The sequence below is a fragment of the Aureimonas sp. Leaf427 genome, from assembly GCF_001425485.1.
Lineage (GTDB): Bacteria > Pseudomonadota > Alphaproteobacteria > Rhizobiales > Rhizobiaceae > Plantimonas.
Window position 1 is genome coordinate 278,529 of sequence record NZ_LMQW01000034.1, and the last position, 45,010, is coordinate 323,538.

Sequence of the window (45,010 nt, forward strand, 5' to 3'; positions counted from 1 at the left end):
ATGTCGATCCTCGAGATGGATCTCGAGGCCTGAAACCCGACGACGCCCCTTGAAACCAAAGGGGCTTCCAATTCGCCATGCGGCCGACCGGGCGCATGGCCCGTCAGGATCGGCGGTGCTCCGACAGATAGGCGAGCACCGCCCGGTCGATCCGGTCCCATTGCGGCAAAAGCGCGTGCGAGAAGCGGTAGCGCAGCCGAAGACCCGGGGCGACCCGAACCTCCCGAATGCAATCCGCCGCCATGATCGCATCCTTCCCATCGAGGCAACTCGCCTCGTAGGCGGGGTCGCGTCTGCCGGGAGCGCTGTAGACGGCCTCTTCGGACGCGATGCCGGGCAGGCCAGGACGCGTCGAGCGCAGCAGCCCGGCCGGGCCGCTCGCGGCGGGCGTCGCAGGCGAGGGCGCGTCCGCGTCTCCCGTCGCCGTGTCGGTCGCGGATAGGCGGAGAAACAGGAGTCTCTTTGCCTCCGGGTCGTGGAAGATTTCCTGCGAACCCTCGGCAAAGCCGGTCATTTCAGGCCATTGCAGATAGAGATCGATCTCGCGCTGCGGCAGCTCCCGGCGCTGCTCGGGGAAGCGAACGGCATTGGCGGGAATGTCGAGCTTGTGGCGGCCGATCGAAAGGCGGACCGGCGCGGTCTGTGTCGTGGCACCGGCGTGGCGCAGCGTGGAGCCGAGCTGCAAGGCGCCGAAATAGAGGCCGGCGGCAAGGATCGCCATGCCCGCGACGCCGAGAGCGGCGATCCGCGAGATGGCAACGGGGACCGGAGTGTTCGGGGCAGCGAGAACCTTCGACATCGACCGTTCCGGGGCGGGAAACCGGCCGGGCCGGCCGTCCCATCGCTATGCCCGCCGAGGATCGCTCGAAGCTGGAACGGCTGTCGAAGTCCTACCCGTCAGCGCACGCTGCCGACGAGCACGTCGCGGTCGTCGGCGATGCCGACCCATTTGGCCGAGTTCTTTTCCGACTGGCGCTTCAGATAGCGATACTGCGTCTGCTTCCAGTCGAGGACGCCCTCTTCGAGGTTGTCGAGGATGAAGTCGCCCTTGTCTGTGCGCACGGTGAGCACGGCATGGCCGTCGCCGTTCGGCTGGCGGACGACGGTGATGAGGAGGGCCGAGCGCAGGAAGCCCGCGCGCTCCAGCATGTATTGCTTCAGGAGCGCGTAGTCCTCGCAGTCGCCCTCGGTCCGCGGATAGGACCAGTATTCGGGGACGCCGTGCATCTCCTCGTCCGTGCGGGGAAAGATGCTGATATTGACGGCGTCGTTGACCTCGACGATCTTCTCCCAGGTCGCCTTGGTCAGCTTGGTGACGCCGACCTCGGCATTGGTGCCGCATTCCTCGGCATAGCGCTTGCAGAAGTCGTAATGGCCGATCGGCTGGGAGGTCGAACCTTCGACGGGCATGGAACGGTTGGCGGCGAAGGCCGACGTGCTGACGACGGCCGCGAGACCGCAGAGCGCCATTCCGAGTGTCGACATCGACCGCTTCATGTCCGAACCTCTTGCTTCGAAGAGGACCTTGACAGAGGCGTTTTACTTTGAGCGGAAGTTCAGTCTGCGCAATTGATTCGAATTTTACCGACTTCGTGGCGCTCTATACTTTCTGAGATGTGGTACCCATTTCGAAAATCGTCGCGTCCGCGCAAACCTTTGGTCAAGCATAGACGAGCGGCGTTCATCGTTTCGTGCGGAAACCCCCCGGTGCCGCGACGTCAGATGCCCCCAAACGTAAAAGGCGCGGTGCTCCTGTGGGGAGCCGCGCGCCTTCGGTCGGCATGGGCGTGTTCAGCCGCGTCGCGGCGGCGGGCCGCTTCGATCGGGATCGGTCGAGGCGATCGTTCGCAGCGCGGCTTACAGTTTTTCGAGCGTCTCGCGCAGCTGGACCGCCGCGAACTCGATCGCGAGGCCCTCTTCGAGATGGCGCACGACCCGGCCCTGCATGGTGCCGAGCCGGATGCGCGAGCCGAGCGCGGGACGCACGTCCGACTTGACCGCCGCGCCGGAGAGCGAAAGGTCGATGATGCGGACCTTGTAGGTTCGGCCATCCTCGAGCGCGATGTCGATGAACGGGTTCTTGGGATGGATGCGCTCGTGCCGGCGGTCTTCGGGCAGATCGAGCTCGTGGCGGTTCGCGAGCCACGTGATCTGCGCCGCGAGCTTCTCGCGCTTGCGCTCGGTCACGCGCAGGTTCATCGCGAAGCCGCCGGAGAAGACCCGCGTGACCAGTCCCTCCAGACGACCGATGTGGTCGGCGTAGAGGATCACCCGTTCATCCTTGCGGGGCATGGCCGCGGTCAGGACGGCGATATCGCCGGCGGACATGTTCTGCACCCGGCACGGGTATTCCGACTGATCCTCCAGCATGAAACGGCCGAGAAGATCGACCGCGACGCGGTGGAAGCGCCGGCGCTCGGCCTGATCGCCCTCGGGGGCCGTTGCGAGATTGTTCATGGAGCCGACCGCCGAAGGAGGACCGCCCGAAAGCGGCTGTGCTGGTGCAGAATGTAAGGGGAGAACCTTAAAGGGCCGTTCATCTCCATGAACGGAAACCGCGCCCTTCCCGGCGACCATGCCCGTTCATCCTGTCGCGGGACTTCCTTCGTGCGAGGGGCTGTCAGGGCAGCCCGAGGGTCGATCGGCGTATCCGGACGCGAACGGCGTGGTATGCGGAAGATGTCGCCGCGGCCGGCGGCGCCCTTCGGTGCCGTCTGTCATCGCGGGGCGGCCGACGTTGGGCCCCGGTCGGACGGCTCTTCTTTTGGCGCCGTTTCTCCTTACGTTGTGCCGAGCGGCGGCGGAGCAGCCGGGTCGATCGGCTTTTGGGCTGGCCGGCCTGACCGGAACCTTCCCGACGAACCCTTAGTGAAGGGGACGCATTCCTCGCGCCGTCGCAGGCGCAAGCAAGGCTTCCCGGAGGCGGAGAGACGCTTGAGCATCGACGAGACGAGGTCCCCTCCGCCAAGGCGCATCCCGGCGCAGCCGCCGGCCTTCAACGTGCCCGGCATCGTTCTCGCCATGCTGGTTCTGCTGACGGTGGTGCATGTCGCGCGGACCTATCTGATCGGTCCGATCCTCGACGAGCGCTTCGTGGCGGATGCCGCCTTCATCCCGGCCTGCTATTCGCAGCCCTGCGAGCTCATCTTCGGCCGCCCGGCCGGTGCGCTTCTCTGGGCGCCGCTGACCCATGCGCTGATCCATGGCGACTGGACGCATCTGGGGCTGAACAGCGTCTGGCTTCTCGCCTTCGGCTCGCCCGTCGCACGGCGAATCGGCAGCGGCCGCTTCCTCGCCTTCTCGGTCGGCGGCGCAATCGCTGGAGCTGCGGCCTTCTTCGCTCTGAACCCGGTTCTGATGGAGCCGGTGATCGGCGCTTCGGGAGTCGTCACCGCGCTGATGGGCGGCGCATGCCGATTTGCCTTTGCCGGCCTGTCCCGGCGTTCGCCCGGCATGGGCTGGACGCCGCGCCTCTCCATCGGGCAGGCGCTCACGGACCGGACGATCCTTTTCTTCATCGCGGTCTTCTTCGCGACGAACCTTCTGACCGCCACCTCGCTCGGCGGCTATGTCTCTGGCGGCGCTCAGATTGCCTGGGAAGCGCATATCGGCGGCTTCCTCTTCGGCTTCCTCGCCTTCGCGCTTTTCGATCGCGGACCGGCGCCGGGACGCCCGCCAGCCTCACCCGTCGCTTGAATTGCGCGTCCCGCTGTCGCACCATCCCCCGGCAGCCATGGGAGGACGCGATGAGCATCAAGCACATTCTGGAGGAAAAGGGACGTCAGGTTTTCACGATGACGCCGTCCTCGACGCTGGAAGAAGCCGCGCGCGAGCTGTCCAGCCGGAAGATCGGTGCTCTGATCCTGACCGACGACGGTGGACGGATCAGCGGCATTCTCTCCGAACGCGACATCGTGCGCATGATCGCCCGCAACGGCGCCGACTGCCTCGGGCAGAGCATCGCCAACGTGATGACGACGAAGGTCGTGACCTGCACGGAGGCCATGTCGATCGACGAGGTGATGGAGATCATGACCGCAGGCCGCTTCCGCCACGTTCCCGTCGAGGAGAACGGCCGGCTGGTCGGCGTCATCTCGATCGGCGACGTCGTGAAGAAGCGGATCGAGGAGGCCGTCCAGGAGGCCGAGCAGATGCGGACCTATATCGCCGCCGGTTGACGCATCCGACGCGTACGTTCCGGCATGGTCCCTGCGCCGCAGGGGGCGTGTCTGGTTCTCGTTGTGAGACGATTGCGCTTCGGTCGTCTCTCGCGCCAGCGCTCGATGTAAGCCTCTAGAACACGACCTCGGCCACGCGGATGATCTCGGGCAGACGCCGCATGGTCTCTTCGTAGCCGAGGTCGATCGCCTCGCGCGCCCTGAAGAATTCGGACAGCTTGATGTCGCGGACCTTCGGCTGAAGCGAGAGGTCCGGCGGATCGCCGGCAAGGCGCGAGCGCGAGATGCGGTCCTGTATGATGTTGAAGGCATCGGCCATGGAGCGCGTGATGCCGATCTTCTCGCGCCGGTGGATCGCTTCCAGCTGGTTCGGATCGAGCTCCTGCGTGAAAGCGTGCTTTTCCGCCGCCGTCGGCTGGTGCGGATCCGTCGCCCGCATGCGCAGGACGGCGGCGCGGCCGAAGAGATCGTAGTTGAGGTTCACCGCGACGACGAGCCGCTCCTCGAAGGCCCTGCAGACCGAAACGGGCACGGGGTTGGCGATGGCTCCGTCGATCAGCTGCCGGTCGCCGCAGGCGACGGGCTCGAAGACGCCGGGCAGCGCATAGGAGGCGCGCATGGCGAGAATGAGCGAGCCGGAATCCAGCCAGACCTCGTGACCGCTGCGCGATTCCACGGCGACGCAGACGAGGCGGCGGTCGAGCGATTCGATGTCCACGCCGTCCAGCGTCTCGACCAGCCGCCGGTTGAGCCGCATCCCGCCGAGGAGACCGGCGCCGCCGAAGCGCAGATCGAGAAAGCGGATGAGGCCTCGCCGCGTCAGCGAGAGGGCGAATTCTTCCAGTTCGGGAAGACGCCCCGCGAGATAACAGCCGCCGACCAAAGCTCCGATGGAGGTGCCGGCGATCATCGAGATCGGAATCTGGGCTTCGTCGAGAGCTTTCAGGACGCCGATATGGGCCCAACCGCGAGCGGCGCCGCCGCCGAGCGCCAATGCAATGCCGGGTTTCGCAGTTCGAGGCCTCGGATGCGTCGGGGGAACGGTCCCTCTCTCGGTATCGGGCACCGCCGGGGGCAGCCGTTGCGGATCGTTACGCTTGAACACTCTCTCCAGCATTTCGAACAGTCCGTTCTTCCACGGTCGAGTTCACTGCAGGCTAGATCTCGAATGTTGCATTCGATTTAAGCACCTGCCGGAATTCGATGCTGCATCAGCGAAGGATCGGTCTTGAGGGATCGTCCGTCGCCGGCGGTATCGACCAGACGATAGAAGCATGTTGTGCGATGGGTGTGACACGTCTCCTCCGGCTTGGAGACTTCCACGCGCAGCCAGACGGCATCCTGGTCGCAGTCCACGCGGATTTCGCGCACGCTCTGGAGCGCGCCCGACGTCTCTCCCTTTTTCCAAAGCTCGCGTCTGGAGCGGCTGTAGTAATGGGCGATGCCGGTCGAGATCGTCAGGTCGAACGCTTCGGCGTTCATGTAGGCGACCATCAGCAACTCGCCGCTCGTCCAATCCGTCACGACCGTGGTGACGAGGCCGGCGGAGTCGAAGCGCGGCGAGAGGACGAGGCCCTCTTCCAGCTCCGTCTTCGACCCGCTCGGCGCGGAGAAGGGACGAGGCTCGCTCATCGGCGCTGAACGAGCGACAGGAAGCGGGCGCGCTCTTCCTTGTCGTCGGCGAAGAGGCCGTAATAGGCCGACGTCACCGTCGTGGAGCCCTTCACCCGCACGCCGCGCATGGCCATGCACATGTGTTCTGCCTCGATCATGACGGCGACGCCCTTCGGCTTCAGCACGTCTTCGATGGCGGATGCGATCTGCGCCGTCATCGTCTCCTGCGTCTGGAGACGGCGGGCGAAGATTTCCACGACGCGCGCGATCTTGGACAGGCCCAGCACGCGCCCGTCCGGCTTGTAGGCGACGTGCACCTTGCCGATGATGGGCACCATGTGGTGCTCGCAATGGGAATAGAAGTCGACGTCGCGCACGAGCACGACGTCGTCATAGCCCGCGACCTCGCCGAAGGTCCGCCCGAGGGCATCGGCGGGATCGAGCTGGTAACCCCCGAAGAGCTCCTCGTAGGATTTGACGACGCGGGCCGGGGTCTCGAGCAGCCCCTCGCGCGTCGGATCGTCTCCGGCCCAGCGGATCAGCGTCGCGACGGCCGCCTGCGCCTCTTCGCGGGTCGGCCTGTCCTTGCGGCCACTGGCGAAGCCCTCGGCGATCTTCCTGACGATGGCGTCCATGAAACTCCCGCCTGACGGATTGTGCGCGGTTGGCGTTGATGGCCCCGTCCCGGCGCCCTTCGGCGGCCACGGGAGCGGGTCCGATGGATGGGGTCTTCGTCCAAAGCGGCAGCGCGCGCAAGAGGCTGGACGCATGGACGACACGCCAACCTTTCGAACGGACCGTCCAACGACTATATTCGTCCAGCGGGTTCTTGCCCGATTGCTCCGCCAGACCGTTCGAGGTGCCCCGGTGATCGACGACATCTACAATGCCCGGATTCTCGACTATGCCGGCAATATCGCCCGCCTCGGCCGGCTTGCGGCGCCCGACGCCTCCGCGACCGCGCATTCCAAGCTCTGCGGCTCGACCGTGACGGTCGATCTCGTCGTGCGCGACGGCGTCGTCGAGGACTTCGCCCACGACGTGAAGGCCTGCGCGCTCGGCCAGGCCTCGTCCTCGATCGTCGCACGCCACATCGTCGGCGCCTCGGCGGCTGAATTGCTGGAGGTGCGCGAGGCGATGCGGCGGATGCTGAAGGAGGGCGGCGAGCCGCCCGTCGGACGGTTCGAGGACCTGAAGTTCCTGGAGCCGGTGCGCGAGTACAAGGCCCGCCATGCCTCCACCATGCTGACCTTCGACGCCATCGCCGACGCGCTCGGCCAGATCGAGGCGAAGGCTGCGCCCTCGGGCGTCGCAGCGTGAGGCCCTCCGAGGCTTTGGCACGGCATCGCGGGGAGGTGCTGCGGGTGCTGGCGGATTTCAACGTCAGGGATGCGCGTATCTTCGGCTCGGTTGCTCGAGGGGAGGATATCGAGGGAAGCGATCTGGATTTGATCGTCGATCTCGGTGAGGCCGCTCGATTGACGGATATCTTTCGCATCGAGGACGCGCTTCAGGCCGTTCTCGGCGTCCGCGTCGACGCGCATATGCCGCCGCTTCGTGATGGCCGTTTCGCCCGGCACGTCGTCGTCGATGCCCGCGCGATCTGATGTCTCGGAACGGTCGCGAGCTTGAAGGACTTCTGAGCGATCTCATCGTCTGGGGCGAAAAGGTCGCCCGCGTGGTGGCCGCAACGTCACGGGTCGATATTCTCAAGGACGAGATGGCGGAACATGCGCTGAGCCGAGTCGTCGAAGTGTTCGGCGATCTGGCAGGGCGGATTCAACGTGATTTTCCGGATTGGTGTGCCGACCATTCCCCGACCGACTTTTCCGATGCCTATCGGCTGCGGAACAAGCTGGCGCACGGCTACGATACGATCTGGCCCAATCTTCTCTTCGAGATCGCCGAGCATGATGTGGCGTCTCTCGTCGAAAGAGCGAAGGTCTGGCGTGAGGAACTGGTGACCGATGCCCGGCCGTAACTATTCCGGTCCCTGGCGCAGGACGCCCGGCCGCCTGCTCGGCATCGGGCTCGTTCGGCTGTATCAGCTGACTTTTTCCGGCTTCGTCGGCGGCCATTGCCGGCATTTGCCGACCTGTTCGGAATATGCCTACGAGGCGGTCGCGCGGCATGGGCTGATCGTCGGCGGCTGGCTTTCGGCCAAGCGCGTGGCGCGCTGCGGGCCGTTCGGGCGGGCGGGGATCGACCCTGTGCCGACCTGTCTCCATCGCAAGCCACATTAGCTGCAAGACTTGCACGGACGTCTCGCGCTGGTATGAGGCAAGCGTAGGCCGCAACGAAATGGCCGACTTGATGGAAGAGCTTTCCCGCGTGGTAGGCGGGAGTGAGCGTTGAAAGGACCTTTGCCATGATCGACCTCGTCTTTCCCGATGGCTCCAAGCGCCAGTACGAAGCGACCGCGACAGGCGCCGACATTGCCGGCGGCATCTCGAAGTCGCTCCTGAAGAAGGCGGTGGCTTATGCGCTGGACGGCGAGCTGCGCGATTTGGCCGATCCGGTCGGCGCGCCCGGCGCGATCGAGATCGTCACGCGCGACGATCCCCGCGCGCTCGAACTCATCCGCCACGACGCGGCGCATGTCATGGCGGAGGCCGTGCAGGCGCTCTGGCCGGGCACGCAGGTGACGATCGGCCCGGTGATCGAGAACGGCTTCTACTACGATTTCGCCAAGGAGACGCCCTTCACGCCCGACGATCTGCCGGTCATCGAGAAGAAGATGGCCGAGATCATCCGCCGGAACGCCGCCTTCACGAAGGACGTCTGGTCGCGTGAGAAGGCGCGGGAGGTCTTCGCGGCCAAGGGCGAGACCTACAAGCTCGAACTGATCGACGCGATCGGCGAGGGGCAGGACCTCAAGATCTACAGCCAGGGCGACTGGTTCGATCTCTGCCGGGGGCCGCATATGCAGTCCACGGGCCAGATCGGCGAGGCCTTCAAGCTGATGAAGGTGGCCGGCGCCTATTGGCGCGGCGATTCCAACAATCCCATGCTGACGCGCATCTACGGCACAGCCTGGGCGACGCAGGACCAGCTGAAAGCCTATCTCCACATGCTGGAGGAGGCCGAGAAGCGCGACCACCGCCGGCTCGGTCGCGAGATGGACCTTTTCCATTTCCAGGAGGAGGGTCCGGGCGTCGTCTTCTGGCATCCGAACGGCTGGTCGATCTTCCAGGAGCTCGTCGCCTATATGCGCCGACGCCTCGCCAACGCCTATCAGGAGGTCAACGCCCCACAGCTTCTCGACAAGTCGCTCTGGGAGACGTCCGGCCACTGGGGCTGGTATCGCGAGAATATGTTCGCGGCGACCTCGGCCGGCGACGACACCGAGGACGAGCGCGTCTTCGCGCTGAAGCCGATGAACTGTCCCGGCCACGTCATGATCTTCAAATACGGCCTGAAGTCGTACCGCGACCTGCCGATCCGCCTTGCGGAGTTCGGCGCGGTGCATCGCTACGAGCCGTCGGGCGCCATGCACGGGCTGATGCGCGTGCGCGGCTTCACGCAGGACGACGCGCACATCTTCTGCACGGAAGCGCAGATGGCGGCGGAATGCCTCGCCATCAACGATCTCATCCTCTCGGTCTATCGCGACTTCGGCTTCGAGGAGGTGATGATCAAGCTCTCCACGCGGCCCGAAAAGCGCGTCGGGTCGGACGAGCTTTGGGACAATGCGGAGAGCGTGATGATGCGCGTGCTCGGCGAGATCGAGGCGCAGTCGGGCGGTCGGATCACCACGGGCATCAATCCGGGCGAGGGCGCCTTCTACGGGCCGAAGTTCGAGTACACGCTGAAGGACGCGATCGGCCGCGAATGGCAGTGCGGAACGACGCAGGTGGACTTCAACCTGCCCGAGCGGTTCGGCGCCTTCTATATCGACGCCGATTCTAACAAGACCGTGCCGGTGATGATCCATCGCGCGATCTGCGGCTCGATGGAGCGCTTCCTCGGCATTCTGCTCGAGAACTTCGCGGGCCATTTGCCGCTCTGGCTGGCGCCGGTGCAGATCGTCGTCGCGACGATCACATCGGAAGCCGACGCCTATGCCGAGGAGGTTGCCTCGGTCCTGCGCGCCAGGGGGCTTCGCGTGAAGCTCGACACGCGCAACGAGAAGATCAACTACAAGGTCCGCGAGCACAGCCTCGCCAAGGTGCCGGCCATGCTCGTCTGCGGCCGGCGCGAGGCGGAGGAGCGCACGGTGAACATTCGCAGGCTGGGCAGCCAGGGCAGCGAGAGCCTGTCGCTCGCCGATGCGCTGGCCGTGCTCGGCGATGAGGCCGTGCCGCCCGACCTGAAGCGCACGCGCGGCGCGGCGCATCACTGACCATCGCTACGTTGCCGGCCCTTCGGGGCCGGTTTCGTTTCAGGCGATCAGTCGCCGGACCCGCCTTCCGGCTGCTCGCCGACCGGACGGAGATCCGAGGTCAGGACCTCGACATCGGTGTTGACGCCGGCGGCGACATGGAAGTCGCGCTGGAAGATGCGGTCCTTGTTGCGGGCGACGATCAGGTAGTCGCCCTCCGCCAGAACCATCGACGGGAAGGCTCCGACGCTTTCGCGCACGACGTCGCCGGAGGCGTTGGCGATCGACCAGGCCGTGTCTGCGATGGCCTCGCCGCCCTTCTCGCGCACGAGCTTCATGGTCAGCTCGGCCGCCGCGTGCTGGAGCGTCGCTTCGGTGATCTTCCCGGCTTCGACCTTCAGGTCGGCGCGCACGGTCGCGTTGACCGAGCCGAAGTTCGAGACGACATGGTAGTTTCCGGCGTTCAGCCGCACGAGCTCGTGCGCATGCACGTCGTCGGCGACGAGCCGCCGGTTCCGTTCGTCCGCGGCCTCCGTGTAGATGTCGAAGGTCAGCTTGTCTTCCGGGATGGGCACGTCGGCCGCCGCGACCGCGCTGAGCTTCAAGCCGCCTGCCTCCAGCACGACGGTCTCGTGCGTCTGCTCTCCCGTAAAGTCGATGCGCTTCGTGGCGCCGGCGCTGCCGAAGCCGACATGGAGGAGATAAGGCCCCTTCGGCAGGTCGAATGTGGCGGTGCCGCCCGTCGAAGTCGCGATCAGCGGCAGCTTCCCGTCGGCCCCGACATAGGGGGAGAAGAGGCGCCAGACGAGGCCGTTCGGAATGACGTCGCCTTGTCCCGTCAGCTTGGCGCTGAGCACCAGCGTCTTGCGGCGCTTCATGAGGTCGAGCGAGGGAAGGTTCTGAGGCGCATAGGCCGGCAGAGCCGGCAGATCCAGCGGCGGCACGGCCGCCCGGTCCTGAAGGTCGGGAAGGGCGATCGGGTCGAGCCGGTCGCGGCCGACGGGGGCTGCGACGCCGCCCGGAAAATCGTCCGGGATCGCCGACGGGGAGGCGTAGGCCCCCGGCGCCTTCTCTTCGCCGCCAGCGCCGCCGAGAAGCCCGCCGAGACTGCGTCCGAGAAAGCCGCCGCCACCGCCGCCGCCGCCCGGCGCCTGCTGGGCCGAAGCCGGCACGCACGAAACGGCCAATGCGCAGAAGCTCGCTGCGGCCAGGCGATGTCGGCGGAAGGTCTGGGGAAGCTTTCGAAACATGCCCGTCGTTTGAACGGCAGATGATGGACGAATTCAAGGCACTTGCCCGGCGAGAGCGCCCCGTCCCCCGTTCTCCCGCCTTCACGGCTTGGAAAGCGACGCCGGCGGGATTAGGTGCAGGGCGAAACAGGATGCAGGAGCCGGCCTTGACCGAATCGATCGACCAGATTCTCACGCGGCGCTCCGTCGCCATTCCGGCCTTGCTGGAGCCGGCACCTTCCGCCGCCGAGATCGAGACGCTGCTGACGGCGGCCTCGCGCGTGCCCGACCATGGCAAGCTCGCGCCCTGGCGCTTCGTGATCTATCGGCCCGAGGTCGGGCGGGCGATCGGCAGGGCGCTCGCGGCTCTTCTGGAAAGCCGCGAAGGACCGTTGAGCGAAGTGCGGCGCGATGCCGAGGAAAAGCGCTTCGCGCGCTCGCCTCTCGTGATCGGCGTCGTCTCGACCGCCGGCCCGCATGTGAAGATTTCGGAGTGGGAGCAGGTGCTTTCGGCGGGAGCCGCGACGATGACGCTCGTTCACGCCGCCCATGCGCTCGGTTTCGCCGCCAACTGGGTGACGGAATGGGTCGCCTATGACGACGAGGCGAAGGCCCTTCTCGGCATCGCGCCCGGCGAGAAGGTCGCCGGCTTCGTGCATATCGGCACGCCCGGCGACAAGCCTGCCGACCGGCCCCGTCCGCCGCTCTCGCAGATCGTCAGCGAGGCCACGGCGCCGGGGGCCGCCTGATGTTCTACACGACCGACGAGAACCGCCACGGCCTGCCGCACGATCCGTTCAAGGCCATCGTCTCGCCGCGGCCGATCGGCTGGATCTCGACGCGGTCGAAGAGCGGCGCGGTCAATCTCGCACCCTACAGCTTCTTCACCGCCATTTCGGACGGGCCCAAACTCGTCATGTTCTCGTCCGTCGGCATGAAGGACAGTGCGAGCTTCGCCATCGAGTCCGGCGAGTTCGTCGCCAATCTGGCGACCGGTCCGCTGACCCATGCGCTCAACCGAAGCTCCGCGCCGGCCGCCCGGGGCGTCAGCGAGTTCGAGATCGCGGGCCTGACCGAGGCGCCGTGCCGGCTCGTCGCAGCGCCCCGCGTCGCCGAGAGCCCGGCGGCGCTGGAATGCCGGGTGACGGAGTGGTTCCGGCCGAAGGCGCTCGACGGCAGCGACAGCGAGAACATCGTCGTCATCGGTCAGGTCGTCGGCATCCATCTCGACGAGCGCATTCTCAAGGACGGGATGATCGACGTCGCGCTGGCCGAGCCGCTCAGCCGCCTCGGCTATCTCGACTATGCGGTGACGCGCGACGTGTTCCAGCTTCGGCGTCCGCGCGAGCCCGATGCCTCCGACATGCCCGCTTGAGCGTCGGTGCCCGACGCATCGAGTTTCTTAAAATTTTGCCGTTCGGATCGGGAACAATCCGCAACATGGTAAACCGCTCGTAAACGATTGCAGGTCAAACTGGGGATGCGCGACGCTTCTGTCGCCCGGATCAGACTTGCGATGAGCGTCCAGCGTTTCGTGAAATGGTGCGAAACCGCCAATACTCAGCAGCGCGCGACGGGCGCGGCGGCTCTCGCGCGAGCCTGGGCGGACGGACACATCCTCGCCGAGGATCGCCCGGCCGGGCTCGTCGCCTTGAACCATCTTCTCGACGATCCGTCGCCGAAGGTGCGCCTCGCGCTGGCGAGGGCCTTCGCGCATTCCAACGAGGCGCCGCGCCGCATCATGCTGGGTCTGGCCGAGGATATCGACGACGTCGCCTGCCTCGTCGTCGCGGCTTCGCCGGTTCTGCTCTGCTCCGATCTCGTCGATCTCTTCGCCTATGGCTCGGCGCAGCTGCGCCTTTCCATCGTCCTGCGCCGTACGATCTCGGGCAAGCTTTCGGCCGCCATCGTCGAGGTCGGCGACCGCGAGGCGGTGGCGGGGCTGCTCGCCAATCCGGGCGCCGACGTCGCGCCGCAGACGCTGCGCCGCGCGGCGGAGCGGCTCGGCGACGAGGCCGAGGTGCGGGGAGGGCTGCTCGACCGCCACGATCTCCCGATCGAGGTTCGTCAGCTGCTTCTCCTGGAGGTCGGCCAGGCTCTTTCGCGCATGGCGCTCCTGCGCTGCACGGTGGGCGAGCGGCGGATCGACAAGCTGATTCTCGAATCCTGCGAGACGGCGACGGCCAACATCGCCGCCGACGTGCGCAGCTCCGAAATCCCGGCTTTGGTCGAGCATCTTCGCATCACGGGGCAGCTGTCGACCGCCTTTCTCATCCGCGTCGTCTGCTCCGGCCATGTCGATCTCTTCACCGCCTCGCTCGTGGCGCTCTGCGGTCTTTCCGAGCGGCGCGTGCGCGCGATCGTCGTGGAGGGGCGGGAAGGGCCGTTCGATGCGCTCGTACGCAATTGCGGCCTGCCGCCGGCCGCCGGGCCGCTTCTGCGCACCGCCATTCGCATGTGGAAGACGGCGGTGACGCAGGATCTGCACGGTGATCTCGACGAACTGCCCGCCATCGTCATGTCGCGCCTCGCGGCAGTCTTCCACGAGCGCCAGGACGAGCCGGGCTTCGAGGCCGTGCTGGCGCTGCTTCGGCGGCTGGAGACGGAGACGATCCGTCGCTCCGCCCGCAGCTGCGTGGAGCAGATGGCCGCCTGATTCCCGCGGTCTACGGCTTCCGCGTCAGTAGCGGAACTGCTCGGCGAGAATCCGCTCGTCCCAGGAATGGTGGCGATCGAAGAGGATGAGGCTGCGGGCCGTCGCCGATTCGCGGATCGTGACCTTCACCACCGACTTCACCTCCGTGTTGTCGGCGACCGCGTTCACCGGGCGCTTGGAGCGTTCCAGCGTCTCGAACTCGACCGTATGACGGTTCGGAATGAGCGCACCACGCCAGCGGCGGGGGCGGAATGCGCTGACGGGTGTCAGGGCCAGCAAGGGCGCGTCGAGCGGAATGATCGGTCCCTGGGCGGAAAGATTGTAGGCGGTCGAGCCCGTGGGCGTCGCGACCATGACGCCGTCGCAGATCAGCTCGTCCAGCCGCACGTTTCCGTCGATGACGATGCGCAGCCGCGCCGCCTGATGCGACTGGCGGAAGATCGAGACCTCGTTGATCGCCCGCGCCTCGTGCCGCTGCCCGTCCACGTCCTCGGCGATCATCTCGAGCGGCCGGATCTCGTTCTGCACGGCCGCCGCGAGGCGCTCGGGCAGCCGGTCCTCGCGGAACTCGTTCATCAGGAAGCCGATCGTTCCCTGGTTCATGCCGTAGATCGGCGTGCCGGTGTTCATGAAGCGGTGGAGCACCTGCAGCATGAAGCCGTCGCCCCCGAGAGCGACGATGACACCCGCCTCTTCCGGCGGGGCGTTGCCGTAGAGACTGGCGAGCCGATCGCCCGCGCGAAGCGCGTTCGGCGCTTCGCTGGCCACGAAGGCGATCGGAAAAAGCTGGCGCTGCATGGACCCCCGGGCATTCGAACGGCAAGACGCGGCGAGGACGGGCGCCGCCCGCACCTTCTAGGGCCTAATCCCGCCGCCGCGAAGCCCCGACGAACGTCGGGCTCCTCGTCCAGCATCGCTCGACACCCGCCGCCGAGGTCGCCGATCGGAATGTCGCCGAGGGGTTGGCCCTCCAACTGATTCGAAGATTGCCCCGAGCTTCCTTTTCGGAATGCGAAAACAACGAGCGCCGACAACGACCTATGTTCCTATTGCATCAATTCGATAAAACTTTTGTGAAAATGGAACCTTTCTACGATAGGCGGAAAATTGTCCGTTGACGTGATCAGTGAGTTTGTAGACGAGACCTGTGCGGTTGGGGACCGCTGGGAGTGAAGGCCAATGAGCCCGTTCATCGATCTCGACCACGACTCCGCCGACCGCCTCGCGGCCGCCGCCGGCATATTAACGGGTCTGGCCATCAGCATCACGCTCTGGCTCGCCCTTTTGAACGCTTGGCTGCTCATTCGCTGACATCGGTGCGGAGAGTTGGCTCCACGAAGCGACGGTCGTCGCCTGGGGGTTCGCCCGCATCGCTCCAGCGGACGATCGTCTTGCCGATCGTGGCGTCGATCATTTCGGGGCGGCGCGCGAGGTCGTGCTTGAGAAGTGCAGACGCCGCCTAGGGGCGGCCGAGCGGCTTCTTCTGCGCCGGCGGCGCGGGCGCCTTGGCGAACTCGATCTTGCAGTTGTTGCGGCGGGAGGTGTCTTCGATCGCCTGCATCTCGCCTTTGAGCCGCGCGACCTCGGCCGCCTTCTCGTCATTGCCGTCGATGAAGAAGAGTGCGGGCCAAAAGAGGACGACGCCGACCGTCGTCACGGCAACATCCTTGCCCGCCTGCTTGTCCTGGGCGCCCGTGGCGACGATCGCGCGCGAGGAGATCACCTGCGCTTCCTCGGCCAGTTCTTCGCAGGACAGGCCGCGATAGGCCATGGGCGACACGTAGACCGCCGAGATGTTTTCCGAGCGCTTCGCGCAGCCCGCGAGACTGAGCAGCGTCATGGCTGCGAACGCCAGTCGTTTCATGTCGATTCCCCTCATGTGCACGAGATCGGCATGACTGGGGACGAGCCATCGCATGTCAATCTCACGTTGTGTTGGAATCGCTCGGGTCGACCGCTTATCCCCGTTTGCCTCGGCTTTTTCGGTCGATGTGCGGTATTCGAAGCCGGCACTGCGCGCTTTAAACTTGTATCGATCTTACGCCGACTCAACAGGAGCGCCCATGTCAGTCCAAGCTCGTTCCAAGCCGTCGATGGTCGCCCTTGCGCTGACGCTCCTGGTTTCGCCCGTCGGAACCCTCATGGCCGAAGAGCAAGTGCCGTATCCTGAATTGGATACAAAAGCATATTGTGCTGCTTCCGTTGCGAGGGTGGTCGACGAAGCCGAGAGGCGAGCGGAGGAAGGCAAATGCATCTTCAATGAGTTGACCTTGAAAGAAACCATTCGTCCATATTGGCGATACGTGCCTGAACGCGGTCAAAAAAATCGCGTTACCAAGTATTTTCGAGAGGTCGAGAGCCAAACGTACATGACAGTTCGAGGAACGATCGCCAGTGCCGTTGGTGAGGCGTGCATGATCAACAAGACCTTGGTCTGTCAGCCACCGAGGTAGGGGAAGTTCTATCGGTTCAGAATGCGATGCGCCTTGGCACTCGATCCGCCTTGGCCTTCTCAATCGTGCTGATCGCTTCGGCCCCTCTTTTTTTCACGCCCTTCTAGGATCAAAGCGGAGCTCGTCGATTTCGACGCGTTGGCTGCACGATGGTCGTCCGCGCCGAAGGCGACGGGCACTGGATCGGCCCGCTACGTGCGGATCGTAGATCGTGCAGTCGACGACAACACGCTGATGCAGTTTCTGGGGGCTGCTTGACCCTACTATCTCTGCATCGAACAACTGGTATCGGCTCACATTGAGAGCGCTTGCCTTGCCCCATAACTTATGTGCAGCTGCTATGCCATGTAGCTAGGAGGTGTAAGTGAGACTGACGGTAGTCATGATTTGCGTTTCTGCAGCATTGAATGGATGTGTTTCCGCAGGATTTACGGATAATCGCGTAGCGGAGCTGAGGGCTAGCGAAGTTGAGCGCAATAATTTTGTTGAAGTGTGCAACGAAAACCTGAAGTTCAACGATGCAGGTGGTCCTGCAGCCGCGCGCGAATTGAAGGTCAAGCCCACCCCAGAAGGCTCACGCATCGTCTGCGAGCGAATGCTGAAAGGGCTGATCTCCGGACGTGTCACTCAGAAGGACTTTGACGTTGTGACCGCTACGGGTTCTCCACCTCGTAAGCTGGCTGAAGTTATGATGGGACGCTGATTGAAGCCTTCTTGGTGCTGAGAACCTAAAGCCCCTTCCGCCCTGCATAGAGAGTTGGCGGCGTTGCACTGGGTTCTGGACAACCCCTGCGCAACGCCCTCTGCTGCTAAACGTCGAGAAAGCATGGCCGGCGCCGGCCGGCAAAGAACGGGCGTAGACGAGCTTCATCCGCGTCGACGAGGCACAGTGGTCTCGGGTTGCAGCATAGGCATGACGCTACGGGTGCGACTACAATGGCGTGCCGGTCCCGAACACCGAGGCTTGGACAGATCCCGTTGCCAAGCGAGTCTTTATGCCGCGGTGTTGAAAGACGTTCGCTCGACCATCGTCGGGAAGGGCGTGGCCGACGTGTCCGTGTTCTCTCACAAGCCGATCGGCCACGCGCTCCTCCAATTCCGAACCTTCGCATTGGCGAGCAATCAACGCGTTCTGATGCGTGGCCTGCAGAAAGATCGATCGAACCTGATGGGTGGCTCTTCGGCATGATGGCCTTAGGAGGGTTCCAGTACTGGCTTCGCTCCATGGAGAGCGGCCGCGAAGTCTTAACGAACCCGGCAGGGAAGGCGAGTCGCTTCACCTTGCAGAATACCGCTTCAAATGGTCCCGCGATGGTTCCGCGGATGCGACATGGCACGGAGCCGATCCGGGGATCGATCCCGAATATACCAAATTGATTGTGATTTTCGGTGCCGGCTGCAGGGCTCGAACCCGCGACCCCCTGATTACAAATCAAGAGGCAATCGATCCGCGCTTCGGATTGGCTCGTTTACCATAGACCAACTTTCCGTTTCAGATCCCTGCGATACAAGGGTTAATACGGTCTCAAGATCGTGGGCACCTCTCCAATCGGTAACGGTTCGGATTCGCAGAGGTGCCCACAGGGTGCCCACGGAAGGATCGGGGATGGGAGTTCGGAGCGACAGGAAGGCGACGCCGGATCTCACGCAGGCGCTAGTCGATCGGGCGATCCGGTCGACGGATGAGCGGTACGACGTCTCCGACAAACGCATGCCGGGTCTGATCCTACGCGTGACGCCTGGATCGGCGACGTGGACGGTGAGGACGAAGGTTCGGGGCGTTCAGAAGAGGGCGGTTCTCGGCCCGGCCCGGCTGGTCTCCATCCGCGACGCGAGGGAGATGGCTCAAGCGGCGAAGGACCGGCTGGCCCTCGGGCACGAGATCGACGATGCCTGGATCGATGGCCAGCTCGTCGAGCGCAAGATCCGTGAGACCGCGATGAAACCCACCGCGATCCGTCGGGGCGCTGGAGCGACTTGGACCTGGGAAGAAGCGGTCGAAGCGTTCGAAGGGCACCTGCGGAAGACGCGGCAGCCGAAGACGGTCGTCGACTATCTTCAGTTTCTGCATGGCAAAGACCTGACCGCCGCCATGGCCGGCCGTCTCGTCACGGAGATCACGCCCGAGCATGTCGGTGATGTCATCCGTGAGGTCCACCAGTCGGGTAGGGAGAGATCGGCGCAGCGCATCCTTTCCGTCGTCAGCCCGATGTGGACCTACCTTGCGGTCGAGGAGCCGAAGAAGTCCGGCGTCCGAGCGAACCCGATGAAAGGCATGCCGATACCGCGACGGACGAACGGGAGCGAGCGTCAGACGCGGCTGCCGGCGATCGACGAATGCGCGAACATTGTCCTCGCCTGCCGTGCTGGCATCCTGCATCCGGCGGTGGCGGCTGCGATCGAGCTACTCGTCTACACGGCCCAGCGGCGCTTGACCGTCGTTCAAGCTCGGGTCGGTGACATCGGCATAGTCGAAGGGGAGCGGTGCTGGATCATTCCTGGCGATGCGATGAAGGGCGGCCGGGAGCATGTGATCCCCCTCGTCGGGCGGACCGTCGAGATCGCCGATGCGCGCATTGATGCCACCCGAGAGGAGGGGGCGGCGTACCTGTTTCCACAGGTGCGGCCGCGACGGATCGGCGACACGGTCTCGCACGTCAGCGAATTCACGCTCACCGCTCGTCTGGTCGATCTACCCGGATCTCGGGCGACACCTCACGATCTCAGGCGAGCGTTCACGACCGCGATCAATGGTCGGTCGAAGGCGGAGACGAGGCAGCCGGAGTTGGTTCTCGATCACCTGGAAGGGCGGCAGACGGTGACCGACCTGCACTACGACAGGGCACAGTACCTAGCGGAGAAGTCGGACATGCTGGCGTTCTGGGGGGCGAAGCTGGACGAAGCGGTCGAGAGGATGCGTTCCTCGTTCGACGCCGATGCGGTGCGAAAAGGTCTCAGCGAGGCAATGGCGAAGAGGAATGCGAAGCAGACGCCGGGCCGGAAGCGGGACGGAAAGAAGGCCCGGCCGAAGAGGGTTACGGCCGGGCCTTCTTGAGTACGTCGCGAGAACAATCAGGGGGTGAGGGCACCGAGGTGGCCACGGTCGTAGCCGTAGCTGGTGCTCGCGTTCTGAACCGCGAGAGCCCTCCGGAGCCGCTCGACTTCGTCCGTCGCGTCGAAATACGCTGTCAGAAGCGCGGCGATCGTCGCCCGGTCGTCGCCGCCGTGCATTTCGAGCGCGTGTTGGACTGGATCGACGTCGCCGTTCGCAGGCGCCGGTTTGCGTGGTAGGGGCGGGGTAGCATCGGTCATGGGTCACTCCATGGGTGGTGCGAGGCCCGAGAATGGTGTTCGCGCACCGGTCTCGGGCCGGCTCAAGAAAGCGGGATGAAATGGAAAGCTCTCGTGAGAGCGTTCCTATGGACGCCGTCCGACGTTGATCTTCCGCGTCATCTGATCGAAGACGAACGGCGTTTCGGCGGGCGCTAGCGCGAGGTCTCGCTCGTAGACGTCAAGGGCATGGCGAGCCGCTTCGACGGGGTGCGAGGCGACCCAGAGGGTGTGACCCCACAGGTCGACCCGCCCGCCGCGCCAGATGTTCTCGCACTCGACCTGGATCTCGGTGTCGTCGTCGATCCAAATCCCAAAATGGCAGCAACCCTCGTACCGGACCAGCGGCCCGTCAGGGGCGAAGCGGAGCGAGTAGGACTGGCTCGTGGGGCTCCAGTAGACGTCGTGGAGGCCATCGGCGGCGGCGAGGTGCCGACCGATCTCCCGTCCGAGTTTGCCCCCGAGATCGCCGCTCTCGACGTCGACGAAGAAGGCGGTGGGTGGGACGTCCTGGCGGTCACTCATCGATAGCCTTAAGTTGACGTTCGATCTCGTCGGCGCTCGCGGTGGCGTCCGAGGCCGATTTCCTCAGGATGATCGCGAGGTCGCGAAGGGCCCCGACGGGCACCTCGCTGGACCCTGACGCCCATCTCTGGGCCGTCCTGATCGAGACGCCCAGGTGTCGGGCAAGGTCGCTCTGCCAACGAGCGCCGAAGGCGGTCTCGGCCGCTCGGGCAAGCAGGTCTCGGCGCTCGTCGTTCGTCATGTCGCTTCCTTTTCAGCCGGGTCGCCTCGCAAGGCGGACACGAGTTCGGGAGTTGCCGGCAAGCGGGATCCGGACGTGCAGTAGCCGCAGAAGGGAACGAACCTCTTCACCGCTAAATCGATCGAGAAATACCCGAAAATTCGCGACTCGATGTTTCGTATGATGAGCGAAATCAGACGCCGCGAGGGGCATATCTTCTATTACGGTCGCGAGAAAATCCGAGCCAACGAGGATTTGAACGCCAACGGTCTCTATACGACCGTTTTCTCTCACGCGATCCGTAGGATCGATGATTATTGCGAGCGTGCTGGAGAGAATTTCGTAATCGTGCTCGACGAGAATTCGGTACGAAAGGAATTACTCGTCACGGCGGCGAAGACGATGTTCGGCAGCAATCCCGCAAGACGGATGATCAGCCCTCCATTCGAGGTCGAGAGGCATCTCAACCAGAATATCCAGGCTGCCGATTGGATCGCAACGATCACCGGACGATTGTGGAGCCATCGTCTGGATCCCGTGGGTTTCGAAAATTACGAACCATACCAGCGATATTTCTGGACGAGACTGCATAGCATGACGGAGCACAGCACAGTCATGAAGCGCACGGAGAAGAAGCCGGAACCGACCCATAAACCGGAGCGAACCGTAGAGGTCGGCGCTCTGGGACACTTGATCAAGGAAGCTCAGGATCGTCATCTTATTGCAACGGTGACTACGAAGATCACAGAGGAGGTTTCGATTGAGATCAAGCCGGATGAATGCTGAAGCCAACGAGCTGTACGTAAACGTAGATCTGCTCGTCGACTAATAAGGAACCTTTCTGGTGTCCTATTCCAAGGATCATCCCGATTCGAAAGCCATTCATGAAACCGTTCCTAGCCTTCGTGCTCCTGATTTCGTCGGCGCTACCTGCCGTCGCCGAAGACTGCAATATCTACGCTCAGGTGGACCAGCCTGTAGATTCGAGCACCATAAGCCTGGTTCGAGATGACAACGGGGTCATCACCGAATTCCTCCTGAAGGAGGGCGCCGGGGAAACGCGGTACAAGGTATTCCGTCCGAATCCGATACGTCCGGAACTGGCAGCGGTTCCTGCCCAGTCGCCTGACGATGAACCGCTCCTCTTCGTCAAGACTCCAATCTCAGTGCAACTAGCGTCGAGAACTTTCGATCTTCGCTGTGGAGGGTAGCCCGGTAGCCGAACCGTGCCTTGTCGGCGGCATTCCAAATCGGTTTCGCTGTCGATCGGTACCGAGTCTTAGTTCCACATACCCTTGGATAGGCAGGTCTTCACCACGCCGTCGACGATCGGGTACCTGAACTCACCGGCGATGATCGCCCGCGCGCCCATTGAGACGAGACGATGGACGCGGGGAGGGCAGATCGCCGCCTTCGCTTCGTAGACCGTCAGGCCGAGTTGCCGGCAACCGTACCGGGCCAACTTCACCTGATCGGCGGATTTGAAATAGTCGACGAGAGGTTCGGCGAACCCGTAGAGGGCGCCGAGGACGCCGCTCGTCGCGAGAAGGGCGGCCGTGACCGTGCCCATATTGTCAGTCGCCTTCTTGAGCAGCGTGGGCGGACGCACCGGCGGCTCGACAGGCGGTGTTGATGCCGCGCTTATTTTTCTTCGGTCCCCTATGGAACCGACCACACGCCCCCGCATCACGATCGACCCCGTTTAAAATCATTTCGTTCCGAGTGCCGGTCTGGAACACTCCAGGCCGGCGTCTTCGCATCGTGATCAGGTGCCGCTCCGGCGTTACTCTCTGCCCGCCGGTCACCTGTTGTCGGCGAGAGTAACGGTCAGCCTCTTGGCGCTCCGTCTCCCGCGACGATCTCAATCGCCGACGGTTCGCGATCGAGCGTCGCAAAGGCGTCATCGACCTCCACCCGAGGCGGCCGAGGCATCAGAGCCGGCTCAATCGCTCATCAGCGACTTGAACGTGAGCTTCGAGTTGCCTCCGGACTTCGAGTAGCCAACGACCTCACAACCCTCTTTCGCACGCTTGGGAGCCGCCCCGGTCAGGACGAGGTCCTGGTTCTCCGTCCAGTATCCGGTCACCTTGTAGGGCGCCGGCGCGCATCCCTTTTTGAACGTGAACGCAGTGCCCGAGGCTTTCATTGATCGCCATGGCAGCTTTCCGCGGAACAGAACCTGGCCGGACCTCACCGTCCCTGAGATCGATGACTTTGGGTCATCGTAGGCGATCACGCCGCGATCCCGGTCGATCCGCATCTGCGACCCGTTGTGATCGTATGCATTTCCGGACAGCGAAGAGAGGGAAACGGCTGTCGCCGGATCGACGGCGGCCTCGTTGGAAGATGCCATCGATTTGGACGACGTTTTGGCGACGGCTGCCACGCCTGCGGGGCAGAGCCTCGCGTAGTTGATGATGAGACCCTTGCCACGGCCGGCGCGTGAGGAACCCTCAATCTCGCCATTCGAATCTCGGAACCGGATTTCACCCGGCTCGGCGACGCCGATGCCATGCTCGCCAGCCAACCAAATGCCGTCGGTGGTGAAAATCTTACCGTCTATGTCGACGATCTTACCAGCCAAGCAATCCGCACTCGAGGTCAGCCGCTCGCCGAGCTTGCCACCTGGAATTTCGCCGTCCGACTTGCACTGCGCGTTCTTGGCCTCGTCTACGACATAGCCATTACACCAGCGGTCGACATCGCCCTTCGTGAATTCGGCAACCGCCTTTGCCGCCTCTGTCCCCGCGCCGGTGAGCAAGACCTTCGTCGTGCTGGCGCACTGCGCGCAGACCGCGAGGCCTGATCCAGGCTCGGCGGCGACGGACACTCCTGCGCTCGTCGTAACGAGGGCCACTAGAAGCGAAGAGAGTATAACTGGACGACCGATTCTCATTGGTCGATCAGACGTGCAGGGGACGCGAGAGCGCCTTGACGGACCTGCTCACCGCGAGGACGAGCGCAATGATGCCGAACACGAGACCCCACGACCACATGACGTTGTTGAGGAGGAGGTAGTCGCCGTTCCTGACCGTGCCGAACGCTCGCATCTCCGCGAGGATCTCGGCGATGCCGGCGTAGGTGAAGTAGGCGAGGATGGCCGCGACCGCGCCGATCGCGATATCGACCTGCCTCGTGAACCTCGCGACCGCGGGGAAAGCCGGCATCGCCGCAGCGGCAACGCATGCCAGCGCGAAAAGAAGGGTGACGCTCGCGAACGGCGCGAAGTCCTGGAGCCATAAGGTCCTGAAATCAACGAGGACAGGTGCGGTGACGACAGGCAGTGCCGTCGCGCCGATTGCCAAGCCCGCCATGGCGAGCCGCTGCTTGAAGTCCTTCGCCACACGGGCTCCGGAAAGCATGCTCAGATAGTTCACGTGCGGTTCAATGTTAGACATGCGTTTCTCCTAATCAAGGTCACTTTTTCCTGTTTAGTTACAGGATAATTGCTTCGGTGAGTCCGCAAATCGGCTACCGGCCTGACATAATAACTTTATTTTTCTTTATTCCCTCGCGCCGTAACTACCTGATCCTATGTTGGCACTGTAATGATCGGGCGCCGAGTTGAGTGGAATTGATAAGAATATTCATGTGCGACGGCCTCGCGAGGTCGCTGTGATGCTTAAAGGCATCATCTTAATGATACTTAAAAACCGTCGCCTTAAATGCATCTATCCGCTGATTGGGAGAAGTGAAGCGGAATCATCCAGGCATCCTTCGGCGCATTATCGCCACGAATATTCGGAAGCTGAGAACCGAGAAGGGACTCAGTCAACAGGCGCTCGCGCTGGAGATCGATATGGACCGAACGTACGTCGGCGGCGTTGAGCGAGGCGAGCGCAATCTTTCGATCGACAATCTCGAGCGCATTGCAGCCGGCCTTCAGATCGAACCTTGGAAGCTTTTGATCGGATAGCGTGGGCATCATGTATGCTCGTCTTGCACCGAAGGGCGGATGCTTCACACGCTAGCGGTAATGCGAGCCGGCAATGAAAATCGGCCATCCGTATGGCCATTCTTGATGGTTATGGTTGTCGACGGCCTCGTCACCGCCGTGCGGCGCCGACCACCGCATGATCGTCGCAGCTTTGAAGTCTAAGGCCGCCCGTTTGGCGCAGAAACTAATGGACCTCCACCTCGCGGACATCGAAAACCGCGTCCGTCTGAACGAAGGCCATAGCGACCGCCATGCCTTCATGGTGGTGCTGGAAAACTTCTCCGGAGGCGCAGGCAAGCACTCGGAAGCGACGTGTCGTTCTGGCGCGAATGGGTGGATTACGGAAGGTCCGCTTGTGGATGCGTAGAGGCGTGAAGCGGACATTCAGCTTCTGGGTTCGAACACCCGTTGAGGAAGGACAACGTCTCGAAGCTCATGGAAGCCAAGGTCGATCAACGGTGTCTCAAGTTCGGTGGTGACGGCATCCGAGACGAGCACGGAACGCTCCAGGCGCTTCGCCAGGTGCAAGAGGCGGCTTGCGCGGTTCACCGCCGGGCCGATGACAGTGAAGTCCATGCGGTGGGCCGCGCCGACATTGCCGTAGGCGACCTCGCCGACATCCAGCACCAAGGCATGCGCGACGGACGGTTCACCGTGGGAACGACGTCGCACGTTGGCAGCGTCGGTTCTCCGGCTGAAGTCCACGGCCGCTGCCATGGCTCGTCGGCATGCCGTCCGGCGATCCTGATCGATGGAGGTCGGGAAGATCGCGAGCACCGCATCACCCATGAACTTCAGGATCTCGCCCCCATGGGCATCGATGACTTCGCCGACGATATCGAACCACTCGTTCAAGGTGGCGAGAACCTCGCTGGTGGGGCGCGTCTCCGAGAGGGCCGTGAACCCACGAAGATCGGCGAACCAGATGGCCGCCTCGATCTGCTCGACGGCGCCGCGTTCCACGCGACCCTCAAGGATCCGACGTCCCGTATGGGGTCCGACATAGGTGTCGAGAAGATCCATTGAGATGCGCCGCAGGACGCGCCGTTCCAGGTAGGGGCTGAGCAGACGGGACGCGAACTCGAGCTCCGCCAGAACCGCATCGTCGAAACCGTTCGGCTCGCTGGTGGCGAAGGAGATCACGGCCGTCCGGGTTCGATCGAGGAACGGCAGCGGGAACATGACGTAGTCAGTCATTCCGCCAAGCCGCAGTTCGTCGAGCAGCGGCAGATGGGGGCTGGGCTTGTCGAGCCGCCGGCGGAACGGGCGTTCGGTCTCGTCGACGATGCGCGTCGGGCTATGAAGGTAGGACTGAGAGGTCGGCGCCGTTGCCCGGTCCGTCTCACGTGACGAGATCGCTTCGCGGGTCCAGACATGCTGCCACCCGCTTACCTCGGGATGCAGACCCTCTAGGCCGAGGGAGACCCGGTGGATGGGAGCGCCCTCGCGGACCATCTCGTGACAGAAGGCAGCGAACAGCGCCGCGACGCTTTCGTGCGGCGCATCGAGCGCCAGCCATCTCGGCATGTCCCTCAGACTGTCCATCTTGGCCTCCTCGACGTGCCCGGTCGACCCTCACGAACTCGGCAGACGGGGCGGGGTCCGTTCCATAGGCCAAGCCGGCGAGGCATCCCTGTCGCGACCTTGGTCAGGAGAGCCACGTTGGTAGATGGGCAGGGGCTCGCCCCGTAACGAGCGCTTCGGCGCAGTCCGAAAGGGTGCCCAGCCGAACCGCGCAGCCCGACAGACCGGGTCCGTAATGGGCGTACTTGCCCGAATTGGTGATCACCGTTTTCGCGTCAGTGGGAAACACCGGACGCGAGATCGAGCACCAGCAGAGATCCGCGATCATCTCGACGCCGGAGACCGCGAGCCGCGAACGCGTGCCGTCGGCTTCGGCGGCGGCAAGGACCTGACGACCCGCCGTGACGATCGCGGCGACGCGCGGATCCCGGCTTCGGCCTCCGAGCGCGTCCGCGAGTGCTCTACACTCGTCCAGCGAGGCGTGGGGACTGCCGATCGCGACGAGGTCCACCTCTTCCGGTCCTTCGTTCAGCCGCCGCCATCCGGCGGCGAGATCGACGAGCGTGATGACGGCGTGGGCCGCGTCGGGCAGGGCCGCGCCCGCCGCTTCGGGCGTCACGCCCTCGACGTGCAGCATCGGCGCCGCCGACGTCGTACCGAAAGCCGCGCAGAGCGCCTTTAGATCGTCTCGGCTCGGGTTGCCCGCGGAAAGGTCGCGCAGGAGCGGCACCCGGTCACGGGCGGCATGGCCGGCCAGATAGCCGATCAGCGGCCACACCGCCGCGTCCGCACCGTCCGGCCAGTGGACGTCGATCACCAGACGGGCACGACGTTCCGCGTCCAGGAACGCGCCCGCAAGGGGTGCGCGTCCGGTGATGGCGATGCAGAGGTCGAGGAAATCTGGGTGCTTGGCGGTGCGCGCGCCGAGGACGCTGTTCGCGAAGATGACGGCGTTGGATTCCGACCAGCCGATGGCTTCCCCTTCGGTCGGGGCATCGTCGAGGAGGTAGGGTGCGCAGGTGAAGGTCGGCTGGCACCCCATCCGGACGTAGGAGTCTGCAAGCGCCGCTGCCGGGGCGCCAAAAGCCGGTGGCACGCCCTGCCGTTCCCAATGCCCGCGGTCGACGGAAATGGCGTTCATCGTCGTCGGCACGCCGACGCGTGCGCCCATGGCCTCCATGGTCTCGGCGAAGACGAGGTTGGCCGGGCCGGCATAGATGCAGCCGTCGATATGGGCGCGGGTCACGTCGGTGAGTTCCGCCGCGCCCTGCTGGCGCCCCATGGCGACGAGGATGCGCATGGCTTGGGCGGCAGCCTTGCCCTTCTCCCCCGCCAGCATGGCTCGGTCGTCCCCGGAAAGGGCGAGCGACGTGAGAGGGGCGGAAACGACCGGGATCTCGGTTCCGCCCGCAAGGATCGCCTGCGGCGTGATCCGCGCGAAGGCGCTCGACGCGAGGGTCTCGAAGGCGGCTTGGGGCAGACGCAGGACGGGAAGCGTGTGGCCGAACATCTCCACCGCCACGAGGGCGCCCAGCGTCGCGACGTCCTCGGGCTCCGAGAAGATGAGGGCTGCCGGGGCTCGACCCGCGAGCGCCAGCTCGAGGACGACACCCGAACCCGAACAGGATCCACGGCTCGTCGGGACCACCACGACGGCGCCGGCAAGTTCGGCGCCGTGCTGCGGATGGCGCACGTCGATGATGCGTCCCGTCGAAGGATCCACGCCGCCCCAGAAGCTCAAAGCCTCGGACAGGGCGACCACGGGGCCCTCCGCGCAGCCGGACAGGATCGAGAGGGCTTCTTGGGCATGGCTCATGTCATCGGTCCGAACCTCGGCGTCGCCTTGTGGCGATCTTCCAGGCGTAATGGGCAATGCAGGCCAGAAGACCGACAACGGCGACGTGACGCAACAGGACGATCGACGACGGGGTCCCGAAGTCGCCGAACCCCGTCGGGGTCTCCATCAGGAGCTTGGAGGGAATATCCATCGCAGGCAGGCTCCACACCCCACAGGCGGCGATCACAATCGCGACCCCGGCCAAGCCAACCGATCGCACCCGGTTGTCGGTGGTGATGCCGGCAAGCCGGCGTGCGGCCGTCATGACCATCGACCAATGAAGGCCGAGGTGAACCGCGGCGACGAGGAGCACGAGGTACGCCGCCATCGTGTGGAGCTGGCGCGCGGTGAACGTCGTGGCGATCGGCAGGAACGCGAACACGCTCTGGCTGATGACGACGCTGGTCACGAGCAGGCCCATCATCGTCGCCAGGAGCGAGAGGTTGATCGTCCGAGTGACGATCCCCCGCGCCCCGGGGCGCCGTTTGGCAAGCGTGCCGTACCAGCGCCATTTGAAGACGTTGTGGAGCACCAAGAGTGCGAACATCGCGGTCCCGGCGACCTCGTGGGCGACGTTCCCGAGCCACGAGTAGGCCATGGCTGCCACCAGCAGGGTGACCGCCACGAGGTCCAGCACCAGTCGCAGGACGAAGATCGGCGTCACGGGACGTAGGACAGCATGCGCTCGGTCGTGAACATGTAGTCGTTGGACGCCTTCGATGAGTGGCAGGACTGGCACTGCTCCGCGATCGCGGTCCGCTGGACCGTCTTGTCCGGCCCGAACTGCTGGAAGTGCCAGTCGCCCGTCCGGGTCTCCTCGGGGAAGTCGAGGCCCCAGCCCTCGCCCTTTTCCATCACGAAGTAGCTGGTCAACGCGCCACCGTTGTAGATCTCGAGCACGAGGCTCGTGCCGGGCGGCAGCGGCTGTCCAGCCTTGGCGATCGCGATCGTCTCCGGTAGGGCGTAAGCTAGTTCGCCGCCTGAGCCCCGTCGGTAGTCGCCGTACATCACCATCCGGTCGAAGCTGGCCGGGAAAGTCGCTCGGTTCGCCTGGGCGAAGGCGACGCCCGGCACGGTGAGTGTCGCGATCACGGCCGTGGTCGACACCAAGCGGTGGACGAATGTCATATCGTGAGTCCTCGGCTTCTAGGATGCGGGGATGATCCGACTTCAGGCCGCCTTGCGGACCTCGAACCACCCAGGGGTCTCCTCGATCACCGTCCATAGCTTGGCCGGGATCGCGAGACGCTCGACATCGGTGGCCGCGATGGACTGTGCGAACGCCTCCGAACGTCCACGTGCGGCCAGCTCGACCCAGGCAGGATTCAGGACGAGACCCTGACCGACCGCGACGAGAGGGAGGCCGCTGTGGATCGCTTGCTCAGCCTGCATCGGTGTCCGGATCGATCCAGCCGCGATCATCGGGATGCGGTCTTGGAGAAAGTGGACCAAGAGCTCGAGCACCGTCGGCCCGTCAGACTGACCGATCGGCCTGATGTCGAGAGCGCTCCACAACGAGGCGTGCAGGTAGTCCACCCCTGCATCGATCAGGCGGTCGATCAGCTCGAACGAGTCCTTCATGCGCAGACCGCCTTCGTTCTGCTCCTCCGGGGAGATCCGGTACCCGAGCAGGAAGGGACGGTCGGCCAAGGTCTCGATCGCCGCACGCACTGCTTCGACGACGTCGAGCGGGAAGCCCATGCGGTTGGCAAGCAACCCGCCCCAGCGGTCGTCGCGTCGATTGGAGTGCGGCGACAGGAACTGCTGGATCAGGAAGCCATGGGCGCCGTGCAACTCGACGCCGTCGAACCCGGCAAGGATCGCCCGGCGGGTCGCTTGCCCGAAGGCATCGATCGTCTCCACGATCTCGGCCTCGGTCATCGCCCGCGGCGCGAGCGGCTCGTTGAAGGGGCCGGGGTCGCTCGGCACCGTGCTGGCGGACACCATGTCGGACGTCAGGGCCGCAAGCGTCTTCGAACCCGCGTGGAAGATCTGGAGGATGGCCGGCGCGCCGCCGCTCTTGGCGGCGACGGCCAGTCTCGTCAGGCTCGGGATGAAGCTGTCGTCATCGGCGGCGAACTCGCCCGTGAAGCCGACTCCGTTCGCCTGGACGTGTGTGCAGCCCGTGATCACCAGGCCGACGCCGTCGACGCGCTTGCGGTAGTAGGCGACTTCGGCGTCCGATACCGTGCCGTCGTCGTTGGCGGACCACGTAGTCATGGGCGCCATCACGACTCGGTTGCGCAGGACGAGGCCCTGGCCGAGATCGAACGGCTGGAAGAGTTTGCTCTGTGTCATGTTCGAGGTGTCCATTGGCGTCGTCCTGTCGGACCGTGTCACGGGGGTGAGACCCGGCGGGGCTCGGAAGGGGAGCACGCGATCAGGGGTGTGGGAGCAGGCTTTAGCGAACCCCGTCTGTCGAGCGCGACAGCGCGATGCTGGCGTCGATCGCCTTCGACCGCGCTTCCGCGACTGGGCGCAGCATCTCGACGGCATCGCTTCCGGCCGCGAACAGCTTGGGTGGCGACTCCATGGCGACGATCGCGAGAAGCGCCTCGCCGAGCTTCAGGGGATCGCCGAGCTGGGTGCCGTCGTAGGCGGCGTAGGCGTCGCGAGCGGACCCCTGTGCGACGTAATCCTCGATCGTCGTCTCGACCACGGCGGCGTTCTGCTGGTTGAGGAAGCTGGTGCGGAAGAAGCCGGGCTCGACGACGGTCAGCTTGATGCCAAAACGCTCGACCTCGGCCCCGACGGCCTGCGACAGGCCTTCCACCGCGAACTTGCTGGCGCTGTAGGCCGAGCAATGGTTCATACCGATGGCGCCGGCCACCGAGCTGATGTTGATGACATGGCCAGAGCGCTGCTGGCGCAGGAACGGCAGCGCCGCATGCAAGACGTGAACGACGCCGAAGAAGTTCGTGGCGAGCTGGGCCTGGATGTCGCCCGTGCTGAGATCCTCGAAGTTGCCGAGGACGCAATAGCCGGCATTGTTCACAACGACGTCGATCCGCCCGAAGCGCTCCACTGCCGTCGCGACGGCGGCGGCGGCCTTCGCCTCGTCGGTGACGTCGAATTCAATGAGCGCGAGGGCGTCGCTCTCGCCATGGGGAAACGCGGCCCGCAGCTTCTCCAGGCTCCTTCCGGTCGCCACGACCCGCTCGCCCGCCTGCAAGGCGGCCGTCACGATGCCGGCTCCGATGCCACTGTTGGCGCCGGTCACGAACCAAACCTTGCTCATGGTCACTCCTCGGACTGCGTCCGCTGGTAGGGGATGATGGGGACGGCCGATGGCCGTTGCCTCGGCCCGACCCGTCCGCGACAGATCGGGTCGAATGGCTGTCGCTGGGCGACAGGGCCGTGGTCAGGCGGGGAGCTCACGCAGTGCCTGCGCGCTGGAGTCGATGTAGCGGACGCGCTGAAGGACGCCGAAGGGTCCGTACGGGTAGTCGTCAGGCGTCGGGGCGCTGACGGCATCCAGCGTGGCGGTTGCCGCGGCCTCGAGGTAGAGATCCGCCGCGGCGATGTTGTCGGTCAGTTGCGCCATCGTTCGCGCGCCGATGATGGTGGACGTCACGGCCGGGCGGTTCGCGACCCAGCTCAACGAGACCTGAGCCGGGGTCGCACCGATCTCGCCGGCGATCGCCTGGACCGCCTCGATCGTGTTCCAGTTCCGCTCCGAGCCGAACAGGTCCTTCTCGATATGCTGGTTCATCGGGTTGTCGGACCCGAGCCGGGCGTCGGAGCCCGGTCCCGCCCCACGCTCAAACTTTCCGCTCAGAAACCCCGCGGCGAGCGGCGACCATGGCAGGAGGCCGATGCCGTTGTGAACGGCGGCGGGCACGACCTCGTACTCGATCTCGCGGTAGGCTAGGCTGTACTGCTGCTGGAGCGTGATCGGCACCTGAAGGCCCATTGCACGTGCGGTCGAGAGCAAAAGCTGAAGCTGCCAGCCCGTGACGTTCGACAGGCCGACATAGTGGATCTTGCCCGCCCGCACGGCGGCATCGAGGAAGGTCAGGGTCTCCTCAACTGGCGTCTGCGGATCCCATCCATGCATCTGGTAGAGATCGATCGCCTCGACGCCGAGCCGGCGGAGCGAGATGTCGAGGGCGCGATGGAGATGCCGGCGGGACGTGCCGACATCGTTGGCGTCGGGTCCGGTACCGAACCGGGCCTTGGTCGCGATGACAACCTTGTCGACGGCGGCACCCGAACGACTGGCACGCCAGCGCCCGAGCAGCTCCTCCGATGCGCCACCGCCGTAGACGTCGGCCGTGTCCAGCATGTTGCCGCCAGCCTCGAGGAAGGCGTCGATGATCGCGAAGGCTTCGGCCTCCGGGGTCTCCTTGCCGAAGCCCATCGTTCCGAGGGTCAGGTTCGCAACGGACAGGCCGGAGTTTCCGAGTTTACGGTACTTCATGGTCGAATGTCCTTTCAGTTGGGGCCCCGGCGCCGACGAGGGCATCGCATGCAGGGAACCCCATGTCGGCGACCCGCGCGCGCTGTCGCCGTCCAGCGGTGCCTAAATCAGCCGCTCGATGGTGATGGGCAGGGTGCGGATCCGCTTGCCCGTCGCGTGGAACACGGCGTTGCCGACCGCCGGCGCCACGCCAATCATGCCGAGCTCGCCCACAGCCTTGCCGCCGAGAACGCTGGCGTCGTAGTCGGGCTCGCCGACGCTGATCGCCTGGATGTCCGGAATGTCCGCGTTCACCGCCACCGCGTAGTCGGCGAGGTTGGCGTTGGTGACGCGCCCGTCGCGGGGATCGAACTGGCCTTCCTCGAGAAGCGCCTGGCTGAGGCCCATGATCATGCCGCCGATCCACTGGCTCTCGGCCAGCTTGGGATTGTAGATGCGGCCGCTGTCGAAGGCCCCGACCATGCGCTTCACGCGCACGGTGCCGAAGTCCTCGTCGACGCGAACCTCCACGAAGTGCACGCCCCAAGCATGGGCGGAGCGGCCGCTGGACGTTGGCAAACGCATCTGGGTGAAGCTGCGGCCTGTCGCGTCCCGATCGGCTGCGGACGTACCGGGATCGTAGGTGTTGCCCTCGACCTCAAGGCGTTCGCGGCCCATTGCCTTCATGAGGTCGGCAAGGGCGATCCCGCCCGTCGGACGTCGCGAGGGGCGGACCAGCCCGTTCTCGATCAGGAGGTCGTTGGCGCGCGCATCGCGAAGCGGGGAGTTCGCCTCGCCAACCGCGAGCGCCAGGATCTGCTCGCGCATCGCCAGGGCCGTCCTGTGCACGGCGCCCGTCTGGTTGCCTGCCAGTTGCGAACCGCCGGCGAGCGCCGCCCGCGGGAAGATGGTGTCGCCGAGAGAGACCCGGACCCGTTCGACAGGAACGCCAAGAGCTTCGGCCGCTGTCTGGGCGAGGATCGTGTAGGTCCCCGTGCCGATGTCGACAGCGGCGCTCAGCACCTCGATGCTGCCGTCGTCGTGCAGCACCATCTTCGCCTCGCTCGGCGTGCGCAGAACCGGATAGGTGCCAGCCCCCATGCCCCAGCCGATCAGCTCGCGTCCCTCACGCATCGAGCGCGGCTCGAGGCTTCGCGCCGACCAGCCGAAGGCTTCTGCCCCGGCGGCATAGGCCTCGCGCAGCCGACGGGTTGACCAAGGAATGCGATGCTGGGGATCCTCGTCGGCCCAGTTGAGCAGGCGAAACTCGAGCGGATCCATCTTCAGCTTGTAGGCCAGCTCGTCCATCGCCGTCTCGAGGGCGTAGGCGCTGCACGTCTCGTTGGGGCCGCGCATCCATCCCGGATTGACCGTGTTCGTCGGGATGATCGAATGCCAGGAGCGCAGGTTCGGCGTCGCGTACATGATGTTGGTGACGGCGTTCGTCTGCTCGAAGGCAAGATCGTCGATTGCCGTCTCGTTCCAGCCTTCATGCACGATCGAGACGAGCTTGCCGTCCTCGGTCGCGCCAAGGGACAGCTTCTGGTGCGTACGCGGACGCCCGCCATAGCCCGTGAAGGTCTGGGGCCGGGTCAGCGATAGCTTCACGGGGCGACCGAGCTCGCGTGAGGCCGCGCAGGCAAGCGACACATGCGGATGGGGGCCGACCTTGCAGCCGAACCCGCCGCCGGTGAAGGGCGAGATCAGGCGCACCTTCTCGAAGTCGATGCCCATCGTCTCTGAGAGCACCTGCCGACCGCCGCTCGGCCATTGGCTGGGCTCCCAGACGGTCAGTTGCCCGTCGACGAAGGAGGCGATGCAGGCATGCGGCTCCATCGGCGCGTTATAGTTGCGCGGCGTGGTGTAGATGGCCTCGACGGTCACCGGCGCCGAGGCGAGCGCGGCGGGCGCATCGCCCCATTCGCCGTTCATGGTCTCCAGCGGCGGGGGGACGGCGACGCTTTCGGCATCGATGATGCCGTCGCGGCGTTCGTATTCCACCTCCACCAACCTCGCGGCCTCGGTGGCCTCCTCGAACGTTTCGGCGACGACGAGCGCGATGTGCTGCCCGTTCCAGCGCACGATGTCGTCCTGAAGCGCCACGAACCTTTCGGTCGCCGCGCCGCCCTCGAAGAAGGCTTTGGGGACGTTGATCTTGATCCCGCTCTCATGCGTGTAGACGGCAACGACCCCCTGCGAGGCTTCGGCCGCGGCGGTATCGATCGAGACGATCCGCCCGGCGGCGATCGTCGAGGTCACGGTAACGGCGTAGGCAAGGTTCTCCTGTGGATGCTCGATGGCGTAGGGCGCGCGGCCCGTCACCTTCAGCGGTCCGTCGGCCCGCGACATGGGCGTGCCGATCGCGCCGACCTTGGCCGGGGACACGGGCGTCTGGGCCGCGGCGCCGCCAGCCAGGAGGCTCGTTCCGGCAGAGGCGGCCGCGGCCGCGGCGAGCGAGCCTTTCATCACCGTGCGACGGTCAACCTTCGTCTCGAGAGCGGAGCTCATGCGATGCCTCCTGCGGTCATGAGGGCGCGGGCGACGACCCGGGGGGCAAGCTCGACCTTGAACCTGTTGTGCTCTCGGGGCTCGGCGCCCTCGACGGCCATCGCGGCGGCGGCGCGAAGGCTGGCTTCGTCGAGTGGATGTCCGACGAGGGCGGCTTCCACCGCACGGGCCCGCCAGGGCTTGGTTGCGACGCCGCCAAGGGCGACGCGTGCCTCGCGAATGGTACGGCCGTCCTCCTCGAGGTCGAGGCCAACGGCGGCGCTGGCCGCCGCGAACTCGTAGGAGGCACGATCGCGGGCCTTGAGATAATGCGAACGCCGCAGCGCCGCGGTCACAGGGATATCGATCCCGACGATCATCTCGCCCGCGGCGAGGTCGTGCTCGAGGTCGGGCCGGTCGCCCGGCAGACGGTAGAAAGCCTCGACCGGGACGGAACGCTCCACGTCGCCACGAATGCGCACGGTCGCATCGAAGGCGACGAGCGCGACCGCGAGGTCGCCGGGATAGGTCGCGATGCAGGCCTCGCTGGCCCCGAGGATGGCGTGGTTGCGGTTGAGGCCGTCCAACGCGGCACATCCCGAACCGGGAACGCGCTTGTTGCAGTTCGCGTAGCCGGCGGGGTCGCGGAAGTAGGTGCAACGGGTCCGTTGCATCAGGTTTCCGCCGATCGAGGCCATGTTGCGGAGCTGTGCCGATGCCGCGCGCCAAAGGCTCTCCGAGATCACGGGGGCGACCGTCCGGATGTCCTCGTGATCGGCCACAGTGGCCATCTTGGCGAGGCTACCGACACGGATCGCACGGTCGTCGACGGTCACGTCACCAAGTCCCTGAAGGTGGCTGATGTCCACTACGCGGGCGGGCAGTTCGACGCCGCACTTCATGAGATCGAGGAGCGTCGTGCCGCCGGCGAGGAACCGCGTCTCGCCCGTCGCACCCTCGCGGATGGCGGCGGGGACGTCGGAGGGTCGGATGTAGTCGAACGATCTCATAGCGAGGCTCCCCGGCTGTTGGCGAGGCGACCGGCCGCGTCGCGCACGGCGGCAACGATGTGGGGATAGGCCCCGCAACGGCAGATGTTGCCGCTCATGTATTCGCGGATCTCATCGTCGGACCCGGCGTGGCCCTCGTTGATGCAGGCCACCGCCGACATGATCTGCCCCGGCGTGCAGTAGCCGCACTGGAAGGCGTCGTGCTCGACGAAGGCCGCCTGGACGGCGTGAAGCGTTCCGTCGGCGGCCGCCAAGCCCTCGATCGTCGTGACGAAGCGTCCCTCCACCTGCGCGGCCAGCGTCAGGCAGCCGAGGACCCGCTGGCCATCGACATGGACGGTGCAGGCGCCGCACTGGCCCTGGTCGCATCCCTTCTTCGACCCGGGAAGCCCGGCGTGCTCGCGCAAGGCATCCAGAAGGGTCGTGCGGGGATCGAGCACCAGGTCGTGGTCGCGATCGTTGATGCGCAGTCGTAGGGCTCGTCCATCTGCCATGGGGATCTCCGTGATACAGGCGCACGCCTGGTTGGCGAGAGGCGCAAGCGCATGTCGTTCGCAGCGCTCGAAGCAGCCCCGGGCGTGACGGAGGTCCGTCGACTCTGCCAAGGGCGGTCAGCTTGCCCAGAAGATGGCGTACTCGACGACTTATGATTAGAGACCCATATTCGCATGAGCTTAGAAGCGGGATTTCTGAATGCGTCGGGAGAACGTCAACGACCTCATCGCCTTCGTCGAGGTCGCGCGGGAGCGAAGCTTTACGAAAGCCGCAGCCAAGCTCGGCGTCTCCCAGTCTGCCCTGAGCTATACGGTCCGCACGCTGGAAGCCCGGCTCGGAATCCAGCTTCTCACCCGGACGACGCGCAGCATGTCGCTGACGGACGCAGGGGCTCGCCTGTTCGACAGCATCCAGCCCCGGCTGGACGAGATCGACCGGGAGGTGACAGCGATATCGGGGCTCCGCGACAAGCCGGCCGGAACCGTCCGCATCACATCGGTTGAGCATGCAGCCGAGACGCTTCTCTGGCCGAAGCTCGCGCCGCTCCTGCGGGCCAATCCCGACGTGAACGTCGAGATCATCAACGACTACCGCCTCGTCGACATCGCGGCCGACCGCTTCGACGGCGGCGTCCGGTTCGGCGGGCACGTCGACAAGGATATGATTGCTGTGCGGCTCAGTTCCGGCTTTCGAACGGCGATCGTGGCGTCGCCGTCCTACCTGGAGACCCGTCGGCCGCCGAAGGTACCTCAGGATCTCGTCGACCACGACTGCATCGGGCTGAGGCTACCCACCCATGGCGGCCTATACGCCTGGGACTTTCGTAAGGGTGTGCAGACACTCGAGGTCCGGATCCATGGCCGTGTCGTCTTCAACAGCGTTCCCATGATGCGGCAGGCCGCAGTCGACGGAATGGGGCTGGCCTACATGCCGGAAGACTACGTGGAGGACCACCTTCGAGACGGTAGACTCATCAGGGTCCTGGAGGATTGGTGCCCGCCCATGCCTGGCTACCACCTCTACTACACGAGCCGACGCCAGCCATCGCCGGCCTTCGCTCTCGTGATCGAGGCGCTGCGCTTTCGCTTCTGACCCGACATGTGACCGTGAAAGTCCGCTACTGGGTCCGCGAAACCTTCTGGGCTACGTCAAAGTTGGGTCGAAATCTGAACGGCAGCTTCCGGACGGCAGCTTTTTCTGCTGTTTGAGACTGGACTAGGCGTCTTCCAGACCATCCACTCTGCGCGTATTACGCCCTAGGACGTGACGAAGTCCTGTTTGCCCGCCATCCACGCCCACTCTGCGGATACGCGGCTTACCGTCACAGTTTGTGAGTTTAAGCGTAAAATGTCTGGCGCAGGGCGGTTGCGCCGCAACATGTGATCGGCACCCGTCTGTCCGTGGCTCTTCAAAGTTTTACCTTGCGCTGTAGAGGAGCTCGGAACGACTGAGACCTGCGTTCGCTTGAGCGCGGACCCCAGGAAACCAACCGTGTTTCTGTTTGATCTCTCGATGACGAGCAGGACACTGTCCATGATGCATTTCGCCGGAAGTTTCAGCTCGACGTCCGCTGCAAAGATCCCGGCAATCCTCGGGCTGCTGTTCTTCCTCGCAGGGTGCAGCTCGGAAGCCGAAGAGGCGAAGACCTCGCCCAAACCGCCGACCGAAGTCGGGATTATCGTCACAAAGACGGAGGATGTCTCGCTCATCACCGAGCTGGCCGGTCGGACGGCGGCCTACGAGGCATCCGAGGTTCGCCCGCAGGTTTCCGGCGTCGTTCAAGAGCGTCTCTTCACGGAGGGAGCCACCGTTCAAAAGGGTGATGTCCTCTACCAGATCGATTCCAGCCTGTTCGAGGCTGCGGTCGCTGAGGCCAGGGCGAACGTCGCGAGTGCGAAGGCCACCGACGAGAATGCCCGCGGTCAGGCGGATCGCTTGCGGCCGCTGGTCCAGAAAGGCGTCGTCAGCGAGCAGGCCTTCACCAACGCCGCCGCGGCGGCGAACACTGCCGCCGCGGCCGTCGCACAGTCGGAGGCACAGCTCCAAACTGCTGAGATCAATCTCCGCTTCAGCCGGGTCGCAGCACCGATCGCCGGGAGGATCGGCCGCTCGGTGGTAACCACGGGCGCGCTGGTCTCGGCCGCTCAGACCGAGTCTTTGACGACCATCCAACGGCTTGATCCGATCTTCGTCGACATCCAGCAGTCATCGACGTCGCTGCTGAAGCTGCGAGGCGCCTTGGCGTCGAGCAAGCTTGAGTCCAACACCGCCGAGGTGCGGCTGAAGCTCGAAGACGGCAGCGACTATCCGCTGGCTGGCACGCTGAAGTTCACCGAGGTGACGGTCAGTCCCGACACCGGGTCGGTGACACTTCGGGCGGAGTTCCCCAATCCCGACGGGCTGCTTCTGCCGGGTATGTACGTACGAGCCCAACTCTCGCAGGCCCAGGCCCGGGATGCAATCCTGGTGCCGCAGCAGGGCGTAACCCGCAATCCGCGGGGGGAGGCGACCGCTCTCCTCGTCGATGCCGACTACAAGGTCGAGCAGCGTCGCATCGAGGTCGGACGCGCGGTCGGCGATCGCTGGCTGGTGACCGGCGGCCTTGCGGCCGGCGACCGAGTGATTGTCGAGGGCGTCAGCAAGGTAAAGCCCGGTGCAGTGGTCCGCCCCGTGGAGGCCGATCTCGGCGGGACTGAAACGGACGACGCGGTAAAGCCGGTGGCCTCACTATGATCAGCCGGATCTTCGTCGACCGCCCGATCTTTGCTTGGGTCATCGCCATCGTAATCATGCTCGGCGGTGCCGGTTCGATCTGGCTTTTGCCGATCGAGCAGTATCCCGACGTCGCTCCGCCGCAGATCAACATTCGGGCAACCTATCCCGGCGCCTCCGCGGCGACGCTGGAATCCAGCGTGACGCAGGTGATCGAACAGCAGCTCACCGGCCTTGATGGGTTGATCTACTTCATATCGACCTCGTCGGCCGAAGGGACGGTGACGATCGCGGTCACCTTCGACAAGGGCGCAGATCCTGACATCGCTCAGGTGCAGGTCCAGAACAAGGTGCAGCAGGCCCTGTCGCGCTTGCCGCAACAGGTGCAGCAGCAAGGCCTCACCGTCACGAAGTCGAACAGCGACTTCCTACTGGTGGCCTCCATATACGACGAGAGCGACCGCGCCACCGACAGCGACATCTCGGACTACATCGGCTCCAATCTTCAAGAGCGCATCGGCCGGCTTCCGGGCGTGGGCGACACCAACCTCTTCGGCGCCCAGTACGCGATGCGGATCTGGCTCGATCCCGGGCGGCTCTACTCCTATGGCCTGATGCCGTCGGATGTGATTTCGGCGATCGAGGCGCAGAACGCCCAGGTCGCGGCCGGACAGATCGGCGCTCAACCATCGCCCGCCGACCAGATGCTGAACGCCGTGGTTACCGCCCGCTCGAGGCTGACGACACCGGAAGAGTTCCGCAGGATCATCGTCCGCAGCGAGAGCAGCGGCGCCCGTGTCGTCCTCGGCGACGTAGCCCGCGTCGAGCTGGGGAAGGAGAGCTATACCCGGTTCACCCGGTTCAATCGCCATCCCGCCTCTGGACTTGCGGTCCAGCTTGCCCCGGGAGCAGACGCGCTGGAAACGGCCGAGCTGGTGAAGGGCTTGGTCGAGCAGCAGGCTCAGTCGATGCCGGATGGCTACAAGGTCACCTTTCCACGCGACAGCACCGACTTCATCCGCTTGTCCATCGACGAGGTGGTGAAGACGCTGATCGAGGCAATCATCCTGGTCGTCGTCGTGATGTTCGTCTTTCTCCAGAACTGGCGGGCGACGCTGATCCCGACGATCGCGGTGCCAGTGGTGGTGCTCGGCACCTTCGGCGTACTGGCGCTCTGCGGCTATTCGATTAACACGCTGACGCTGTTCGGCATGATCCTGTCGATTGGCCTTCTCGTCGACGATGCCATCGTCGTGGTCGAGAACGTCGAGCGGGTCATGGAAGAGGATCCCGACATCTCGCCACGGGACGCGACACTGAAGTCGATGAGCGAGATTCAGACCGCCCTGATCGCGATCGCCTTGGTCCTGTCGGCGGTGTTCCTCCCGATGGCCTTCTTCGGCGGCTCGACCGGCGTCATCTACCGACAGTTCTCGGTGACGATCATCTCGGCGATGGTCCTGTCCGTCGTCGTCGCTCTCGTGCTGACGCCGGCGTTGACTGCCAGTATGCTGAAGCGGCGGACGGAGCCCCGGCGAAGGCGGGGCATCGGTGCCCTCGTCGGCCGCTTCGGCGACGGCTTCAACCGCGGCTACGACCGCCTGCTCGGTGGCTACGTCGCTGGCGTGAAGGGCGCGATCCATCGCGCATGGCTGTCGCTGATCGTCTTTGCCGGCATCGTCGCCGGGCTCGTCTTCCTCTTCCTGCAACTGCCGGGCGGCTTTCTACCGGTCGAGGACCAGGGATACGGCATTGTTCAATACACGTTGCCGCCGGGAGCCACCCTACCCAGGACGGTCGCTGCGGCCGAGGCGATCGAAGATCACTTCCTTGAAGCCGAGGGATCTAATGTCGCCGGCCTCTTCACCATTTCCGGCTTCCGTTTCACGGGATCGGGCCAGAACGTCGGCCAGGGCTTCGTCCAGCTCAAGCCCTGGGACGAGCGAGTGGGCGAGAAGAATGGCGCCGCCGCGATCGTCGCGCGTGCCAGCAGCACGCTGGGTTCGGGCCTTCGCGATACGCAGTTCTTCGCCCTTACCCCTCCCTCGGTGCAGGGCCTCGGCCAATCCAACGGCTTCACCATGCAACTCCTGAACAACGGCGAGCTGAGCCGGGAGGAGTTCAAGACGCGACGTGACCAGTTGCTCGCAGCGGCAACGGCAGATCCGTCGCTGACGCGGGTACGGCCGAGCGGTCTCGAGGACGTGCCGACCCTTCAGATCAAGATCGATGACGAGAAGGTTGGTGCCCTCGGGATCAGCTCATCCGATGTTGACGCGACCCTGAGCACGGCTTGGGGTGGCTCCTACGTCAACGACTTCGTAGATCGCGGCCGGGTGAAACGCGTCTACGTGCAGGGCGATGCCGGCGACCGGGGCGCCGTCGAGGACATCGACAACTGGTTCGTTCGCACGGGCAGCGGCGGGATGGCACCGTTCTCCGCCTTTGCCTCCGCCACCTGGTCGCAGGCTCCGACGACGCTGACGCGGTTCAGCGGCCTGCCATCCTACGAGATCCAAGGCCAGCCGTCCCCGGGCTTCAGCTCGGGTCAGGCGATGGAGACGATGGCGCAGCTTGCCGCAGACCTCCCGGGGACGTCCGTGGCCTGGAGCGGGCTGTCCTATCAAGAGCGGCTCTCCGCCGGGCAGGCACCGCTGCTCTACGGCCTTTCGCTGCTCGTGATCTTCCTGTGCCTCGCGGCACTTTACGAAAGCTGGTCCATCCCGTTCTCGGTGATGCTGGTGATCCCGCTTGGGCTTGTCGGCGCGGTGATCGCGGTGACCTTGCGAGGTCTCGAGAACGATGTCTACTTCCAGATCGGGTTGCTCACGACCATGGGCCTGTCGGCGAAGAATGCGATCCTGATCGTCAAATTTGCGGAACAGGCCGAACGGTCGGGCAAGAAGCCGTTCGACGCCGCGGTCGAGGCGGCTCGGCTTCGGCTGCGGCCGATCCTGATGACAAGCCTTGCCTTTATCTTCGGCGTGTTGCCACTGGCCATCTCGACGGGCGCTGGTGCCCAGAGCCGCATTGCCATCGGTACGGCTGTCATCGGCGGCATGTTGACCGCGACGGTACTGGCGATCTTCTTCGTGCCGCTGTTCTTCGTGGTCGTGCGATGGTTGTTCCGGAAGCGGCATGATGGATCGCTGGAGTCTGTCGGCGACAGTTCTGTCGCCGAGGCAGCGCCGGCGGAGTAATGGCTAACGGCAACCGATGACTGGACCGCGGGAAGCCGCTTCGCTGGGCGCGGTGGAGGCCATCCCGATCGAGATCGACACGTTCGCCCTTCGGTCGCGTCCCAAGGGATCGGGATGGGGCAACGAGCAGTGGCTTGTCTTTATGCAGGTCAAAGCATCGCTTTGACGGCTGGTGCCTTCCCGCAGTCGACAGGGCCCGGGCGCCCAAACAAGTAGCCCTGTGCCTGATAACATCCTTGATCCTTGAGCCACTGGAGCTGTTCTTCCGTTTCCACACCCTCCGCGGTGATTGTCATCCCGAGCGCTGGTCCATCCGCATTCGTCACGAAGAGAGTGGAACGACGTATCACAATGCGGCTTCAAGCCAGCAAAGAGATGCGAAAACCATGTCCGCTCGAAGGCAGTCGGATCTACGTGTTTTACGGCGTTGAAGGGTCGTTATCTGCCGAAAGCGGCCGGTCTGCTTAGCGGGAGCTGAAGGCGAACAGCGGACGTTCCATACGCGACTCTTCGAAGACGCTGAAAATCGTATCAGCCAATCTAAAAGCGGGTTTCTATGCCGCCGCTTCCTCCTCGATCGTCAGGTCGCGCAGAAGCATATGGATCTGGTCACCGCTCAGGCGGGAAGGGTCGAACCCGCTAGCCCTGCCGATGTCGGCGAAGCGCTCTGCATCGAAGTCCGATGTGCCGACGAAGCCCATCGCCCAGTTCGGAAAGCTGCGATGGCTGATCGGATCAAGCGCCAGGAGCGCGACGTCGCCATGCCGGTCGTCCTGTTGAATGCGCTCGAAGGCAGCCTCAATGTTCTCGAGCGGACCCTCTAGGACCTGTGCGAAGCAACCGGCGTTGAACAGGAGTGCCCCAGTGATTTGATCGCGAACGTTGTTGGTTCGACTCTTGGCCAGGATGTCATCGACGTTCGCACCGAACACACCATCGTCGCAGGAGATGTGGTTGCGGCTGTAATACACAAGCCGGTGCAGGATCTGGGTCATCAGGACTCTCTCTTCCAATCTAAATTCGATCTTTGCAGGAAGTCTACGACAAGGTTCGCGGCCATAGGGCGCCCCGTCAGGTAGCCTTGAACATGCGTGCAGCGCTCGTCCCGAATCCGCGCGAGTTGCTCGGCTGTCTCGACACCTTCGGCTGTGATCGCCATACCGAGGCTCGCGCCCAGACCTGCGACGGCTCGCAGGATTGCCTCGCTGTCAGCATTCGCATTGGCGACGAACGATCGGTCGATCTTGATCTTGTTGAACGGAAACTTCTGAAGGTAGCTGAGGGACGAGTAGCCTGTCCCGAAGTCGTCCATTGATATTTGCACACCGATGTCGCGAAGGGCGACAAGCGTCTTCAGGACATTGTCGGTGTCGTCGAGCAGAGCGCCCTCTGTGATCTCGATCTCGAGACGATGGGCGGGCAGGTCGGACTTCTCCAGCGCCGAGGCGACCATCTCGAGCAGCGTGTCGGCCTTGAATTGGAGTGGCGGGGACTGTCAGGAGTTCTGTGCGGGAGGCCGTTTTCGTCAGAGGACGAAGCGGTCTGCAAAGACGACAGCGAACTGCGTCTTGGCCTCTATCCACTCGCCGGGACTGTCAGGAGTTCTGTGCGGGAGGCCGTTTTCGTCAGAGGACGAAGCGGTCTGCAAAGACGACAGCGAACTGCGTCTTGGCCTCTATCCACTCGCGCGGAGGACGTTTCCATTCCTCGGCCGCGTGGTTGAGGACGAGGTATAGCAGCTTCATGGCCGCATCGTCATTGGGGAAGTGGCCCCGTGTTCGAACGGCCCGTCGCAGCTTGGAATTCAGCGCCTCAATGGCGTTCGTGGTGTAGATGATCCGGCGCACGCTTTCGGGATAGGCGAAGAAGGGCACGACCTGGGCCCAGTTCCGCCGCCAGCTCAGCGCGATCGCCGGGTAGCGCCGTCCCCAGTCGCCGGTCTCGAACGCCTCCAGGGCCTTGATGCCGGCTTCTGCGTCCCGAGCCCGGTAGATAGCCCGCAGCGCCGGCACCACGGCCTTGCGGTCCTTCCAGGAGACGAACTCCAGGGAATGGCGGATGAGGTGAACGATGCAGGTCTGCACGACCGTCTCGGGGAACGCAGCGTTGATCGCTTCGGGAAAGCCCTTCAGCCCGTCGACCACGGCAATCAGGATGTCGGTGACGCCGCGCGTCTTCAGCTCGTTCATGACGCGCAGCCAGAACTTGGCGCCTTCCGTTTGCTCGATCCAGATGCCTAGGATCTCCTTGGTTCCGTCCGGCAGGATGCCGAGCGCAATGTAGACCGCCTTGTTGCGGACGAACCCCTCGTCCCGAATCTTCACGCGAATGGCGTCGAAGAAGACAAGCGGATAGCAGGCGTCGAGCGGACGGTTCTGCCATTCGGCCACCTCGTCCAGCACCGCGTCCGTGACCGTCGAGATGAGGTCGGGCGAGACGTCGATGCCGTAGAGATCCTCCAGATGACCGCGGATCTCGCGGACCGTCATCCCGCGGGCGTACATCGAGATGATCTTGGCATCGAAGTCCGGGAAACGGCGCTGATACCGAGCGATGAGCTGCGGATCGAAGGTGCCGGCCCGGTCCCGCGGAATGGCCAGGTCGATCTTCGAGGTGCCTGTTAGCATCGTCTTCCTCGACGAGCCGTTGCGCCGGTTCGGCTTGGCGTCGGCTCGGTCCCCTTCAAGATGCTCGTCGAGCTCGGCATTCAGGATGCGCTCCGACAGCGCCTTCTTCAGATCGTCGAAAAGCCCGTCACGGGCAAAAACGTCCTGAGGGTCGCGTCCCGCCAGAAGCTGGTCCAAAAGCTCTTTGTCGATAGCCATGCGATGGTCCTTTCCTTTCCATCATCATGACCTCCCGCACAGAACTCCTGACAGTCCC

The 45,010-nt window shown here is 64.6% G+C and carries 48 protein-coding genes and 2 pseudogenes (1 of these 50 running past the window's edge); 21 read left to right on the plus strand and 29 right to left on the minus strand.

Annotated elements, in window-relative coordinates; genetic code table 11:
- On the plus strand, positions 1-33 hold the final stretch of the coding sequence (locus tag ASG62_RS17425) for a DUF3126 family protein (protein ID WP_056693825.1). 180 nt of this gene lie to the left of the window's left edge; only the last 33 of its 213 coding nucleotides appear in the window; its start codon lies beyond the left edge, outside the window; its stop codon occupies positions 31-33.
- Positions 34-103: 70 nt separating this feature from the next.
- Here ASG62_RS17425 and ASG62_RS17430 read toward each other — a convergent pair whose 3' ends face one another.
- The 3 genes from ASG62_RS17430 to ASG62_RS17440 all read right to left on the minus strand — a co-directional run bounded on the left by ASG62_RS17430 (position 104) and on the right by ASG62_RS17440 (position 2,457).
- Complete coding sequence (locus ASG62_RS17430) at positions 104-799, minus strand: hypothetical protein (protein WP_056693826.1); 696 nt, start codon at positions 797-799, stop codon at positions 104-106.
- A gap of 98 nt (positions 800-897) precedes the next feature.
- On the minus strand, positions 898-1,485 hold the full coding sequence (locus ASG62_RS17435) for a transglutaminase-like cysteine peptidase (RefSeq protein WP_244487544.1): 588 nt from the start codon (positions 1,483-1,485) through the stop codon (positions 898-900).
- A 372-nt stretch (positions 1,486-1,857) separates the two neighbouring features.
- Positions 1,858-2,457: a PilZ domain-containing protein gene (locus ASG62_RS17440; protein ID WP_056693829.1), complete on the minus strand. Its 600-nt coding sequence runs from the start codon at positions 2,455-2,457 to the stop codon at positions 1,858-1,860.
- Between the two features lie 477 nt (positions 2,458-2,934).
- On the opposite strand from ASG62_RS17440, the gene ASG62_RS17445 reads away from it, so the two are divergent.
- Both ASG62_RS17445 and ASG62_RS17450 read left to right on the plus strand, forming a co-directional pair.
- Positions 2,935-3,696: a rhomboid family intramembrane serine protease gene (locus tag ASG62_RS17445; protein WP_056693832.1), complete on the plus strand. Its 762-nt coding sequence runs from the start codon at positions 2,935-2,937 to the stop codon at positions 3,694-3,696.
- A 50-nt stretch (positions 3,697-3,746) separates the two neighbouring features.
- Positions 3,747-4,178: a CBS domain-containing protein gene (locus tag ASG62_RS17450; RefSeq protein WP_056693834.1), complete on the plus strand. Its 432-nt coding sequence runs from the start codon at positions 3,747-3,749 to the stop codon at positions 4,176-4,178.
- Positions 4,179-4,293: 115 nt separating this feature from the next.
- Here ASG62_RS17450 and ASG62_RS17455 read toward each other — a convergent pair whose 3' ends face one another.
- The 3 genes from ASG62_RS17455 to folE all read right to left on the minus strand — a co-directional run bounded on the left by ASG62_RS17455 (position 4,294) and on the right by folE (position 6,427).
- Entirely contained in the window at positions 4,294-5,295 is a 1,002-nt protein-coding gene (locus tag ASG62_RS17455) for a patatin-like phospholipase family protein (RefSeq protein ID WP_056693838.1), read from the minus strand.
- A gap of 65 nt (positions 5,296-5,360) precedes the next feature.
- Positions 5,361-5,810, minus strand: a complete 450-nt coding sequence (hisI, locus tag ASG62_RS17460; RefSeq protein WP_056693840.1) for a phosphoribosyl-AMP cyclohydrolase — start codon at positions 5,808-5,810, stop codon at positions 5,361-5,363.
- Positions 5,807-6,427 (minus strand): GTP cyclohydrolase I FolE, encoded by a 621-nt coding sequence (gene folE / locus ASG62_RS17465; protein WP_056693843.1) that lies wholly within the window; start codon positions 6,425-6,427, stop codon positions 5,807-5,809. The genes hisI and folE overlap by 4 nt, the downstream gene beginning before the upstream one ends.
- Positions 6,428-6,659: 232 nt before the next feature.
- On the opposite strand from folE, the gene ASG62_RS17470 reads away from it, so the two are divergent.
- From ASG62_RS17470 to thrS, 5 genes are all read left to right on the plus strand, one after another.
- Entirely contained in the window at positions 6,660-7,112 is a 453-nt protein-coding gene (locus ASG62_RS17470) for an iron-sulfur cluster assembly scaffold protein (protein WP_056693847.1), read from the plus strand.
- A gap of 44 nt (positions 7,113-7,156) precedes the next feature.
- On the plus strand, positions 7,157-7,399 hold the full coding sequence (locus ASG62_RS17475; RefSeq protein ID WP_056693850.1) for a nucleotidyltransferase family protein: 243 nt from the start codon (positions 7,157-7,159) through the stop codon (positions 7,397-7,399).
- Entirely contained in the window at positions 7,399-7,773 is a 375-nt protein-coding gene (locus ASG62_RS17480; protein WP_056693854.1) for a DUF86 domain-containing protein, read from the plus strand. Before ASG62_RS17475 ends, ASG62_RS17480 begins: the two co-directional genes overlap by 1 nt.
- Complete coding sequence (gene yidD, locus ASG62_RS17485) at positions 7,760-8,035, plus strand: membrane protein insertion efficiency factor YidD (protein ID WP_056693858.1); 276 nt, start codon at positions 7,760-7,762, stop codon at positions 8,033-8,035. The genes ASG62_RS17480 and yidD overlap by 14 nt, the downstream gene beginning before the upstream one ends.
- A gap of 125 nt (positions 8,036-8,160) precedes the next feature.
- Positions 8,161-10,134, plus strand: coding sequence for a threonine--tRNA ligase (gene thrS, locus ASG62_RS17490; protein ID WP_056693860.1), 1,974 nt, complete (start codon positions 8,161-8,163; stop codon positions 10,132-10,134).
- 47 nt (positions 10,135-10,181) lie between these two features.
- On the opposite strand, the gene ASG62_RS17495 is transcribed toward thrS, so the two are convergent.
- Complete coding sequence (locus ASG62_RS17495) at positions 10,182-11,363, minus strand: hypothetical protein (RefSeq protein WP_156382216.1); 1,182 nt, start codon at positions 11,361-11,363, stop codon at positions 10,182-10,184.
- A gap of 146 nt (positions 11,364-11,509) precedes the next feature.
- Between ASG62_RS17495 and ASG62_RS17500 the strand changes: the two genes are divergently transcribed.
- From ASG62_RS17500 to ASG62_RS17510, 3 genes are all read left to right on the plus strand, one after another.
- Positions 11,510-12,091 carry a nitroreductase gene (locus ASG62_RS17500; RefSeq protein ID WP_244487545.1) on the plus strand — a complete coding sequence of 194 codons (582 nt, stop codon included), beginning with the start codon at positions 11,510-11,512 and terminating at the stop codon, positions 12,089-12,091.
- Complete coding sequence (locus ASG62_RS17505; protein WP_056693866.1) at positions 12,091-12,717, plus strand: flavin reductase family protein; 627 nt, start codon at positions 12,091-12,093, stop codon at positions 12,715-12,717. Before ASG62_RS17500 ends, ASG62_RS17505 begins: the two co-directional genes overlap by 1 nt.
- A gap of 141 nt (positions 12,718-12,858) precedes the next feature.
- The gene (locus tag ASG62_RS17510; RefSeq protein ID WP_056693869.1) at positions 12,859-13,998 is read left to right on the plus strand and encodes a DUF2336 domain-containing protein; all 1,140 of its coding nucleotides are present in this window, start codon (positions 12,859-12,861) and stop codon (positions 13,996-13,998) included.
- 24 nt (positions 13,999-14,022) lie between these two features.
- Here ASG62_RS17510 and ASG62_RS17515 read toward each other — a convergent pair whose 3' ends face one another.
- Positions 14,023-14,796 (minus strand): NAD kinase, encoded by a 774-nt coding sequence (locus tag ASG62_RS17515; RefSeq protein ID WP_056693871.1) that lies wholly within the window; start codon positions 14,794-14,796, stop codon positions 14,023-14,025.
- 381 nt (positions 14,797-15,177) lie between these two features.
- Between ASG62_RS17515 and ASG62_RS27890 the strand changes: the two genes are divergently transcribed.
- Complete coding sequence (locus tag ASG62_RS27890; protein WP_274532629.1) at positions 15,178-15,309, plus strand: hypothetical protein; 132 nt, start codon at positions 15,178-15,180, stop codon at positions 15,307-15,309.
- A 148-nt stretch (positions 15,310-15,457) separates the two neighbouring features.
- Here the strand turns inward: ASG62_RS27890 and ASG62_RS17520 are convergent, their stop codons facing one another.
- A complete protein-coding gene (locus ASG62_RS17520; RefSeq protein WP_056694055.1) occupies positions 15,458-15,862 on the minus strand; it encodes a hypothetical protein in 405 nt (134 codons plus the stop codon).
- 199 nt (positions 15,863-16,061) lie between these two features.
- Between ASG62_RS17520 and ASG62_RS26655 the strand changes: the two genes are divergently transcribed.
- The 3 genes from ASG62_RS26655 (at position 16,062) to ASG62_RS17525 (ending at position 19,506) form a co-directional block, all read left to right on the plus strand.
- Positions 16,062-16,451, plus strand: a complete 390-nt coding sequence (locus ASG62_RS26655) for a hypothetical protein (protein WP_156382217.1) — start codon at positions 16,062-16,064, stop codon at positions 16,449-16,451.
- A 364-nt stretch (positions 16,452-16,815) separates the two neighbouring features.
- The gene (locus tag ASG62_RS26660; protein WP_156382218.1) at positions 16,816-17,154 is read left to right on the plus strand and encodes a hypothetical protein; all 339 of its coding nucleotides are present in this window, start codon (positions 16,816-16,818) and stop codon (positions 17,152-17,154) included.
- Positions 17,155-18,057: 903 nt separating this feature from the next.
- Positions 18,058-19,506: a tyrosine-type recombinase/integrase gene (locus tag ASG62_RS17525; RefSeq protein ID WP_056693877.1), complete on the plus strand. Its 1,449-nt coding sequence runs from the start codon at positions 18,058-18,060 to the stop codon at positions 19,504-19,506.
- Between the two features lie 17 nt (positions 19,507-19,523).
- Here ASG62_RS17525 and ASG62_RS26665 read toward each other — a convergent pair whose 3' ends face one another.
- The 3 genes from ASG62_RS26665 to ASG62_RS27275 form a co-directional block, all read right to left on the minus strand.
- Positions 19,524-19,763: a hypothetical protein gene (locus tag ASG62_RS26665; RefSeq protein ID WP_156382219.1), complete on the minus strand. Its 240-nt coding sequence runs from the start codon at positions 19,761-19,763 to the stop codon at positions 19,524-19,526.
- 105 nt (positions 19,764-19,868) lie between these two features.
- A complete protein-coding gene (locus ASG62_RS17530) occupies positions 19,869-20,306 on the minus strand; it encodes a hypothetical protein (protein WP_056693880.1) in 438 nt (145 codons plus the stop codon).
- On the minus strand, positions 20,299-20,547 hold the full coding sequence (locus ASG62_RS27275; protein ID WP_056693883.1) for a helix-turn-helix transcriptional regulator: 249 nt from the start codon (positions 20,545-20,547) through the stop codon (positions 20,299-20,301). Before ASG62_RS27275 ends, ASG62_RS17530 begins: the two co-directional genes overlap by 8 nt.
- Positions 20,548-20,685: 138 nt before the next feature.
- Here ASG62_RS27275 and ASG62_RS17540 point away from each other — a divergent pair, with 138 nt between their 5' ends.
- Positions 20,686-21,312, plus strand: a complete 627-nt coding sequence (locus tag ASG62_RS17540) for a DUF3800 domain-containing protein (protein ID WP_274532631.1) — start codon at positions 20,686-20,688, stop codon at positions 21,310-21,312.
- Positions 21,313-21,805: 493 nt separating this feature from the next.
- On the opposite strand, the gene ASG62_RS17550 is transcribed toward ASG62_RS17540, so the two are convergent.
- From ASG62_RS17550 to ASG62_RS17560, 3 genes are all read right to left on the minus strand, one after another.
- Positions 21,806-22,096 (minus strand): hypothetical protein, encoded by a 291-nt coding sequence (locus ASG62_RS17550; RefSeq protein WP_056693890.1) that lies wholly within the window; start codon positions 22,094-22,096, stop codon positions 21,806-21,808.
- Between the two features lie 372 nt (positions 22,097-22,468).
- Positions 22,469-23,356, minus strand: a complete 888-nt coding sequence (locus ASG62_RS17555) for a hypothetical protein (RefSeq protein ID WP_056693893.1) — start codon at positions 23,354-23,356, stop codon at positions 22,469-22,471.
- 73 nt (positions 23,357-23,429) lie between these two features.
- Positions 23,430-23,870 carry a hypothetical protein gene (locus tag ASG62_RS17560; RefSeq protein WP_156382220.1) on the minus strand — a complete coding sequence of 147 codons (441 nt, stop codon included), beginning with the start codon at positions 23,868-23,870 and terminating at the stop codon, positions 23,430-23,432.
- 455 nt (positions 23,871-24,325) lie between these two features.
- On the opposite strand from ASG62_RS17560, the gene ASG62_RS27655 reads away from it, so the two are divergent.
- Together ASG62_RS27655 and ASG62_RS25840 are read left to right on the plus strand one after the other, a co-directional pair.
- On the plus strand, positions 24,326-24,442 hold the full coding sequence (locus tag ASG62_RS27655; RefSeq protein WP_244487549.1) for a helix-turn-helix domain-containing protein: 117 nt from the start codon (positions 24,326-24,328) through the stop codon (positions 24,440-24,442).
- A 139-nt stretch (positions 24,443-24,581) separates the two neighbouring features.
- Positions 24,582-24,746: pseudogene (locus ASG62_RS25840) on the plus strand (GntR family transcriptional regulator); the annotation flags it as partial.
- 101 nt (positions 24,747-24,847) lie between these two features.
- On the opposite strand, the gene ASG62_RS17575 reads toward ASG62_RS25840, so the two are convergent.
- From ASG62_RS17575 to ASG62_RS17620, 10 genes are all read right to left on the minus strand, one after another.
- Positions 24,848-26,008: an adenylate/guanylate cyclase domain-containing protein gene (locus tag ASG62_RS17575; RefSeq protein WP_056693904.1), complete on the minus strand. Its 1,161-nt coding sequence runs from the start codon at positions 26,006-26,008 to the stop codon at positions 24,848-24,850.
- 103 nt (positions 26,009-26,111) lie between these two features.
- Complete coding sequence (locus ASG62_RS17580; RefSeq protein WP_056693907.1) at positions 26,112-27,803, minus strand: aconitase X; 1,692 nt, start codon at positions 27,801-27,803, stop codon at positions 26,112-26,114.
- Position 27,804: 1 nt separating this feature from the next.
- The gene (locus ASG62_RS17585) at positions 27,805-28,488 is read right to left on the minus strand and encodes a DUF4405 domain-containing protein (protein WP_056693910.1); all 684 of its coding nucleotides are present in this window, start codon (positions 28,486-28,488) and stop codon (positions 27,805-27,807) included.
- Positions 28,485-28,952 (minus strand): cytochrome P460 family protein, encoded by a 468-nt coding sequence (locus ASG62_RS17590; RefSeq protein ID WP_056693911.1) that lies wholly within the window; start codon positions 28,950-28,952, stop codon positions 28,485-28,487. Before ASG62_RS17590 ends, ASG62_RS17585 begins: the two co-directional genes overlap by 4 nt.
- A gap of 42 nt (positions 28,953-28,994) precedes the next feature.
- Entirely contained in the window at positions 28,995-30,137 is a 1,143-nt protein-coding gene (locus ASG62_RS17595; RefSeq protein ID WP_244487546.1) for an NADH-dependent flavin oxidoreductase, read from the minus strand.
- Positions 30,138-30,225: 88 nt separating this feature from the next.
- Positions 30,226-31,062 carry an SDR family NAD(P)-dependent oxidoreductase gene (locus ASG62_RS17600; protein WP_056693914.1) on the minus strand — a complete coding sequence of 279 codons (837 nt, stop codon included), beginning with the start codon at positions 31,060-31,062 and terminating at the stop codon, positions 30,226-30,228.
- A 123-nt stretch (positions 31,063-31,185) separates the two neighbouring features.
- Positions 31,186-32,244, minus strand: a complete 1,059-nt coding sequence (locus tag ASG62_RS17605; protein ID WP_056693917.1) for an aldo/keto reductase — start codon at positions 32,242-32,244, stop codon at positions 31,186-31,188.
- A gap of 102 nt (positions 32,245-32,346) precedes the next feature.
- Positions 32,347-34,731 carry a xanthine dehydrogenase family protein molybdopterin-binding subunit gene (locus ASG62_RS17610; RefSeq protein ID WP_082537146.1) on the minus strand — a complete coding sequence of 795 codons (2,385 nt, stop codon included), beginning with the start codon at positions 34,729-34,731 and terminating at the stop codon, positions 32,347-32,349.
- A complete protein-coding gene (locus ASG62_RS17615) occupies positions 34,728-35,720 on the minus strand; it encodes an FAD binding domain-containing protein (protein WP_056693920.1) in 993 nt (330 codons plus the stop codon). Before ASG62_RS17615 ends, ASG62_RS17610 begins: the two co-directional genes overlap by 4 nt.
- Positions 35,717-36,214 carry a (2Fe-2S)-binding protein gene (locus tag ASG62_RS17620; protein ID WP_056693924.1) on the minus strand — a complete coding sequence of 166 codons (498 nt, stop codon included), beginning with the start codon at positions 36,212-36,214 and terminating at the stop codon, positions 35,717-35,719. The genes ASG62_RS17615 and ASG62_RS17620 overlap by 4 nt, the downstream gene beginning before the upstream one ends.
- Positions 36,215-36,413: 199 nt before the next feature.
- On the opposite strand from ASG62_RS17620, the gene ASG62_RS17625 reads away from it, so the two are divergent.
- From ASG62_RS17625 to ASG62_RS17635, 3 genes are all read left to right on the plus strand, one after another.
- Positions 36,414-37,307, plus strand: coding sequence for a LysR family transcriptional regulator (locus ASG62_RS17625; protein WP_056693927.1), 894 nt, complete (start codon positions 36,414-36,416; stop codon positions 37,305-37,307).
- Between the two features lie 441 nt (positions 37,308-37,748).
- On the plus strand, positions 37,749-38,948 hold the full coding sequence (locus ASG62_RS17630) for an efflux RND transporter periplasmic adaptor subunit (protein WP_244487547.1): 1,200 nt from the start codon (positions 37,749-37,751) through the stop codon (positions 38,946-38,948).
- Positions 38,945-42,127, plus strand: coding sequence for an efflux RND transporter permease subunit (locus ASG62_RS17635; protein WP_056693929.1), 3,183 nt, complete (start codon positions 38,945-38,947; stop codon positions 42,125-42,127). The genes ASG62_RS17630 and ASG62_RS17635 overlap by 4 nt, the downstream gene beginning before the upstream one ends.
- Before the next feature lie 149 nt (positions 42,128-42,276).
- Here the strand turns inward: ASG62_RS17635 and ASG62_RS25845 are convergent, their stop codons facing one another.
- The 4 genes and pseudogenes from ASG62_RS25845 to ASG62_RS17650 form a co-directional block, all read right to left on the minus strand.
- Positions 42,277-42,423: an EAL domain-containing protein gene (locus ASG62_RS25845; protein ID WP_082537147.1), complete on the minus strand. Its 147-nt coding sequence runs from the start codon at positions 42,421-42,423 to the stop codon at positions 42,277-42,279.
- A gap of 258 nt (positions 42,424-42,681) precedes the next feature.
- Entirely contained in the window at positions 42,682-43,122 is a 441-nt protein-coding gene (locus ASG62_RS17640) for a BLUF domain-containing protein (RefSeq protein ID WP_056693932.1), read from the minus strand.
- Positions 43,122-43,613: pseudogene (locus ASG62_RS17645) on the minus strand (EAL domain-containing protein); the annotation flags it as partial. The gene ASG62_RS17640 and the pseudogene ASG62_RS17645, both read right to left, overlap by 1 nt.
- A 139-nt stretch (positions 43,614-43,752) precedes the next feature.
- Positions 43,753-44,952 (minus strand): IS256 family transposase, encoded by a 1,200-nt coding sequence (locus ASG62_RS17650; RefSeq protein ID WP_056698570.1) that lies wholly within the window; start codon positions 44,950-44,952, stop codon positions 43,753-43,755.
- Positions 44,953-45,010: the final 58 nt, after the last annotated feature.

Excerpts from the sequence above, each read along its gene's own strand:
- ASG62_RS17505 (WP_056693866.1), top strand. The coding sequence starts at position 12,091 with ATGTTCTACACGACCGACGAGAACCGCCACGGCCTGCCGCACGATCCG.
- ASG62_RS17525 (WP_056693877.1), top strand. The coding sequence starts at position 18,058 with ATGGGAGTTCGGAGCGACAGGAAGGCGACGCCGGATCTCACGCAGGCG.
- ASG62_RS17620 (WP_056693924.1), bottom strand. The coding sequence starts at position 36,214 with ATGGCAGATGGACGAGCCCTACGACTGCGCATCAACGATCGCGACCAC.
- ASG62_RS17530 (WP_056693880.1), bottom strand. The coding sequence starts at position 20,306 with ATGAGTGACCGCCAGGACGTCCCACCCACCGCCTTCTTCGTCGACGTC.
- ASG62_RS17450 (WP_056693834.1), top strand. The coding sequence starts at position 3,747 with ATGAGCATCAAGCACATTCTGGAGGAAAAGGGACGTCAGGTTTTCACG.
- ASG62_RS17495 (WP_156382216.1), bottom strand. The coding sequence starts at position 11,363 with ATGTTTCGAAAGCTTCCCCAGACCTTCCGCCGACATCGCCTGGCCGCA.
- ASG62_RS27275 (WP_056693883.1), bottom strand. The coding sequence starts at position 20,547 with ATGACGAACGACGAGCGCCGAGACCTGCTTGCCCGAGCGGCCGAGACC.
- folE (WP_056693843.1), bottom strand. The coding sequence starts at position 6,427 with ATGGACGCCATCGTCAGGAAGATCGCCGAGGGCTTCGCCAGTGGCCGC.
- ASG62_RS17520 (WP_056694055.1), bottom strand. The coding sequence starts at position 15,862 with ATGAAACGACTGGCGTTCGCAGCCATGACGCTGCTCAGTCTCGCGGGC.
- hisI (WP_056693840.1), bottom strand. The coding sequence starts at position 5,810 with ATGAGCGAGCCTCGTCCCTTCTCCGCGCCGAGCGGGTCGAAGACGGAG.
- ASG62_RS25845 (WP_082537147.1), bottom strand. The coding sequence starts at position 42,423 with ATGACAATCACCGCGGAGGGTGTGGAAACGGAAGAACAGCTCCAGTGG.
- ASG62_RS17550 (WP_056693890.1), bottom strand. The coding sequence starts at position 22,096 with ATGGGCACGGTCACGGCCGCCCTTCTCGCGACGAGCGGCGTCCTCGGC.
- ASG62_RS27890 (WP_274532629.1), top strand. The coding sequence starts at position 15,178 with ATGAGCCCGTTCATCGATCTCGACCACGACTCCGCCGACCGCCTCGCG.
- ASG62_RS17440 (WP_056693829.1), bottom strand. The coding sequence starts at position 2,457 with ATGAACAATCTCGCAACGGCCCCCGAGGGCGATCAGGCCGAGCGCCGG.
- ASG62_RS17635 (WP_056693929.1), top strand. The coding sequence starts at position 38,945 with ATGATCAGCCGGATCTTCGTCGACCGCCCGATCTTTGCTTGGGTCATC.
- ASG62_RS26655 (WP_156382217.1), top strand. The coding sequence starts at position 16,062 with ATGTCAGTCCAAGCTCGTTCCAAGCCGTCGATGGTCGCCCTTGCGCTG.
- ASG62_RS17590 (WP_056693911.1), bottom strand. The coding sequence starts at position 28,952 with ATGACATTCGTCCACCGCTTGGTGTCGACCACGGCCGTGATCGCGACA.
- ASG62_RS17575 (WP_056693904.1), bottom strand. The coding sequence starts at position 26,008 with ATGGACAGTCTGAGGGACATGCCGAGATGGCTGGCGCTCGATGCGCCG.
- ASG62_RS17515 (WP_056693871.1), bottom strand. The coding sequence starts at position 14,796 with ATGCAGCGCCAGCTTTTTCCGATCGCCTTCGTGGCCAGCGAAGCGCCG.
- ASG62_RS17610 (WP_082537146.1), bottom strand. The coding sequence starts at position 34,731 with ATGAGCTCCGCTCTCGAGACGAAGGTTGACCGTCGCACGGTGATGAAA.
- ASG62_RS17640 (WP_056693932.1), bottom strand. The coding sequence starts at position 43,122 with ATGACCCAGATCCTGCACCGGCTTGTGTATTACAGCCGCAACCACATC.
- ASG62_RS17630 (WP_244487547.1), top strand. The coding sequence starts at position 37,749 with ATGATGCATTTCGCCGGAAGTTTCAGCTCGACGTCCGCTGCAAAGATC.
- ASG62_RS17650 (WP_056698570.1), bottom strand. The coding sequence starts at position 44,952 with ATGGCTATCGACAAAGAGCTTTTGGACCAGCTTCTGGCGGGACGCGAC.
- thrS (WP_056693860.1), top strand. The coding sequence starts at position 8,161 with ATGATCGACCTCGTCTTTCCCGATGGCTCCAAGCGCCAGTACGAAGCG.
- ASG62_RS26665 (WP_156382219.1), bottom strand. The coding sequence starts at position 19,763 with ATGACCGATGCTACCCCGCCCCTACCACGCAAACCGGCGCCTGCGAAC.
- ASG62_RS17430 (WP_056693826.1), bottom strand. The coding sequence starts at position 799 with ATGTCGAAGGTTCTCGCTGCCCCGAACACTCCGGTCCCCGTTGCCATC.
- ASG62_RS27655 (WP_244487549.1), top strand. The coding sequence starts at position 24,326 with ATGGACCGAACGTACGTCGGCGGCGTTGAGCGAGGCGAGCGCAATCTT.
- ASG62_RS17605 (WP_056693917.1), bottom strand. The coding sequence starts at position 32,244 with ATGAAGTACCGTAAACTCGGAAACTCCGGCCTGTCCGTTGCGAACCTG.
- ASG62_RS17480 (WP_056693854.1), top strand. The coding sequence starts at position 7,399 with ATGTCTCGGAACGGTCGCGAGCTTGAAGGACTTCTGAGCGATCTCATC.
- ASG62_RS17625 (WP_056693927.1), top strand. The coding sequence starts at position 36,414 with ATGCGTCGGGAGAACGTCAACGACCTCATCGCCTTCGTCGAGGTCGCG.
- ASG62_RS17510 (WP_056693869.1), top strand. The coding sequence starts at position 12,859 with ATGAGCGTCCAGCGTTTCGTGAAATGGTGCGAAACCGCCAATACTCAG.
- ASG62_RS17435 (WP_244487544.1), bottom strand. The coding sequence starts at position 1,485 with ATGTCGACACTCGGAATGGCGCTCTGCGGTCTCGCGGCCGTCGTCAGC.
- yidD (WP_056693858.1), top strand. The coding sequence starts at position 7,760 with ATGCCCGGCCGTAACTATTCCGGTCCCTGGCGCAGGACGCCCGGCCGC.
- ASG62_RS17580 (WP_056693907.1), bottom strand. The coding sequence starts at position 27,803 with ATGAGCCATGCCCAAGAAGCCCTCTCGATCCTGTCCGGCTGCGCGGAG.
- ASG62_RS17600 (WP_056693914.1), bottom strand. The coding sequence starts at position 31,062 with ATGAGCAAGGTTTGGTTCGTGACCGGCGCCAACAGTGGCATCGGAGCC.
- ASG62_RS17595 (WP_244487546.1), bottom strand. The coding sequence starts at position 30,137 with ATGGACACCTCGAACATGACACAGAGCAAACTCTTCCAGCCGTTCGAT.
- ASG62_RS17455 (WP_056693838.1), bottom strand. The coding sequence starts at position 5,295 with ATGCTGGAGAGAGTGTTCAAGCGTAACGATCCGCAACGGCTGCCCCCG.
- ASG62_RS17615 (WP_056693920.1), bottom strand. The coding sequence starts at position 35,720 with ATGAGATCGTTCGACTACATCCGACCCTCCGACGTCCCCGCCGCCATC.